This window comes from Clostridium cochlearium (genome assembly GCF_900187165.1).
In the GTDB taxonomy this organism is placed as follows: Bacteria; Bacillota; Clostridia; order Clostridiales; family Clostridiaceae; genus Clostridium_G; species Clostridium_G cochlearium.
The window spans coordinates 57,672-115,342 of the sequence record NZ_LT906477.1 but is presented as its reverse complement, the minus strand read 5'-3'; the positions used below and the strand labels follow the sequence as shown (position 1 = coordinate 115,342).

The following is a 57,671-nucleotide window of genomic DNA, read 5'->3' as shown; positions in this document are numbered from 1 at the left end:
TAACTTCTTTAACTTTATTGTACTGAAATCCTTCATCACTGTATATATTCCAACCATCTACTTTATCTAAATTATATTCATATCTATTTTTTAAATCTAAAAACTTTTTTATTGCATAAGATAACTCCTTATATGATGGAATTTTGTCTAAAAGTATGCCTATATCTTTGATTTTTGCTAATTCTTCCTTTTTTATAGTTCGCCTATATTCTACTAATCTTTCAAATTCATTTTGCGATATAGGAGCTTTATTGCTTAAGTCTATATCATCTTCTATCCATGAAAAATCTTTTTCATTCTCTCTTAACCAAATTGCTATATCATTAATTTTAAATGTTTCTCCACAATAGTTGATATTCATATTCTCTCTCCTGTTTATGTATATTAATCTTTCAAAATACTTATTTTGATTTAATCTACATAATTCTAGCTCATCTTTTAGTTTAGTTAATTCTTCACTTAATATTCTAGGATTCAAAGCTAAATTATCTACTATCTGCCTAACAGATTCTTCTAAGTTTTTTATAGATTTTGTATCATTACCATTTAAATTAACACAAAGTGCTTTAATTTCTTCTGGTATTTTATCTAATAAAACTTTTAAAGCTTTTCCTTTTTCGCTAGTAACTAACACTCGTTTACCGTGAGCTAGTAAATGACATATCAAATTAGCAATGGTATGACTTTTACCTGTTCCTGGTGGTCCTTGTACAACTACACCAAATTCTTTAGATATTTTTCTTGCTATTTCCTCTTGCTCATCATTTATAGGCAAAGGAAATAATAGTTCCTTCTCCACAGCCTCCCATTCCTTTATTGTTTTCTCGTCTTCATATAATCTCTCTTCAGTAGCTAAGGCTTGTATACTTTTTGGTATCTCCATACCATTATCTAATCCATGTATTATATCTTTTATGTCTTTCTTCCATAAATTTGTATTAATGTTTCTAACTATGATTAAATTATTTTTTATTATATTGGGTTCTTGCAAACTTGATTTATTAACATCTTTTTTATACAAACTACTTAATATTTCACTAAAATAAGATTCTATACTTTTATAATCTAAGGGATTTATTTTCTCTATGCTAATATTTTCTTTTATTTTTAATAAATTATTGTAATCATATACATTTATTCCTTGTAAAAAATGTATATCTAACTGTATTTTATCCTTTAATTTAATATAAAATTTATCATCTTCACTATTATAGTCTAAACTGATCTTTGCAATGAATAATGGATGATATATATCTTCCTTTTCAATTTCCCATTTTAATATTCCTGTTCCAAATATTATCTCTATTTTTTCCTCCTTTTCAATACTTTGATATAAATCAAATAAAAAATTATATTCTTTAAAACATTCTTTATCTATGCTTATCCACCAATCGTCTTCTATATTATTATTTTTTGTACAACCCTTTTCTTTCAACAAATTATCCACTACAAAAGTATTTTTATAGTATTTAATATTTCTTGTAATTTTTTCATTTAATGATTTTAAATAATAAAGATATTCGAATATATTCTTCACATTTTTTCTTATATCCATACATATCCCCCTAAATTAGTAATTTAAATCAAAACTACTAATATATTGTGTTTGTGTTAAATTATACCATTTATTGTTTTTCTTTTCAAAATTTTCGTATAACATTATTTTCTTTTACATGACATAAAAAAAACACAGCTTTTGCTGTGTTTTTTCATGTTACTATTATTCTTAACAAATTTTTATTATTTTTTACATGAATCTCTTTCTATAAGACTATAATTTAATACATAATGTTCTTTTTCCAATTGTTCTTTATTTATAATTTTTATAAGCATTCTCATTCCTACTGACCCCATATCGTACATAGGTTGTGCTATAGTTGTAAGTTTAGGATAAAAAATAGACGCTGAATATATATTACTAAACCCGATTACATCTACATCTTCTGGCACCTTTAATCCATTATCTCTTAGGGCATTTATTGCTCCCATGGCAATTTCATCACTAGCACAAAAAACACTATCTATGGATTCTTCTTTAAGTATATGTTTCATACCTTCATAGCCATCTCCTGCTTTCATTCCAGATATATAAATTAAACTTTCTCTTATTTTTATATTATTTTTTTCTAAAGATTCTTTATATCCCTTATATCTAAGTGCACCTGCATTATTTTTTTCATCTTTAGGACCTATATATGCAATTGTTTTATTCCCTTTACTTATTAAATATTCCACTGCTTCATATGCTGCTTTTTTATTATCTATACTTACACTTGGGAAATCCTTATTTTCATCTGTTGTTTCCACTAGTACCGTAGGAATATTTAATTCTTTTATTAATTCTACAGTTTCATTTTCTAAAGAATTACTCATATAAAGGACTCCATCAGTCATTTTTTCTTTCAATACTCTTAAATATTCTTTCTCTTTTTCTGTATCTAAATCTGTATTACATAACATTATATTATATTCATATATATTAGCTACATCTTCAGCTCCCCTTACTATTTCAGGGTAAAATTGATTAGATATATCTGGAACAATTATTCCTATGGTACTTGTCCTTTGAGTCTTTAAACTTCTTGCTACTATATTAGGTCTATAACCCAATTTTTTTATTGCAGCTAATACCTTCTTTTTAGTATCTTCATTAACTACATCTATATCATTTAACACTCTTGATACTGTAGCTATAGATACTCCAGCTTCCCTAGCTACGTCTTTTATTGATGCTGGCATATTATCAACTCCTAATACAGTTTTTCTTTGATTTTCTATTCAAATTACACTTTTCTTTACTTATATTCTACGATATAGCCTAAAAAATAGCAAACCTTTTCAAGGCTTAAGATTATTTACGCAAATTAAAAATTATATATAATTAAAGGACATTAAATACTTTTAATGCCCTTTAATTATTACTATTTTATAACTTCTACTTGTATTTTAAAATCTTCTCCATTTATCTTACAGTCTACATATTCTATATCTTTATTATATAAAACTTCTTCTGCAATAGTTTCTTTTCTTATACTATCTTCAAATTTTTTCACAACTTTTTCTAAAGCTTCATTTCCAGATACATATAACTTAATTCTATCGGCAACTTCAAATTCTTTTTCTTTTCTCATATTTTGAATTTTGCTTAAAATTTCTCTTAATTGCCCTTCTTCTTTTAATTCTTCAGTTATAGTTGTATTTAAAACTACACCAATAGTACCTTCTCCTGCAAAAGCAAATCCTTCTAATCCTTTCATTGTTACTAGTAAGTTTTCTTCATTTAATTCTATTTCATTTTCATCTATATTTATGGCTACTTTTTCGCCTTGTCTTATCTTTTGAGCTAATTCCATTTGATCCATAGAAGCAATTTCTTTCCTTATTTGCGGAATATATCTTCCATATTTCTTACCAAGTACTGGCAAGTTAGGTTTTATATTAAACTCCACATAACTGGACAAGTCTGCGCCAAATGTAATATTCTTTATATTTAGCTCATCTTTTATAATACGACCATAATATTCTGGAAGTGTTTTACTACTTACTAACATAGAAGATAAAGGCTGTCTGTTCTTTATGTTCACAGAGTTTCTAGCACTTCTTCCAAGTTTAACTATTTTATAAGCTTCATCCATTTCTTTTTCTAATTCTTCCTGAATTAAGTTTTCATCATACTTAGGCCAAGTGCATAAATGTACACTTTCTGAAGCATTTTTATCTAATCCTCTAACTAAATTAGTGTAAATTTCTTCTGTTATAAATGGTACAAATGGAGCTGCTATCAAGCTTAATGTAGTTAAAACCTTGTATAATGTCACATATGCTCCTATTTTATCTTCTGTTAATTTTTCACTCCAAAATCTAGATCTATTTCTTCTTACATACCAATTTGAAAGTTCATCTACAAAATCCTCTATAGCCAATGCAGCTTGGGTTATTCTATAATTATCCATATGTGCTTCCACATCTTTTATAAGTGAATTTAATTTTGAAATAATCCATTTATCCATTACATTTTCACTTACAAAATCTTTGTATTCTAGTGGATTAAATTTATCTATATCAGCATAAAGCACATAGAAAGAATATACATTCCATAAGGTATTTAAAAACTTTCTTTGAGTTTCTTCTACATCTTCAGGTGAAAATCTTGTAGGAAGCCATGGTGCACTTGCAGTATAAAAATGCCATCTACAAGCATCTGCCCCAACACTATCTAAAACATCAAATGGATCCACAACATTTCCCTTAGACTTTGACATTTTTAATCCATGTTTATCTAAAACGTGACCTAATACAATACAATTTTCAAATGGATTTGTATCAAATATAGCTGTTGATATTGCTGTTAATGTATAAAACCATCCTCTTGTTTGATCCACTGCCTCTGATATGAATTGTGCTGGAAAAGTTTTTTCAAATACCTCTTTATTTTCAAATGGATAATGATGTTGAGCAAAAGGCATAGATCCTGAATCAAACCAACAGTCTATCACTTCTTTTGTTCTTTTCATTTCTTTTCCACACTTAGAACACTTTAACTTAACTTTATCTATATATGGCTTATGAAGCTCTATATTCTCTGGTACATTTATTCCTTTTTCTTTTAATTCTGCAATACTTCCTATACATTCTCTATGACCGCATTCACATTCCCAAATAGGTAGTGGTGTTCCCCAATATCTATCTCTTGAAATACCCCAATCAATTACATTCTCTAAGAACTTTCCAAATCTTCCTGTTCTAATATTATCTGGATACCAATTAACCTTATTATTATTTTCTAATAGTTTATCTCTTAGAGAAGTCATTCTTACAAACCAGCTATCTGTTGGATAATATAAAAGTGCTGTATCACACCTCCAACAATGTGGGTAAGAGTGAGTAAATTTTTCTGATTTATATAGTATTCCTTTTTCATTCATATATTCTATAATCTTAGGATCTGCTTTCTTAACAGGTATTCCTTTCCAAGGTTCTACACAATCAACAAACTTACCTTCTCTATCTACAAGATTTATCATAGGAAGGCCGTATTTTTTACAAACAATATTATCATCTTCACCATATGCAGGTGCTGTATGAACTATACCTGTACCATCAGATAAAGTTACAAAGTCACCATGAATTACTTTAAATGCTTCTTCCTCTGGAGTGTAAAATGGTAACAATTGTTCATACTTAAGACCTAATATATCTTCTCCTTTAAATTCTTTTATTATTTCATATTCTCCGTCTATTACACTATTTACTAATTCCTTTGCAAGAATTAAAATTTCATCATTATTTTTTACTTCAACATAATCAAAATTCTTGTTAATAGCTAACGCTACATTGCTTGGTAATGTCCAAGGAGTTGTAGTCCATGCAAGTATGTATTTATTTTCTTCTCCTTTTACTTTGAATTTTACAAATGCAGTAGCTTCTTTTACATCCTTATATCCTTGTGCAACTTCATGAGATGAAAGTGCTGTTCCACATCTTGGGCAGTATGGTATAACTTTATGACCTTTATATAAAAGCTCTTTATCCCATAATTGTTTTAATGCCCACCATACTGATTCTATGTAATCATTATGATAAGTAACATATGGATTCTCCATATCTACCCAAAATGCTAACTTTTCAGACATATCCTTCCACATGCTAGAATATGTAAATACAGAATCTTTACATTCTTTTATAAATTCTTCTACACCAAACTTTTCTATTTCCTCTTTTCCTGAAATTCCTAGTTTTTTTTCTATTTCAAGCTCTACTGGAAGACCATGTGTATCCCAACCAGCTTTTCTTAAAACTCTGTAGCCCTTCATTACCTTATATCTTGGAATTAAATCTTTTATAACTCTTGTAAGAACGTGGCCTACGTGAGGTTTACCATTAGCTGTTGGTGGACCATCGTAAAAAGTAAAGTATTCACCTTCTTCATTTAAAGCAAAGCTTTTATCTACTATGTCATTTTTATTCCAGGAATCTAATATTTCTCTTTCCATTTGTACAAAACTTCTTGAACTATCTATCTTTTTATACATTTTACAGCTCCCTCCTAAAAATTATTCTTGTCATATACTTGCCATAATAATCAATAAATTTATATAAAATTAGTTTCTTATACAATAAAAAACTCCGTCCTAATAGGACGAAGTTTTACTTCGCTATACCACCTATAAAATTAGTGTATTCTTTTCAAACACAAATATGTTCTATCCTTTAACGCAGGATTACGAATATACTTACTAAAATTTCAGCAATCTACTCCAAGGTGATTTTCCTTAAAATCCCACCTGTGAAATTTCACCAACCTTTCACTCTCTGTAAGGGTTATTTTAAGTACTCTTCCTTTTCATAGTATTTAAAAACACAATTATTATTAAAATCTATTAGAATACATTATATTATATGGTTTATTTGTTGTCAATTTAATTTAATAATCCTAAAGATTTTAAAATTCCATTCGCTATTGATTGTGCACATTTATTTTGAAATTCATCAGTATTTAAATTTTTTTCTCCTTCTACATTACTAATAAATTCTAATTCTGCTAATATAGCTGGACTAGTACTATTTCTTAAAACATAAAAATTAGCTGTTTTAGTACCTCTATTTACTGTTCCCAAATTTTTAATTAATTCGTTTTGAACATTAGTAGCTAGTTTTTGACCTAATATGCTTCCACTACTATAGTAAGTTTCTGTTCCTTTAGCTGAAGGTATATTATCTACTGAATTACAATGTATAGAAACAAAATAATTTGGATTCATACTATTAGCTATTTCTGTTCTCTTTTTTAAGTCTAGTCCTTCCGAAGATGGCCATGATACTTCATCACTAGTTCTAGTATATACTACTTTTACTCCTTTATTTTGTAAAATTGATCCTGTCTTCTTGGCTACTTTTAACGTTATATCCTTTTCTTTTATTCCTGTAGGTCCTACTGCTCCAGAGTCATAACCCCCATGTCCTGGGTCTATACAAACTGTATGCTTACTGTTGCCTTTTCCTATAACAAGTAATGTTAAAATAACTTCTTTTGGATATCCATTTACTCTTCCTTTGTATGCATATGTACCTGCTTTGGTTGTATTTGCTGCTGTGCTATTCCAAGTTATATTTTCTTCTTTAGTTCCACCTTGAATAGTTTTAACATTAATCTTTGAAGGCAACTCATATTTTTCACCTTGTGATACACTTTTGATTATATCATCTACTGAAGCTATAGTTATATTGTTATATTCATTATTAATATTTTCTTTGTAATAGTCTAAAATTCCATCTGCTATAGCTTTTCCTAACTTTTCTTGAGTACTTGAGTCTGTTAACTTTTTTTCATCTTGTGGATTATTTATAAATCCTAGTAATACTTTTACTATAGGTTCATTAACCGCATATATTTCTTGGAAATTTCCAGTTTTTACTCCCCTATTTCTCATACCAGTATACGATGATAATTTACCTTGAATTTTATCTGCTAAATTTTTTCCAATAAAATCTCCTTCTTTATGAAAAGTTTCTATACCTGTAGCATCGTTGTTAGCTGCTATATTACAATGTATACTTACTACAGCATCTACAGGGGTTACACCTATAACTTCAAATCTTGATTTAAAATCATTTTCTCCATATTTAATATTATCATCTTTTCTAGTATAAACTACTTTTATACCAGCATTCTCCAAAATAGATCCTGCTTTTAATGCTACATCTAAGTCTATATCTTTTTCTAATGCCCCATTTGGACCTGAATTACCTGTATCACTACCACCATGTCCTGCATCTATGCATATAGTGAATCCACTTTTGTCTATCGGTGGTACTGCTGTATTATTCTTTATAATAAACTTCATCTTTACATTAGTTGCCATACTTTTACCTGAAAGTTTCTCAATTCCTTTATTAGCTATAAGGAAATAAGTTTTCCCATATTCATAACTTCCTTTAGGTGATATGTACACTGATTTTTTATCTGCACTGACCTCTAGATTAGTTTCTATCTTTTTACCATTTTCATCTGTTACATATATTGTATTATTATTTACTGTACTAATTCTTAAAATGTCATTAAATTTTATAATCCATCTTTTGTTTTGATCTATACCTTGTTTAGTGGGAATTATGTTAAAATCTTCTGAAGCTTTCACATTATATGCTGTAGATAATAAAAATAAACATAAAAATACGGCGCTAAATACTATTAAGCTTTTGCATTTTTTCATTAAAACACCCCATCCTATTTATTATTTTTTCGCTTATACATTTCATATTTATTAAAAGAATCTTTTAATGCAACTATTAGTGCCTTTTGAGAAGTAGCTAGAAATCTTTCATTTATTTCTAATATTATCTTATTTAGATCTTTTACTAAATTTTTACCTACTAAAATAGTTTTTATAAAATCATTAGTTATATCACTTATTGTATTGCAAGTTACATCAATAATAATATCTGTATCTTTATCTAATATAAGGCCTAAAAAAAAGGAATTGTACATTTTAGTTATGGGATCCATATTATTAGATTTTGACATGCCTGTTACATATATAGTATTAGTATCATAAATCATTTTTTTCTCTCCATTCTTTATTAAATAATAACATATATTATTTTATAATTAAATTATACAATAGTTTAACTATAATTTATACTTTATTAAAAATAAAAAAGAGAATTGTCTTACTTTAGCAATTAATTACTAAAGTAAGACAATTCTCTCTTAACTCACTTTTACTTCAATATTATCTCATCAGGTTCTTTTAATTTAAGCATGTCCATTATAATTCTATATTTTTCTTTATCTCCTGTAGTAAAAACCTTAAAAAATTTATTTCTATTGTCTTCTTTAAGTAAATCCATCTCCTGTAAATATTCTTTTATCGCAATAGCGTGATGATGTGCTGGATTTAAAAAATTTACATCTGGATAGCATTCATCAAAAATATGCTTAATTATTGGATAATGAGTGCAACCTAATATTATTGTATCTACATCTTCTCTTGATTTAATATCATCTATATCAGTTTTTATAATATTTCTAACTTCTTTTTCATTTATTTCTCCACTATCTACTATAGCTGCAAGTTCTGAACATCCTTTCCCGATAACCTTTACATCTCCTAGCATTTTATCATAGTACTTAGTGCTTACAGTAAAATTAGTTGCAATTAGCCCAACTTTATCTCTTTTCTGAATATTTTTTATATTATTTACTATAGGATCTATTACTTTTATTATCTTTACATCATAATCCCTACTTATTTCATCTATAATAGTTGAAATTGTGTTACAGGCAACAGCTATAACTTTAACATTTTCAGATATTAAAAACTCTATCATTTTTCTAGTAAGTTTTATAATCTCTTCTTCTGTCTTATTCCCATATGGAACATTTTTGTTATCACCAAAATAATATATGTTTTCATTTGGTAATAATTCTTGAAGTTCCTTTACTGTTGTAAGTCCACCTACTCCTGAATCTAAGACTCCAATGGCACTGTCCTTTGTAATCATAAATATCAACCTCCTCAAAAAATAAAGCCAGATTATTGTCTTATTTAACAAAAATCCGGCTTCTTTACATTTATATATATAAGTTTCAGTTTTTACCGACTTATATACAAATATAAGAACGTATGTTATTATCTTTTAAAAATATTGTAACAAAAGATTTTAATTATGTCAAGAGTTTCATTTTTCTATCTCTTAACTTATTTTAATTATGCTTAACATGCTCTAATCCAGCATTAAATAATTTTCTTATATGTTCATCGTCTAAAGAATAAAAAACAGTTTTCCCTTCTCTTCTAAACTTAACTAATCTAGCCGCTTTTAAAGTTCTCAATTGATGAGAAATAGAAGATTGACTCATATTTAATACTTCTGCAATATCACAAACACAAAGTTCTTTATTAAATAAGGCATATATTATTCTTATTCTAGTATAATCTCCTAAAACCTTAAATAAATCTGATAACTTCATAAAAGTTTCTTCATCTAACATATTTCTTCTCACGCACTCTACACAATCTTCATGAATGGTACAGCATTCACAAACTTCTATTCCATCTAAATTTTTCATTATTTCACCCCAATATGAATGTTTTAATTAATTTAATTATATCTATCAATATATCTTTATTCAACTTTATATAGGATATATTATAACTTTTTTAGCCAAGAGACTTTTTTTCACATCTATTATCCTTTGATTATATGAACCCTTATACTTTAGATTAGGTTCAATCTTATCTTGTTGAAAAGTACCATCTACTAATATATCTATATTTTCAATTAAAATTTTCCATCCATTTATTTTATCCATATTGCTAAGTATATATTCAAATTCATATCCTGTATAACACCATATATTAAGGTCATCTTTTTTTATCATTAAAGCTAATTCAGCTAAATTTTCTGCTTGTTCTAATGGTTCTCCGCCAGAAAAGGTAACCCCTCTTATTATAGGTATATTCTTTCTTATTCTTTTAATTATATCATCTATGCATATCCTATCACCATATTCAAAGTCTTGCATAGCAAGATTATGACACCCCTTACATTCATGCTTACAACCTGATAAAAATAATACAGATCTAAGTCCTTCACCATTAGCTAAGGAATTATCTAAAAAACCTGCCACTTGAAGATAGTTCATTTTCTATCTCTCCTCATAAAAAACTTTTCCATTAGTATGTGATAATCTATCCTTTCTTTCTGCTACCTTTCCAACTCCAAATCTTTCATCTAAACTTAAATATCCTGTAACCCTAGATATGCCTTGTATATTTTTGCTTCCACATTTAAAACAACTTGATTCGTGATTATCTATATAAGTACCACAGTTTTTACAATACTTTATATGAAAGTTTATCCCTAAATAATTAATATTAGTATTGCTATAAGCATAATTTATTATATCCATTATTACATCTTCTGTTGGATAATCATCTAACTCGATGTAAGAAATATGTCCTCCATTACAAATTGAGTGATATGGCGCTTCTATATCTATTTTTTCTTTTATTGATATTGGATATCCAACTGGTATATGAAAACTGTTTGTATAATAGTCCTTATCTGTTACCCCTTTAATTTCACCAAATATTTTTTTATCTTGTACTATAAATTTCCCACTTAACCCCTCTGCTGGAGTAGCATAGCAAGACCAATTCAACTTTGTTTCTTTTGTAGTCTTATCGGTAAAGTCTCTTATATGTTTTATGATTTTTATTCCTAATTCTCTAGCATTTTCTGATTCACCATGATGCTCTCCTATTAAAGCTTTAAGAGTTTCAGCTAATCCTATGAATCCTATACCCCAAGTACCTTGTTTTAAAATAGGTTCTATACTGTCCTCTGGCTGTAAATTTTCTGATCCTTTCATTAGATTTTGTCCTGCAACAAAAGGTAAATCTTTAACTCTTAATCTTTTTAAAACACCATACCTATGTAATAATGCTTCTTTTGCCATTTCTAATCTATTATCTAATAAAGCAAAAAACTTATTTATATCTTTTTTAGATATAATAGCTATCCTTGGTAAATTAATTGTAGTTGGTGCTATATTACCTCTTCCTTTAACATCTGGTTCTCCATTTACATTAGATTGTACTCTAGTTCTACATCCCATAGTAGCAGGTAAATATCCTTTATTATAATATTCTAAATTAAAATCTGCATCAATGTTCATAAAAGTAGGATTCATCCTCTTACTAGCAACTTTACAGGCTAATTTAAATAAATAATAATATGGATCTGATGGTCTCTTATTCACTCCATCTTTTACTCTAAATATTATATTAGGAAATATCGGTTGTTCACCTTTCCCTAATCCTTTTTCATACTCTATTAAAAATAATTCACAAACTAATGCAGCATCTTCTGACATTGGTATCCCTATATTTATTGAACTAAAAGGAACTTGTGAACCCGCTCTTGAATGCATAGTATTCAGATTATATACTATGCCCTGCATTGCCTGACTAATACTTTTCCTTAATTTTTTTTCACATAGCTCTTCAATCTTTTCTTCTTCTAATCCAACTTCTCTTAATTCTTCTTTTATTTCTTTTCTTGTAAATTCAACAAAGTAACCCATATCATTATCAAAATCTGGATGAGATTGCCCACCAAACATATCATTTTGAGTTGATTGTAATAATATACATGATAATTCGCAAGCAGACTCTATTCTTTTAGGAGGTCTTATAAATCCATACCCTGTATTAAATCCTTTTGATAAAACTTCTTTAGTTGGTATGTGCAAACAATTCACTGTTAAATTATAACTATCTAAATCATGATAATATATATCTCCATTTTCATGAGCCTTAGCTAAATGTTTAGGCATAGCAGCTAAGTTATACCACTTATTAGATTCACTAGCTATTCTTAATAATTTTGAAGAAAAATTATTTCCAACATTAGCATTATCTCTGTCTGTTTCAACCCCTATCTTCTCTATAGCTTCCATTAAATCTGATTTTATTTCTCTTATTCTAGTTCTTTCCTGTCTGTAATTAGCATAGGCTCTCCCTATATTTTTATAACTGTTCTCCATTAAAATACTTTCAACTAAATTTTGAATTTCTTCAACTGATATCTCATCTTTATTTAACTTTTCTATTTGTTCTACTACATTTTGAGTTAAATTCATATATTCACTTTCTTTTAATTCAAACCCTATTTCCTCAGAAGCTCTCTTAATTGCATTAGCTATTTTTATGGCATTAAAAGAAACTCTTCTGCCATCTCTCTTTACAACATATAGCATACACATTTCCTCCTAACTACAATATATTGTATATACTTTGGTCATTATACTATGTGAATGTCATAAAATCAACTTATAAAATTCCATATTATATGAAGTAAATGTGTTTAATATATAATTTATCTTTTCAATCTCTTTCTTTTGCACTTATGTTAAAGTTGACCTTTTATAAATATAAGTTTATGTATTTGCTGTAAATTAATTCAACATATTTGCAATAATTAAATATATATAATATAATAAACTTATAAAATTTAATAATGTAGTGCTAGGGGTGCTATAAAAGCTGAGAAATGGATTTCTTATTCATTAACCCTTGTACCTGAACTGGATAATTCCAGCGTAGGAAAGCCTTTTATAGATATAGAATATTATTATTAGCATTCCTTAATTGGAATGCTTTTTATTTACCCCTCATGCACAAACAGGAGGTATTATTTAAATGAATTTATTATCTTTAGGAGAAAACTTATTAGAAATAGTTAGTAATCCTAATTCCATATTAACACTACTAGGTCTAATGTTAGTAGTAATAATTTTATTAAAATCTAAAAAAATAAAATTAACTCCAGCATTAATTTGTAGCATAGGACTAGCATTGGCTTTAGCTACTATTCTAGATATGTTTAAGCTAACAAAGCTTCCAAATGGAGGTTCAGTTACACTTGGAGCAATGGTTCCTATTATATTAATGGCTCTTTTATACGGTCCTGAAGTAGGTTTTCTAACTGGATTTTTATATGGCCTTATAAAATTAATATTAGGTCCATATATACTTCATCCACTTCAAGTTTTATTTGACTATCCATTACCTTTTATGGCTCTTGGATTAGCTGGATATTTTAAAAACAACAAAATTTTAGGAACTATAATGGCTATATTGGGAAGATTTGTTTTTCACTTTATTGCAGGAGTAGTATTCTGGGGAAGTACAGCACCTGAATCTATGTCTTCTTACTTATATTCACTAATATATAATGGATCTTTTTTATCTGTAAATGCTCTTATATGTATTGTGATAATATATGTTTTACCTATTGAAAATATATATAAAATTATAAATAAAAAGTCTTATTATAAAGTTTTATAACATATTAAAGGTGCCTTCTTTTAAAGGCACCTTTAAGTTTTCTACTCTTCTACAGAAATAGCAGATGTTGGGCAGCTAGCTTCCGCTTCTTTAGAAAGCTCCTCTGATCCATCTGGGACTTCTTCTGTTATTGTTTTAGCTTTACCATCGTCATCCATTTCAAATACTTCTGGAGCCACTGAAGGACATAATCCACATCCTATACAAGTTTCTTTATCTACATATGCTTTCATTTGTATTCCTCCTTAATAAATATTATCTTTATTATTTTTACCTTGTTTTATTTATTTATAACTATATTTAGATAAATAAAAAGTTGGCAAATATTATTTACCAACTTTTTGCTTGTTATTTTATCTGATTCATAAATCCTTCTAATAGCTCCTCATATTCTGCACAGGCTGTAATATAATCTTCCACATTACCTTTCTCCATACTTTCTGTTAAGTCTAAATTTACAGGAAGTTCTGCTATTAAAGGTACTTCTAAATATTTAGCTTGTTCTTCAGCAGTTTTTCTACTAAATAAATTTATTTTTTCTCCACAACTACATCTTACATAAGACATATTTTCTACTACACCTAAAACATTTATATTCATTTTTTTTGCCATTATAATTACTTTTTTAACTATCATAGAAACCATATCTTGAGCTGTTGAAACAACTACCATTCCTTCTACAGGTATACTTTGCATGATTGTAAGTGCTACGTCTCCTGTTCCTGGTGGCATATCTATAAGAAGATAATCAAGTTCTCCCCATTCTGTATCTGTATACATTTGAGTAAGTACTCCTGTAATAACTGGACCTCTCCATATAACTGGTTCTTCTTCATGTTCAGTTAATAGATTAAGAGACATAACCTTTATACCTGATGATGTTTCTACTGGTAAAAATTTAATTTCTTCTCCAGTTCTTCCTTCTAAAGCATATGCTCTTTCTTCATTTATTCCAAAAAATCTAGGCATTGATGGTCCTGTTATATCTGCATCTAATACCCCAACTTTATATCCTGCTTTTTTTAGCTTTGTAGCAAGAATTCCTGTAACTGTAGATTTACCTACTCCACCTTTACCACTTATAACACCAATTATGTGTTTTATATTACCGTATTTAGGTACTATTTTAGAACATGATGCTTCATTACTATCACATTTACCTTTACTTGGACAACTATCACAATTACTCATAAAAATTCCTCCTTAGTTTCCATTAAAACTTCTCAGGCTTTTTATTAGAACACTCTACATGCCATGCTCTATTTTCATATTCTGCTTTAAGATAATACTTCTTGTCATTTTTATCTATTCTATCATGAAATGTAGCACTGGACTTATATAATAATCTTCTATAGCCTTGAGTTTTTAAAGTCATTACTACGTCATATTTAGAATCATCCTCTTCTACTAAGTATACTCCTTTATATTTCTTTAGTCTATTTTTAAATTCTTCTAAATCCTTAGATAAAATAAACTTTTTAACTTCGATGTCATCTTCTAAATTTATTCCTATAGTTTTACTAGTTTCTCCATTATCTTTTAAATAATTATCAAGAATTTCTAATATAGAGTCGTAATATATATTTGTAAAGTCTTTAGGAATTCTTACATCCCAAAAACTTTTTATTATATCATTATCTATTCTTTTAGATACTATGTATACTTTTCCATCTCCATATAAATTTCCACCATTTTTTTTATCTAATCCTACGATATACTGAAATTTATGAATCTTATCATGTGACTCATGCATTTCAAATATGTAATCTGGTTTCAATTCTGATTTCTCATCAACTTCTTTAGCTTTAGAAAGTATGTCATACAAATCCTTTATAGCTCTTTTATCTGTAACTATAAATCTATATCCTGGATCCCTAGTATTTTGTATTATAATTTTGTTTATTTTGTTTTCTTTTATATATTCAAAATCATTATTTTTCATATTAAAAGATAATTTTAGTTTATCCAAAGTAGAACAACCAGAAAAAACTATACTAAAAACTATAAAAAGAATAAAATAATTTTTTTTCTTATGTTTATGAAATCTAAACAATACTTTTTCCTCCAGATCTATTTAAATTTATTATTCTTTTTTAAATTTATCTACATTAAATATAAATACTCCTATAATAATAGTAAATAAACTTATAAATTGAGAGGTAGATAAAATAAATACATTCCCCCTTGGATCTCCTCTAAAAAACTCAACTATAATTCTACCTACACCATATAAAATCACATATAATGAAAATACTCTTCCCGGTTTTTTGTCCTTTTTACTATACCAAAGCAAGAAAAACGCTAACAAAAAATCAAATATAGATGAATAAATTTGAGTAGGATGAAGATGGATATTTGATGGAGCAAAGGGTGAATTTGTAAATGTAATACCTATTGGTAACTTCGTAGGTTTACCATAACAACATCCTGCTAAAAAACACCCTATTCTTCCAAAACCTTGAGCCAATGCTACTGATGGTACTACTAAATCAAGCATTTCTAGGACATTCCAGTTCTTTTTCTTACAGTATAAATATACTGAAAGAGCTCCACCTATTATGGCCCCATATATTACAAAGCCATTACCTAAATCTTTTAAAATCTCAGGATTATCTATTATATTTTTTATATCTACAATTATATAGAGCAGCTTTCCTCCTAATATTCCCCCAATAATTGCCACAATTGTCATGTTAAAAATACTATCTTCATTGTATCCCATGTTTTTTGATCTTTTATCTAATAATATTACTGCTGCCAATATTCCTAAAGCAATCATAGCACCATAACCATATATTTTTAGTCCAAATATTTCAAATAATACTGGTTTCATTGTATTTCCTCCTATTCATCAAATGTACCTTCTAAATATTATACCATATATGTTTTAACATATTATTTATAGATAAAATAATTATATTTATTTTTTATTATATTTTAAAGTTTCAACTATATTTTTAAAAATGGTTGGCATGTTTTCCTTAAACTTATCTTCCTGTACGAAAAATGAAAATCTTATAATTTTATCGTCTTTATTTAAAAAATACTCATAACATTTAAATAGTCTATCCTGATTATTTTTTATAATATAACTAATGCAATAAGCAGGTTTATTATTTATCTTTATATTTTTCATAACATAATCAGATATTTTATTTTGTTTTTCCGATATACTCTTACTGTTTTGTAAAAATTCCTTTATATTATATCCTATATCCCAAACCTGCATAAAACCATGGACCTTTAAATCTCTTGATTCAAATTCATTATGATAAACGATCTCACTGCCTTCAAATTTCTTTTCTTCAGCTATCCACTGCTCTGGCAGTCCATATTCTATTTCACCATTTAAAGCTTTATAATTCTTCAACTTTTTTATATTACTTTGCATTAAAGAGGTCATTTTCATGCTATTATTTATTACTCTTTGAAAAACAAACATACTTGTCATTAAAAGCAATATAATTATAAATACTTTAGTCTTTTTCCTATCTAAAACTATGATTTTCATTTAAACCCTTTTAAATTTATTCATTCAAAAGGGTACTCACCTCCTAAAAATTCTAATATTTAAATATATGATAGAAGGTTAAATAATATTAAAAAATAGGTATGCAGTGCACACCTATTTTTTTGAAGGAATTAATATAGTAGAATTTTTGAAGTCATAAAACATTAGCCAATATCCATTAACTTCATTTTCTTTAGATTTAGATGGAACCCAAGTTACAAAACCTGTTTTTCCTCTAAATGGTTGATGCTTTAATTTTTTAGTGCCTGGTATACCATATATTAAATATTTCATTTTTCCTTCATTATTAAATTTATATCCAACTATGAAGTGATTATATGGTTCAATATATCTATAATAATTAATCATAGGATAATAAAATGTAGTATATTTATTGTAGTCCCCTATATAATACATGTCCATTATACTATTTACTGGTACTCTATACCACTTACATCTCTTTATATCTACTATTGTATCAGATATATCCCTAAAACCTTCAGCTATACCTCTAAAAAATGTCCCTGTTTCTCCTATAGGATACTCATCACAATTACTACGTGTATCTGCTACAAAGATTTTATTTCCTTCATTATCTAATTCTTTACTTTCTTCTTTTGCATTTTCGCATGTTTTTTCAATTACTTCTTGTGAATAATCTTTTCTTGGCTCATCCCCTGTTTTTATTTCTTTTTTATTATCCTCTACTTTTGTATTCTCTTTTTCAACTTCTTCAAATATCTCTGTTTCTTTTTCTTGTGATTTATTTTTAGTATTTTGTTTTTTAATATTCTTTTCTTTAGTATCTTCAATTTGTTTTTCATACTTATCAAATACATTTATTTCTTTTTCTGGTTCATTAATTTGTTTAATTTCCTTTTTTTCTTCTGGTTTAGTTTCACCTTTATTGACTCTAGCCTCTAATAATTCAAATTCTCTCCACTTAAGATTATCTGTTGTTAAAAATCCACTTAAAACAGGTATTATGTTTTTATCTAATATTTTTGCTACCACTGCCCCTGATATATTATCTATAGATAATTGCGTATTTGCTATATTATTACTACCGTATTCATAGGATACGTCTGCTCTACCGTAATCATCTATGTTCAGCTCTCCTATTCTTATTAATTTATTAGTTCCTTTTTTACCTAAAACTAATACCATGTAATAAGGAGCATCTTCTTTTTTAAGATTCTGTACATAATAAGAAACTTTACACTTGTCATTTTTTAATTCTAGCTTAACATAACCGGTAGGCAATTTGTCAGAGGCCAAAGCATACCCTTTTTCGTCTTCCTGCAATATTATAAAATATCTACTATAATTCTTTTTTTGTGCCAATTGATGTACCCCCATATATTTATTCATTATAATATATGAGTATTAATACAAAAAGTGAACAAGAACTTAAAAATAATTTTTTTTATATTAATTCATGCAAGCTATCAGATAGAAGTGCAAATTCCTCCACAGACAAGGTTTCTCCCCTTCTTTTAGGATCTATATTAGAAAGTTTAAAAACTCTTTCAATTATCTCTTTATCTAAATTACTTAAACTTTTTATAACATTCCACATAGTTTTTCTTCTCATATTAAAAGCTGTCCTTATTATTTTAAAAAATAATTCTTCGTCTTTTACACTTACTCTAGGTTGTTGTAATTTATCTAATCTTATTATTATTGAATCTACCTTTGGTCTAGGTATAAAACTAGATGGTGAAACTTTTCTTATAACATTTATATTACAATAATATTGAACCAATAAAGATAATGAACCATATTCTTTATCTTTAGGTTTAGCCGACATTCTCTCTCCAACTTCTTTTTGTATCATTACTGTTAACGATTTAAAATTTAATCCTTGTTTTAATATCTTGGCTATAATAGGAGTAGTTGCATAGTATGGAAGGTTAGCAACTAATTTTAAATTTTCTTTTTCTAATACTATTTCATCTAAATTAATTTTTAATATATCTTCATTAATAAGAGTTAAATTATCATATTCTTTTAATTCTTCTTTTAAAATAGGTATTAATTTTGAATCTACTTCTATAGCTATAACTTCTTTAGCTACATTCAGTAATTCTCTTGTTAATGCCCCTGAACCTGGTCCTATTTCTACAATTACATCTTCTTTTTCTACATCTGCTCCTTCTACAATATCTCTTATAACCCCATCATCTATAAGAAAATTTTGTCCTAAACTCTTAGTAAAACTAAAGTTATATTTATTAACAATATCTTTAGTATTATTTTTTTTCATAACTATTCTCCTCATCTATTTTTCTTATTCCATTTAAAAATTCTTCTCTTGTTATACCATAATTATTTAGCCTAGTTAAAAATTGAGAAGCATTACAATATCCTATTCTTAAAATTTTAGCAAGTTTATCTCTTCTCTCTTTAGAATCTTTCATTCCACTTAATCCATACGTAATCATATCTTGTATTGAAAATTCTTCTCTTTTTATTTTAACGTTACACTTTGCAGAATTCAAAGCACTTATTATAGCATCAGGTGATGCATTCTCCACACCGATGTCTCCATCTTTATATCCCTCTCCTTTAGATATATAAGCATGCCTTACTCCTTGGACTCTTTTAGCTATAATTTTTCTTATTTTTTCGCCTGCAAAATCTGGATCTGTAAATATTATTACCCCTTGCCTTTTTTGTGCTTCCTTTATTCTATTTATAACCTTTGCATTTATACCAAATCCTCCTACAGCAATAACCTCTGCATCTACAGCTCTTTTAACTGCAGTTATATCGTCTCTGCCTTCCACTACTATAACTTCTTTAATCATTATAAAATCATCTCCTAAACTTTTTTATGTATAAATAGAAAAATAGGAGCCATAGGCTCCTTTTACTTGTCTACTTTAATATATATAAATTTACCCATCTAACTCCCCATTGATATGCTTCGCTATTAGTAGGAACAAATACATCTATTCTATTACCTTTTATAGCTCCTCCTGTATCTTCTGCAATAGCATATCCATAACCTTCTACATATACTTTTGTTCCTAGAGGAATTACTCTTGGGTCTACTGCTATGGTACTATATCCTCCTTGAGATCTTCTTGCTACTGTTCCAGTAGCTGTTATACCATAACCTGGATCCCCTGGATTTTTACCTGTGGATTGATAATCTGCAGTATAAGCAGTAGCTTTCATTTTTATAGCATTTGAGTATTGGAAATTTCCTCCCCTTGAAGGAATATATGATGATGTATTACCCATAGCTATAATTTTTTCCACTGGTTTTTTAGTAACCACTTCACTTATAACTTTTCTAGCAATCTCTTTGCCATTTTCATAAATTACCTTTGTTGTTATAACTTTTTCACCAGGTTTACCTTCCTGGATAGTTTTATTTTCGCCTTGTTTCATATTGATATCTTGCTTTGTGACTGTTGAAAAATTAATTGATTTTACCTCTTTTAATACTTTTGAATCTACTCTAACAATAGCCACTTTAAGTCCATCTTTTAGTTTTTCTGTCTTAGAAGGTAAAATTTTATCCTCATTTTTAATGTTTATACCCTCTGCTTTTAACATTTTATCAACATTATCTTCTGCAGATTTTATTGACAATTTTTTACCATCTACCTCTAATTGAACATCAACTGCTCTTTTTATATATATTTTATCGCCATTATTTACTTTGTTGTCAATTTTAGGTGTAACCTTATCTTTAGCTCCCACCTGTATACCATTCGTAGACAATACATCTTTAATATCAGATTTAAATGTAATTATCTTTTTTTCTTTTCCATCAACATTTACATAAAGAGTTTTTTTTGCGCTAAATACTAATGCTGCTATAATTATTAATACAAATGTTGTAATAATAACTGCTCTATTTTCATTTGAAAAATATTTGTTGATAGATTTCTTACATTCTTCCACCAAAAAAACCTCCCTTGGCAAAACCAATAAACATTCGTCAATTATAAATGTCATTTTTGATTTTGTCAAATTTAAATATGATTTTTAATATAAAATGCATTTATATGCATAAAATTATAAATAATTTATAATTGCAAAATTTAATATTTTTGGGTTTTAGGTGGATACTATTTATTATATGTTCCTTATTTAATTAATTATATGTTTATATCATAAAAAATACTACGTATATTTTATATTATTATTTTATATTAAGCAACTGTTTTGTATTTAATATTAGTTGATTATTAAGTTCCTCTTCTGATATTTCTTTAATTTGAGCTATTTTTTTAATAATTTGTTCTATATACTCTGATCTATTACGTTTTCCTCTATGGGGCTCCGGTGCCATATATGGGCAATCCGTTTCCACTAGTATTCTATCTATAGGGACATCCTTTGCAACCTCTAAAGTTTTCCTAGCATTCTTAAAAGTTACAACACCTGTAAATCCTATATAGTACCCCAATTTTAAGCATTCCCTTGCAAATTCTACACTCCCAGAAAAACAATGAATTACTCCCTTTACTTCTGGGAACATCTTTATTATATCTAAGGTATCTTTATGAGCATCTCTGTTATGAATTACTACAGGCAAATTTAATTCTTTCGCTAATTCCATTTGTTTTATAAATACTTCCTTTTGAACCTCCCTAGAGGGGTTATCCTCATAATAATAATCCAACCCTATTTCCCCAATGGCTTTTACCTTAGGATAAGAAGTCATATTTTTTATCTCATTTAACATATCATCATCTACTGTATCTGCATATTCAGGATGAATGCCAACAGCAGCATAGAAGAAATCATAATTTTCAGCTAAATTTACTGAATCTATAGCTCCCTTAAAAGAAGATCCACAATTTAAAACCCCAATAATATTATTATCTTTTAATTCTTGTAATACTTTTGCTCTATCTTCGTTAAATGAATCATCATCATAATGAGCATGTGAATCAAATATATTCATTTTTATTCTCCTTCCAAACATTGTATACTATGGTAAAAGAGATTTTATTACATAATATTACCACTTTATTATTTTTTTATTCATATTATATTAAAAATATATTTCTGTCAACAAAATAAGCTTATAAGCAGATGCTTATAAGCTATTTAGAATAACTAGTTAACTTGACTTCCTGTTGGTAATTCTCCTGGAATAGTCACTGTGAATAATTTACTGTCATCATCTGTAGCAGCTGCTAATATCATTCCTTGAGATAATTCTCCTCTTAATTTTACAGGTTTTAAATTTGCAACTAAAATTACAGATTTTCCTACTAATTCTTCTGGTTTATAATATTGAGCAATTCCTGAAATTACCTGTCTTTCTTCTCCACCTAAATCAACTTTTAATTTTAAAAGTTTTTTTGCACCTTTTACAGGTTCACAAGAAATTACCTTTACTACTCTTAAGTCAATTTTATCAAAATCATCTATAGTTATTTCTTCTTTTATAGGCTTAATTTCTCTTTTTGGTTCTTCTTCCTTCTTTAAATTGTTTAGCTCTTCAATTTTAGCTTCTACATCTATTCTTGGGAATAATGCATCTCCCTTTACAACCTTTGTACCAGCCTTAGTTCCATCAAAAGAAGCTATACTATCCCAAGTAGTCAAGTTCACATTTAACTGTTCATTTATTTTTTCACTTGTTTTTGGTAAAAATGCTGATATAAGAACTGAAATAATTCTTAAAGTTTCTGATAAATTATATAACACTGTACCTAATCTATCTTTCTTATTTTCATCTTTAGCAAGTATCCATGGGGTTGTTTCATCTATATATTTATTAGCTCTTCCTATAAGTGTCCAAATTTCATCTAAAGATTCAGGTATTCTTAATTTATCCATATTATTTTCAACTTTTTCTCTAGTAGCTAAAGCTAAGTTTATAAGTTCGTCATCAATAGCTTCTTTTGCTACAGGTGCTGGCATTACACCATCAAAGTACTTTTGCACCATAGTCACAGTTCTTGAAAGTAAATTTCCTAAGTCGTTTGCTAAATCTGAGTTTATTTTTTTTATAAATAATTCATTATTAAATAATCCATCTGAACCAAATGGAATTTCTCTTAAAAGATAATATCTTACTGTATCCTCACCAAAATGATCTACTAAAATAACTGGGTCTACAACATTTCCTTTTGATTTAGACATTTTTCCGCCATCAACTAAAAGCCATCCGTGACCAAATACTTGTTTTGGTAGTTCAATACCTAATGCCATAAGCATAATAGGCCAATATATTGTATGGAATCTTAATATGTCTTTTCCAACTAAATGTACATTTGCTGGCCAATATTTTTCTAAGAGTTCTTGATTATCACTATTATATCCTAATGCTGTTATATAATTAGATAAAGCATCTATCCAAACATATATAACGTGTTTATTGTCAAAACTTACAGGTATACCCCAATCAAATGAAGTTCTTGAAATACATAAATCTTGTAATCCTGGTCTTAAAAAGTTATTTAGCATTTCATTTTTTCGTGATTCTGGTTGTATAAAATCAGGATGTTCTTCTATATATTTAATTAATTTATCCGCATATTTAGACATCTTAAAGAAATATGCTTCTTCCTTTGTCTTTTCCACAGGTCTTCCACAGTCAGGGCAATTATGATTTTCTAATTGTGATTCTCTCCAGAAGGATTCGCAAGGTGTACAATACCATCCTTCATATTCTCCTTTATATATATCTCCCTGATCATATAGCTTTTTAAATATTTTTTGTACAGCTTTTACGTGATAATCATCTGTAGTTCTTATAAATTTATCATAACTTATATTCATTAACTTCCATAATTCTTTTATGCTATCAACCATATCATCTAAGTATTCTTTAGGTTTCAATCCCTTTTCTTCTGCCACTCTTTGAATTTTTTGACCATGCTCATCTGTTCCAGTTAAAAATAACACATCATATCCAGTTAATCTTTTAAACCTAGCTAATGCATCTGCTGCAACTGTAGTATAGGTATTTCCTATATGTAATTTAGCTGATGGATAATATATAGGTGTAGTAATATAAAAAGTTTTTTTACTCATATTAAATTCCTCCTAATTTTATAAAATTTAAACTTAAACAAAAAAGCCTCTATACAGAATTCTCTGTATAGAGGCGTATGCTTCAAAACGCGTTACCACTCTAAATACATCTTATTTTCGCAAATAAGATCTCCATAAGTGACTATATAATCACTTTGCAAGTTAACGGTTGCCACCGTAGTACTTTACTTTAATTTCAAATACTATGCTCCAGGTCCATGTTCATAAACTTTTAGTATTGTGAGCTTTCACCTTACCTCACTCTCTTTTAAATACCTTAGGCTTACTACTCTTCCTTTCATTGCATTTCAATGCCATATCTCAAAATAATGATAATATATATACTTTACAAAGTCAACTAATTTTATACTTTATATTTTAAAATTTTAATCAGTTAACTTTTTTCAAACTTTCATATGCCCTTTTTACTTCTTGTAAATCTTTTATTATATATTGTTTTTTTCCTTCATCTCTTAGTACTGCTGCTGGATGAAAAGTAGCTGTAATAAGGCATCCTTTTCTTTTTATCCACTTTCCTCTATCTCTAGTTATCCTCCATTGATCACTTATAATACGGTTAGTTGCTATAGCTCCTAGACATACTATTATTTTAGGCTGTATTAATGCAAATTGATTTCTTAAATATGGTATACAAGATTCAATTTCATCTTCTTTAGGATTCCTATTATTCTCAGGCCTACATTTACAAATATTACATATATAATAATCTCTTTCTCTTTTTAAGTCCAAACTCAATAATATTTTTGTAAGAAACTGTCCTGCTCTACCTATAAAAGGTCTGCCTGTTTTATCCTCGTCTCCTCCTGGTGCTTCACCAATAAACATTATATCTGCTCTAGGATTTCCTTCACCAAAAACCATATAAGTTCTATTTTTACATAAATCACATTTATTACAATTCAAACAATTATTATATAATTCTCTCCAACCTAACACAATTCTTCACTCCAAACAAATACTTGACAGTTTAAAACTAATTTTCAATATTATTAAATATAGCTACTCCTTTGTTTTTTAGAAAAATATACATAAGTATATTTATTAAAGTATATATTGCAATAATAAGTAATATTGTAGTTATTAAATTCAAATTTAGTTTTATAAATAAAGTAGCTGTTATCACGGCTAATATTGTATTTAATGCCATATTGCCTATTATATTAAAATTTTGTTTTACTGCCTTTTGTTCATTATCCCAATTTAATTTAGGATAATATAAATCTATAATCAAACCCATTAAAGATGAAAAAAACATAGCCGGTATAGTTATAATAACTATACTTATAATGACAATTAATGGTACTTTAATTATCAAACTTATTGTTAATAAAATAAAGAATATACTCACAAACTCTATTATAACTGCTGTTAATATTTTAGCCATAAACATGTTCTTTGCATCTAATGGTACAAATTTGTTAAAGTATAAATTTTGTCCTTCTCTTGATATAGATGATGCAGCTATGCCATTTGTAGCTGTTATAAATAATACAACTGAAAAAGCTATAATAACTACAAATTTGATACCGTCAATATCTTGTAATATAGCATTAACTTCCTGTATTATCTCACTTAATTCTCCTTGCATAGCTATAGGTGCTATAAAAAATACTGGCCATAAAAAATTCATCAATATGCAATTCATAAAATATATAGGTGTCCTTAAAAGAACTTTTATTTCTTTTAACACATAAGATGTAATAACACTTCTCTTTTTAGTATATCTATGTAAATCTGCATCTTCTATAGCTTTTCTTGTAGAAGTAGTTTCTGAAATTCCAACAACTCCTTTTAAATACAGCTTTTCTCCTATATATATAAATGCAACTAAAAATAATAAAGTTATTATTAAAAACAAACATATATAAATAAATCCTTTAAAATTATTATGTTCTATTAAACTATACACCCCTGATTTAGTGGTAGGAAAAATTTTAGATAAAACTCCTACATATTTACCCTTAATTGTCATTATCATATTTTCAATTTGATCTTTGCTTTGATTTCTAGAAGTAATACTTTGTATAAATAGGTTGATTCCTATACCTATAGATAAGGCAACAACTCCACTTATCATCTTAAATCTATCTTTATTTTTTCCTAAATTAGAAAACCTCATAATTACCATTATTAATATAGTGCATAAAATTGTAGGAACTATTGGATTTATTAAAAATATTATAGCTCCATATATATAATAAACTAATCCCGCATTTATCTTTATACCATATTGTATTAGTACAGGTAATAAAAATATTATTTCTGTTATATATTCATATATAATTATAAGTATTAATTTACTTCCTATTATTTCATAGGAACGCAATGGCAGTGGAATTAAATTTTCTATGTCCATAGAAAAATAAAATGTATTCATTACATGAAATATAGCAAATATAAATATAGCTAGAGAAGTAGCTGCTATACCCATATATAAAATTATGCTTTCTTCATTTATTTGTTTTAATATATCATAAATATTTGAAGTTGAAGCAGATAAACTCTTTAAAAGAGGCATAAATCCTAAAGCTAATAGTATTACTAATACAATGGCTTTCTTTTTATCTTCTTTGTTATATATACCTAAATTGGTCTTTATAAAAACCTTTGTAAGAGATATAAACCTACTCATTTTCAGTTACCTCTAAAAATATTTTTTCTAAGGATTCATCTTCTTTAAACTTTTCCTTTATTTCATTAAGTTTGCCACATAATAATACTTTACCATTACTGATTATAGCCAATCTATCACATAACTTCTCTGCTACCTCTAATACATGAGTTGAAAAAAACACAGTCTTACCACTTCTAACATGTTCCTTCATCATTTCTTTTAATATATATGATGATTTAGGATCTAATCCCGTCATAGGTTCATCTAGTATCCACACCTCTGGATCATGCACTAAAACTCCCATAATTATTATTTTTTGACGCATACCATGAGAATAACTTTGTATTCTATCATTTAAAGCATTTTCCATATTAAATCTTGATGATAACTCTTTTATTTTTTCTTCTCTTTTTTCTTGGGAAACCTTATATATATCCGCTATAAAATTTAAATATTCTATGCCCTTTAATCTCAAAAACATATCTGGATTATCTGGTACAAATCCAAATTGCATTTTGGCTTTTAATGGATCTTTTTTTATATCTACACCATTTATTTTTATTTCACCTTCATCTGCATTTAATATTCCAGTAATCATTTTTATTGTAGTAGTCTTTCCTGCTCCATTAGGTCCTAAAAATCCAAATATTTCACCTTTTTCTATACCTAAGCTAATATTATCTACAGCTTTAGTAGTTCCATTGTAGGATTTGCTAACATTTTTTAAATGTATCATTATTTTAATCTCCTTAATATATATTTTTATATATATTCTATAACAGTATATTTTCTATTTAAAGTGTTTTTATGATAATAAACTTAAAATTATTACGGAAAAAATTACCGCGGATATATCTGCTATTATAGCAGCCCATAATGTATGTCTTATTTTTTTAATTCCAACTGCTCCAAAGTAAACTGTTAATGTATAAAATATAGTTTCTGTAGAACCCATTATTACTGAAGCAACTTTTCCTATATAACTATCTGCTCCATAGTTTGTAATTATATCTGTATATATTCCTAAAGCACCACTTCCCGATAAAGGCTTCATAAAAACTAAAGGTAATACTTCTCCTGGTAATCCTATATATTTAACAATTGGATTTACAAAGTCTATAATATAATCCAATGCTGTAGATTCTCTTAATATTCCTATAGCTAAAAGCATGGCAAGCATGTATGGAAATATATTTATACATATTCTCATACCCTCACGAGCCCCTTCTATAAAGCATTCATATACCCTTACACCTTTTGTCATTCCATATATAACTATACTCATTATGATAATAGGAATTATTATATTCGACAAAATATCACCTACCTAAAAGTATTTTTGTAATATCTTACAACTTATAATTCCTACAATACCCGCCATCCCTGTAGTCAAAATGGAGGGCAATATTATATCTGCTGGACTATTGGAACCTGCCGCAGCTCTTATAGATATTATTGTTGTAGGAATTATTTGTATACACGCTGCATTTAAGACAAGAAATATAGCCATATCATCACTTGCAGTATCTTCATGTGGATTTATTTTTTGCATATTTTCCATAGCTTTTATGCCAAAAGGAGTAGCTGCATTTGAAAGCCCCATCATATTTGCTGTTATATTCATAACTATAGGTCCCAATGTTTTGTCATCTTTTCCTGCTTCTTTAAGTATTAGTCTTAATATAGGTTTTAAAATCTTAGCAAGTTTATCTGTTAGTCCACTTTTTTCAGCTATTTTCATAATTCCACACCATAAACTCATAATACCTAAAAGTTTTATTATTAACTCTACAGAAGAAGTTGTAGAAGCTATTATTGCATTAGATATAATTTCTCCTCTACCTGTTACAATTCCAATCACTATACCTATGACTAATATAGAAAACCATATATAATTTACCATGTCATATCCCCTTCTTATAAATATAATTATTAACCCCCATATCCATATATTATTTGATATGTATAAATAATATAACTTATAATATAATTTGGATAAATATAATAACCTTATATAATGTATTGAAAATTAACTGAATTTAAGATATAATGATTCCATTTAAGTCAGGAGATGATAAAAATGAAAGTAATAATAGTAGGTATAGGAAAATTAGGATATAAACTAGCAGAATCTATGTTAAATGAAGATATTGACGTAACACTATTAGACTCAAATCCCAAGGTTCTAGAACGAATAAATGATCATCTAGATGTTTTAACTGTTACAGCAAATGGCATAGAAATAGATGTACTTAAAAAATTAAATATTGAAACTTATGATTTACTTGTTGCTGCAACAAATAGTGATGAAACCAATACAATTATTTGTGCACTTGCAAAAAAAGTTGGTTGTAAAAAGACCATAGCAAGAATTAGAAATCCAGAGTATATGAAACAGTTAGATTTTGTTAAAGTTGAAATGGGAATTGACCACATTATTAATCCAGAATTAGCAACTGCAAATTCAATAGAAAAATATTTATTAAAAAACTATAGTTTTTACTCAGGAGATTTTGCTAGTGGCAAAGTTTCAATGGTTGATTTTAACATAGGAACTATGTCTAATTTTGTAGGTAAAAAAATTGAAGATATTGATGATCTTGATGGGCTATTAATTACCGCAATATCTAGAAACGGAACTATCATTATTCCTTATGGATCAATTCGATTAATTGAAAACGATGTAATTCATATAATCGGTAAAAGTAAAAATATTGAAAAGTTAAATAATAAACTTGATGTAAATATAAATAAAAAACATGTTAAAAATGCAATGATTCTAGGTGGTGGAAAGATAGGATATTATTTAGCTCAGAGATTAACTTCATATAATATAAATGTAATAATAATTGAACAAGATAAAAAAAGATGTGAATATTTATCTGAAAAGCTTAATAACGTTTTAATTATTCATGGAGACGGAACAGATATGAATCTTTTAGAAGAAGAAAACTTATCTTCTATGGATGCTTTTATTGGAGTAACAGGATATGATGAACAAAATCTTTTAATGGCATTAATGGCTAAGCAATCAGGTGTGAGCAAAACTATAGCAAAAATAAGCAGGCCTAGTTACGTTCATATCATAGATAAACTTGGTCTAGATGTGGCATTAAACCCTGTAAATATTACAGCTAGTAATATTTTAAAATACATACGGGGCGGTAAAGTCGTATCAGTATCCCTCCTTTTAGATGGTCAGGGGGAAGTTACTGAAATCATAGCAAGTGAAAATACTTCTATTGTTAATAAACCTTTAGCTCAATTAAATTTACCAAAAGGTATTATAATTGGAGCAATCGTACATAAAGATGATGTAATTATTCCAAATGGAAATTCTATTATTTATCCAAATGATCGAATAATTGTTTTTTGCTTAACATCAGATTTACCATCATTACAAACGTTTATTAAGCCGCATAAAGGAGGTATACTTAGTGAACTATGGAATAATAATAAAAGTACTAGGAAACATATTAGAAGTTGAAGCTATATTAATGATACCTTCTTTACTAGTATCTTTATATTATAATGAATACGATATAAATTCCTTTATTATTAGTATTATTTTAATAGGAATTACAGGCATTATTTTATCTAAAAAAACTGTATATAAAAAATCTATTAAAACAAAAGAAGGACTTGCTATTGTTGCTTTAGGATGGATTTTATGCTCTCTTTTTGGTTCTTTACCTTTTATAATTTCTGGAAGCATACCTTCCTGGATAGATTCATTTTTTGAAACAGTTTCTGGCTTAACCACTACTGGCGCTACACTTATTGATAATGTAGAAATTCTTCCCAAAGGGATATTATTTTGGCGATCCTTTACACACTGGATTGGTGGTATGGGAATTCTTGTATTTACTGTAGCATTGCTTCCTACCATAGGTGTTGGAGGATTTCAAATATTTAAAGCAGAAAGCCCTGGTCCTACTGCCGAAAGAATTGTACCACGTATTAAAAACACAGCAAAAATTTTATACATTACCTATATCTCAATTACTGTATTAGAAATAGTGTTTCTCAGAATTGGTGGTATGTCTTTATATGAATCTACAGTACATACTTTCGCTACAGTAGGTACTGGAGGGTTTTCTACTAAAAACTCAAGTATAGGCGCATTTAATAGTACATATATTCATATTATTATATCAATTTTTATGTTATTATCTGGAGTTAGTTTTTCATTATACTATGCCCTTTTTAATAGAAAATGGAAAGATATTTTTAAGAATGAAGAATTAAAACTTTATCTAGGAATCGTATTATCATCTGTAACATTAATTGCATTAAATATAAATTCTAAAATATATCATAATATAGGATTATCATTTAGAGATTCACTCTTTCAAGTAAGTTCAATTATCACTACCACTGGCTATTCAACAGTAAATTTTGATGAATGGCCAACCTTTAGTAAGTCTATTCTTTTCCTGCTTATGTTCGTAGGAGGATGTGCAGGCTCAACTAGTGGTGGAATTAAGAATATAAGGCTTTTAGTATTAGCCAAATTGGTTAGAAGAGAATTTCGTAAAATTTTTCATCCGAGAGCAGTAGTACCAATAAAAAATCGAGAAAGAGCAATACCAAATGACGTAGTTGCAAGCATAAGTAGCTTTTTTATATTGTATATAGCGATATTTGCATTAGGTACAATTTTAATTTCATTAGAAGGTATAAATTTTGAAAGTGCTGCAAGCGCCACAGCTTCTATGCTTGGAAATGTAGGCCCTGGATTTGGATTTGTAGGTCCCACTTGCACATATAGTAATTTTAGTGCCCTAAGCAAATTATTTCTATCCTTATTAATGCTATTAGGTAGACTAGAGCTTTTTACAATTATGGCACTATTTGTACCTACAACTTTTAAAAATAACTTTGATTCATAATATAAAAAAATTACGATGTAATTTTTTTAACAGAGGACAGAGGACAATTGACATAGGACAATGAAGGATGATTTTCTGACGTAAGGAAGAAAATCATCCTTCATTGTCCTCTGTCCTCTGTCAATTGTCCTCTATAAAAATTTTATGACGCAAAATTTTTATATTAGGTATGCCTATATTGCATTTATATTTCATTAGTGATACCATAATTAATGTAATTATAAATTCTATTAATTCGGAGGAATGGCATGATAATAACAGATATAATGAAATATATAGAAAGCGAATATAAAATAATAAGCCAAACTCCTTGCGAGGTTTGTGGTGGTCATTTTTTTGCTGATTATTTAGATATAGATATAGTTGAAGGTATTCCTCATGATATATGCAACTGTATATGTTCTAAATGCGGTCATGAAAAAATCTTTCAATTTTATGCACCCTTTGTAGAGGATGAATCCTTAGATAAATTTAACTTAAATTAAAGATAAACCGTGCATTGAAAATGCACGGTAATTTAAATATATAGGCTATTTTTTATATACTGGTTTTTTAAATACCAAAGTTGGATTCTTACACTTGTCCATTAAATCTTTTATATTTTTAACTTGTTTATATGCCCATCCTATATCTGTAGCATATTGATATGAACCTGGAGTGTATGGGTTCCATCTCATTTCATACAAAGTTTCCCTTGGACTTTGAGTGTTATTTACATACTTTTCTGCTATATATTTAGCTCCTCCTATTATAGCATCTTCTGGAGTAAACCATTTTTGTTCATACGCAAATTCTGAACCATACTTATTTGGATCTTGGTCAAATGCCTTTATTCCAAACATATTATAAACTTTTTTCTTACCATCAGCACCCGTTACTTCAATTCCATTAGCTAATTTAGAAGTACCATTTCCTGTCTCTAGCAATGCATGTGAAGCTAGGTAAACTGGATTTATATTATGAGTTTTCCCTGCCTCTAAAAAAGCTTGTCCTTTATCTTCTAATATGCCTTTTCCCTTTAAAATTCCATTTATATCTTCTGCAGTAATACTATCATCTACATAACTTAATTTTAAAAACATGTATTTACCATACTCATCCATAAAATTTTCAGGATTTAAATAATATTTTATTTGATTTCTGCTAGCTCCAACCCAGCCTGAAGGTCCCTCATCTGTTACAGATACGCTAGGAATTGATTGTTTGTCAAGAACTTCATCAATTGTTTTATCATAATTTATACTAGTTATATTTGAAACATCTTTACTATCTACACATCTAAAATAATCTACATAGTAATTATCAAAGTCTGTAAGCTCATCTTTATACAATCCCTTTTGTCCAGCTCTTTTTACATATATAATTACCTTATACTTTTCTCCTTCATTGCTTGATTCAAAAGTTTTATTTAATGTTATTTTATTACTAGCTATATAACCATTAGTAACTTCTTGAAAATCTTCAAACTTGTCCACATTATATGTATATCTACTTATAAATATTCTATATTCTACATGACTTGCACCTGTTGAACTTAAATAAAATGTCTGTGTCTCACCTGGCAATATGGGTTGTTTTTCCATTTTAACATTTGTTACCTTAGGTAAATTTATGTAGTCTGATTCATCTTTATATTTGCCTTCTATAGTAAATTGCATTTTTAAAGGTTCTTTTAAATTCTTTCCTCCTATGGATTCAACCCCCGTTTCCAAGTTCAAAACATATGTTTTAGCAGGTACATACCCACCAGTTACCGGAACTATTTCTATTGTATTTTCTTCTTTGCCTGGAGTAATGTTAACATTAACCTTTTTACCATTTGTATCTGTTACATATACATTTTTATCATTTATTGTATTTTTATTTAATCCAAAATTAAATTTTACTGTCCAAACCTTATCTGATGAAATATTTGCTCTATTTTCAAATTTGTTGTTAGCTAACACCTTATTACTTAAACACATGGAAAATATAAGCGATGCTATAATAACTTTTCTCAGTTTCATATAAAATACCCCCTTACCAAAATATACTTATAAATATAATTATATAATCTATTATAAAATTTTTCTATGGGAAAATAAAACATTTGAATTATATTTAGATATTAAGTAATTTTAAAACAAGCATAAATAATTATAGCGATTGTAAAATAAATTCATAATTATAATACTTTACAACCGCTATTTTATAATTTTGTTATTTTATTAAATTATATTTATAAGGTTTATTTTTTAGCTATAACTTCTATTTCTACTAATGCCCCTTTAGGTAATTTTGCAACTTCTACACAAGATCTTGCTGGATATGGTTCTTTAAAATATTGTGCATATACTTCATTTACTTTAGCAAAATCATCCATGTTGTCAATGAACACTGTGGTCTTTATTACATTATCAAAAGACATACCTTGTGATTCTAAAATACTTTTAATATTTTTTAAAGACTGATGAGCTTGAGCTACAACTGGTTCATCTCCTGTAGCAAGTTCTCCTGTAGCAGGATCTACTGGTATTTGTCCTGATAAAAATGCTAAATCCCCCACCATTATACCTTGTGAGTAAGGACCTATAGCCTTTGGTGCTAACTCTGTATTTATTACTTTTTTCATATTATTAATACCTCCTAAACAATTATATAATCATATAGTTCTTATAACTATTTTTATATGTCTAGTTTTATGTGTCTATTTTGATTATTCTATATATTGTCATAAAATCCTTTTTTAGATTAAAACTTTATATTTTTATTTAATAAACATATACTTTCAGCTTTGATTCCCAATTCTTCTCCTGTAAATGAAAGTCCCTCTTCTGTTGTGGCTTTAATATTTATATCTTCTATTGAAATATCTAAAACTTTACTTATATTTTCTTTCATATTATTTATATATGGTAACATTTTAGGTCGTTGTGCTATTATGGTACTATCTATGTTTACTATATGGTATCCTTTTTCCTTTATCATTAACTTTATATCTTCTAATAATTTTAAACTGTTATAATCTTTATATCTATTATCTGTATCAGGAAAATGTCTACCTATATCCCCCAGAGCTGCCGCTCCTAATATACTATCTCCTATAGCATGACATAAGACATCTGCATCTGAATGTCCTAATAATCCTTTCTCAAAAGGTATTTTTACTCCTCCTATTATTAAATCCCTTCCATTTACCAGTTTATGTACATCATATCCTATTCCTATTCTCATATAATACCTCCTAATTACTATAATTTAATATATTGTTTTCATCTACTTCTATGCCAGCCATTTTCATGAGGTAGAGTGCATTTCTTGTAGTAGATATTCCTTGTCTTAATTTATAATCAAAGTATATTTTATTATTTTTATAATATTCCTTGAAGTGAAAATTAGCAACCTTTCTGTTACTTTTTTCTAAATCCCCTAATTCTAAGTCATGGGTTGATACAATTCCTAACACATTTTCTTCACTTAGTTTATTTATTAGTATTTCTGCCCCAGTATGTCTATCTAGTGAGTTAGTTCCTTTAAATATTTCATCTAATAAAAAGAATATGGGTTTACCTGTTTTCACTCCTTCTATTAACTTCTTTATTCTTAAAATTTCTCCATAAAATGAAGAAATATTTTTTTCTAAATTATCACTTACTCTCATACATGTATATATATTCATAGGTGTACAATAGAATTCTTTAGCACAAACAGGTGAACCAATGTATGCTAAAATTAAATTTACACCAACCGTCCTTAACAGAGTACTTTTACCAGACATATTAGAACCTGTAATTAATAAAATTTTTTCTTTTTGACCTAATTCAAAATCATTACAAACCCTTTCTTTTCCTAAAAGAGGGTGACCCATACTTTTTGCTTTTATAACTAAATAGTTTTCATTAAATTTAGGCATTATCCATTCTGGATTATCATGCGCTATAATTGATAAACTAGAAATTTCCTCAACTTTACCTATGGTATATAACCATTTTTCAAGTTCGTTACCATATTTTTTATTCCATCTTTCCAATAAAATCATACATTGATAATCCCAAAGCAATGTTACATTAATTAACAAATAAAGCATATTACTTCTATCGGAAATTAGAGTAGTTATTTTTATCAAATTATTTATGCCCTCTAAAGCTATATTGCTTTTTTCTGATATAATATTAAACTTTAATTTTTTTAAATATTTACTTTTAAATTGTTTTTTTCCTATAAGATCTAACATATTGTAATAACTACTTATTATTTTTTTATACTTATATACTAATTTTAAAGTATTGTCTCTCTCATCTTTTTTTATTTTTAATATAATTCCCTGCATAATCATAAATAAAATAGGTATATGATAATTTACATACTTCATGAAATAAAGTATTATCACTGTAATAGTAAATAAAGGCACTAAATAACATAATAAAATAACTATAGCATTGCTATAAATATCATTTCTTTTCTTTCCCCATTTTATTAATTCATCTACATTGTTATTACTAAATGTACGTAATCCTTCAGATTCAATTCTTTGCCTCCATCCGATATATTTAGATAGTTCTTTTATAGCTTCTTGTCGTTCATATATTTCATTTATATTATAATTGGGATTCTCAAGAGATGATTTTAACTGATTTCGTCCCATATATGTAGTTGTTGTATTTAAATACTGAAAAATAGATGATCTACCAAATATATCTAAGTCTTTTGAATAATTATGATCTTCCTTAATATACTCTTCTCCAGTATCTTGGAAATCTCTCCATTTCCCATCTAATCTTTTTATAGATTTATCATTCAAATAAACTATTTTATCTACAATCTCTTTATTATTTATAACTTTTTGATGTTTTATAGCTAAATATATAAAAATTCCAATAAAAACCATCATACTAAGTATAATCATATAATAATTATTATATTTATAATATACTATACTTACACATAAAACACCTAAAATGAAAATTATCATTCTTAAAGCACTTAAAAAGTTTATGGTCTGTATTTGTTTTCTTCTTAATCTATCATATTTTATTTTTCTTTTTAAATATTTATTCTTTATATAATCCAAACTCTTTCACCTACTTATTTTAAAATTTTATATTTTTTATTATACAAAATATTATATAAAAACAAAAAAGGCACAAATACGTGCCATAAAAAATTTATATTAAGAAATATTCTTTCTGTAAACAATTACATTCTCACAATTACTTATGGATTTATTAAATCTTAGTAATCTTTTTAATCTATTAATTAAACTTGAAAAAAAACTTTCCTTTGACTTTTTAACCTTTTTGGTAAAATCAATATAGATAACGTTATTTTTCATTTCGCAACACCCTTTATCTAAAATATTTTATGTTTTGTCTATATTAATATAATATCATAAAATATGCCAAATGTTAAGAAAATTCCAAAATCAATTTTTATCTGCTAATATAGCTAGTGATGCTGCTCCAATTATACCTGAATCCTCCAATAATAAAGCTTTTACTATTTTAGTATTTTGCCACATAGCCTCAAAACATCTTTTTTTTACAACTTGATTTATTTTATCAAATACTATTGATCCAGCTTTTGATACTCCTCCACCTATAACTATTGTATCTGGATCAAAAGTTGTAATTACATTAGAAACACATATACCTAAGTATTCCAAAGCCTCATCTATAATTTCTTTGGCTAACTTATCTCCATTTTGAGCTTCTTGAAATACATTATATGTAGATACTTTATTAAATTTTCTTAATGAACTATGTTTTCCTCTATCTAACTCTATTCTAGCTTTTTTAGCTATAGCTGTACCAGATGCTAATGCCTCTGCGCATCCAAAGTTTCCACAATTACACATTGGTCCATCTTTTTTTAAAGTCATATGCCCTATTTCTAAAGCATTAGAACTACTTCCTCTATATATATTCCCATTTAATATTGCACCTGCTCCTATTCCTGTGGAAACAGTAATAAAAATCATATTTCTACTACCTTTACCTGCTCCAAATTTATACTCCCCCACTGCTGCAGCATTTGCATCATTATCTAAATAAACAGGAATTTTAAAATGATTTTTTATTTGATCAACTATATTAAAGTTCCTAAATGGTAAATTAGTATTAGTTATAATAACTCCTTTATCTATATCTAAAGGTCCCGGTGAGCCAATTCCTATACCTTTTATACTATCTTTCAAAACCTTTGATTCTTCTATTACATTTTCTATAATCTTTATAATTCTTTTTAGAACAATTTTCTCTCCAAGTTCAGACTTAGTATCTATAGTATTTCTAAAAATTATATTTCCTTGATAATCTAATACTCCACCGCTTATAGTTGTACCACCTAAATCTATTCCGACTACATATTTTTTATCCACCAAATCCCCTCCTAAATATACTATAATTAAATATTATCATTGACTACTTTTTTGTCAATAATGCAATAATTATATTTAAATAAGCTAATTAGTATATATTTTATTGTCTTTTTTATAGACTAATTATATACTTATGAATGTATAGGTTTTTTAACAAATATTATCCACAAGTTATTAACATTTGTGTGGATAATGTTAATATGTCAATCCTTTTTTTTACAAATATCAGCTTATTTTTTTTAAATTTTCATATTATCTAATTTTTCTCTATATTTTTTCCGACAATCAACATTAATTGCACAACTTATACACATGTAAATTGTGGATAATATGTATAACTATTTATTATTACATATAATCCCATATAGCTAAAAACTTTAGAAGGAGGCTGATTATGAATAAAAAAGTTTTATTTATCCCTATATTTTCTATTTTATTATTAATCTTTACATCTTGTTATTCTAATAATAAAAACTCTGATATTAGTAATTCACAAATTACTAACAAAGAAAATAATGAAACAGTGGATATAAATGTGGATAATTCCTCAGAAGACAAACAAACTATTTTAAATCCAAGAACTTTCTCTGGCGCAAACTTAAAATATAATAATGAAGGTGTTCCTGTACTTATGTATCATTCTATTGATTACGAAGAAAATAATGAATTAAGAATTCCAAAAGAAGTTTTTAAAAAGCAAATGGAGTTTCTAATAAATGAAGGATATACTACTTTAACATTAGATGAATTATTTGACTTTTTAGATAATAATAAACCTATACCAAATAAATCTATAGTTATAACTTTTGATGATGGTTATATGGATAATTACATCAATGCATATCCAATATTAAAAGAATTAAATATTAAAGCTACTATATTTGTGATCACAGACCTAATAGATAATAATAAAAATTATCTAACTTCATCTCAAATTAAAGAAATGAGTAATAATGGAATAGATATACAAAGTCATACAAGTAAGCATGAAGATCTTCCAACTTTAAGTTACAAGGAACAATTAGAAACTTTAGTTAAATCAAAAAAATTTTTAGAAACCTTATTAAATAAGGATATTAAATACATTGCATATCCTTTTGGTAATTGGAATAATGATACATTAAAAGCTGTTAAGGATGCTGGTTATTCTATGGCAGTTTCTACAACTGGTACTTGGTCATTTAAAGAAAATGGTATTTATTCTTTAGACAGAGTTTATATAAGTTCTAAATTTGATTTAAATGAATTCAAACGCAGGATTTCAACTCCAAATTATAAATAATTGAAAAAAATGTAAATAAAACACCTAGTATGTACTTAATACTAGGTGTTCGACATTTTCTGAAAATTCACTTTAAACTATTTTTTAATAGCATTTTTTCAGTTTAAAATTTATTTATTCATATTTAGTATAGTTATCCACAAAGTTAATAACAATTTTCATGTTTCTGTGGACAAGTTTTTCTTTATAAAGCTTGAATTACCTCTAAGTTTAAGTATTTACTAACATTATCAACATTTATCATGTTGATAAGTCTTTTATAACTTTGTGGATTATTAAGACAAAATATATAATTTTTCTTTCAATTTTATGTTTATTTTTAAAATTATTATCTATTCATACTTTTATAGTCTTCTAAAAACTGATCTATACCTCTATCTGTTAAAGGATGTTTTAACATTTGAAGAAATACTTTATATGGTACTGTTGCAATATCTCCACCTGCTTTAGCACATTCTAATACATGAATTGGTGTTCTTATACTAGCACATATAATTTCAGATTCTATAGCAAAATTATCAAATATAGTAACTATATCTTCTATTAATTGAATTCCTAAACTTCCTATATCATCTATTCTTCCTAAAAAAGGACTAACATATGTGGCTCCAGCTTTTGCTGCTAATAATGCTTGTTGTGCTGAAAAAATTAGTGTAACATTGGTTTGTATACCTAATTCAGTTAATTTACTAACTGCTTTTAATCCTTCTTCACACATAGGTATTTTTATTACTATATTTTTGTGTATTTTAGTAAGTTCCTTAGCTTCTTCTATCATTTTTTCTGATTCTAAACTAATAACCTCTGCACTTATAGGTCCATCTACAATTGAACATATTTCTTCAATAACTTCTTTAAGATCTCTACCTTCTCTTGCTATTAATGTAGGATTAGTTGTAACCCCATCTAAAACTCCCCATTTTGCTACTCTTTTTATTTCCTCTACATTTGCTGTGTCTATAAAAAATTTCATATACACTTCTCCTTTCAATAAATCTAATATATTTATTATATCATATACTTTTTCATAATAATATTTTGTTAATTAATCCTAAATTATATTGACTTTTCAATATAATGGTAGTATAGTAATTATAAATGTAATCTATAATATTATTGAATTATTGTAATTTTTTTGACATAAATTATATCCTTAAATTATTAAATTACGTTTACTTTTATTATTAAAATAAGGAGGGATTAATTTTGAAATCAACAGGTGTAGTACGAAAAGTAGATGAACTGGGAAGAATTGTAATTCCAATAGAACTAAGAAGGACTTTAAACATTGCAGAAAAGGATCCTCTAGAAATTTTTATAGATGGTGAACATATTATATTAAAAAAATATGAACCTGCTTGCATTTTCTGTGGTGATGCAAGAAATGTAAATTATTATAAAGGCAAAAATATATGTAAAAGTTGTTTAGAGGAATTAAAATCTAAATAAGTAAAAAATACAGCATAAGAATATCTTATGCTGTATTTTTATATTAATAGTGATATAGATTAGGCAGGTATACATACACTATTACTATGTAATTTTTTAAATTAGGATAGGATTATTAACTTAAAAAATTACTCATAGAAATGAATCCCGAACTAACTTATTATGTATACAATACTACATGACTACTTATCGTACTCTTCTAGCTCCACTATAGTCACTTCTAGTTAATGGTGATATTTTAACAACATCTCCTGTTCTAGGTGCATGCATATACGCATTGTTTCCTACATATATACCAACATGATGTGCAGGTGATCCAAAGAATACTAAATCTCCAGGTTGTAAATTATCTCTAGATACTGGTGAACCTGCTCCTTGTTGATCTGATGCTACTCTTGGCAAAGATACACCAAAATGACCATAAACATATTTTACAAAACCTGAACAATCAAAAGTGTTTGGCCCATTTCCCCCCCATTGATATGGTGTTCCTAAAAAATTTGATGCATAGGCAACAACTGTATCCGATGATAATGATGATGCTCCTCTAGATGGAACATATTTAGGTACATTATCCCTTATTTTGTTAACTTGTCTCATTGCTGCATCGATTTGAGCTTGATTTTCACTTATTCTTGATGCATACATTCTTTCTTGGCTTTTAAGTTGAGCTAATAGAGTATCTTGCTCTCTTTTCTTTTTATTTATATCAGATAATTTGCTTTCATTTTCTGATTGTAATGCTAATAATTTTTTATTGTCAGTATCCAATTTTTGTTTTTTATCTTCAAGTGCTTGTCTTTTATTATTTAAATCTGAAATTATTTTCTTATCCATATCCATTATTCTTTTAATGGAATCTACTTTTGAAATTAAATCACTTAGTCCTTCTGATTCTACAATTACGTCTAAATAGCTTCCAACACCATTCATATACATTGCTCTAACTCTTTTATTAAAAAGTTCTTGTTCTTCCTTAATGTCTTCTTCTGCTTTTGCAATATCTTTTTCTGCTTTTTTTATTTCTTTTTTAGTACTGGAAATTTTGTCTTTTGTTTGAGAAATTTTATGCATAATTTCTTCAATTTGATTATCCATTTTTTCTATATCTGTCTCTAACTTTTGTCTCTTACTTTTTACATCTTGTAATGAATTTCTGCTCTCATTTATTCTCTGCTGATAATTTGCTGTACTTCCTGATAGTGGTTCTGCAAATACTGTAATATTGCTAGATACTATTAATCCTAATGCCACTAATGCAGACACTACTTTCTTGTTCACATGAACACCCCCTGAAAATTTAAAACTGCTTCTTTAGAAAGGTTACCTTAACATTATAAAACATATATTTTACATTCTCAATGTTAAAATTTTGTATCTACTGTTTTTAAGTATTATATTTTTGTAAACATTTTTTTAATTTATATCTATAGAATATTTATATATTTCTGATTTAGGCATTTTTCTATCTTGAGCAACCTTTTTTATAGCTTCTTTTTTGCTCATTCCACCTTCAATATAAAATAAAATATGTTCACTGATACTTAATTCTTTCCACTGATCTAATTCTTCTTTTTCTAATTCTTCTTTACTTTTTCCTTCTATTACAATTACATATTCCCCTTTAGTAGGATTATAATTATAATAATCTATAGCTTCCTCTAACGTAAATCTATGAACTTCCTCATGAAGTTTTGATATCTCTCTGATTATAGATATTCTACGATTATTAAGATTTTCCTTCAAAAATTTTAAAGTATTTAATAATCTATGAGGAGCTTCATAGATTATTATTGTTTCTTGACAATCTTTTATTTCTTCTATAACTTCTTTTTTAAGCTTATTATCTTTTGGTAAAAAACCTCTAAATAAAAATTTGGTAGTATCTAAGCCTGAATATATAAGAGCTGGTATAAGTGCTGTTGCTCCTGGTAATACTTCATATTTTATATTTGCATCTATACACCTTTTTACTACAACACTTCCTGGATCTGAAATAGCTGGTGTTCCTGCATCACTGACCAAAGCTATATTGTTACCTTGTTTTAATAGTTCTACAATATCTTCACTTTTTCCCTGTTCGTTATGTTGATGGTAACTTATTAACTTCTTTTTAATATTATAATGATTTAATAACTTTATAGTTTGTCTTGTATCTTCTGCAGCTATAATATCTACACTTTTAAGAACATCTAAAGCTCTTAAAGTTATATCTTTTAAATTTCCAATTGGAGTAGGCACTATATAAAGTTGTCCCTTAACCATTTTACTCTCCTCCATTTTCACTATAAATATTAACTAATTCTTTTGTATAATTCCCTAATTTATCATATACATAAAGAGTTTTTTCCCACTTTAAAAATTGTCCTCCATTTTTATGTCCTTCTATTAACAAAAGATTTGGTGATTTTTCTTCATTAGGCTGTATCAATTTTATAAGTTTAGGTTCTATTTTATATTTTCTCATTGTAGTTAATATGTCTACAATTCTTTCCGGTCTATGCACCATAAAAAATCTTCCTCTATCTTTTAAAAGAATATTAGCTGCTTTTATGACATCATCTATATCACATAATATCTCATGTCTAGCTATTGATTCTTTACTATTTTCATTTATAATTCCTGAATTTTTCAATTTATATGGTGGATTAACTGTAATTACATCAAACTTACCTAATTTTTTTAGTAAATCAATATCTTTTAAATCACCTACAATAAATTTAATCTTTTCATCTAATTTATTATATATAGACGTTCTTTTAGCCATATCCACCATTTGTTCTTGTATTTCTATTCCTACAATCTTATTAAATTTTCTTTTTCCTGCTATTATAAATGGTATTATACCAGTACCGCTGCATAAATCTAATATATTATCATTTTTTTTTATAGTTGCAAAATTAGCTAATAATACTGCATCCATTCCAAATCTAAATCCTGATTTTTTTTGTATTACAAATATATTATTTAATTGTAGATCATCTAATGTTTCATCTTCTCTTATTAATAATTTTTTCTCCATTTGGCTTTCCTTCCTAAACACTTGTTAAATCTTTATTAATTATTATTAACTAGTTTATATATAAAGTCAAATTTAAAATAAAAAAAGACCACTTAAGTGGTCTTTTTTTTATTATTCTGCAACTGGCGCTCCTACTGGACAAACATTAGCACAGTTTCCACAATCTATGCAAGTGTCAGCATCTATTACATATATGCTGTCTCCTTGGCTTATAGCATTTACAGGACATTCTGATGCACATGCTCCACAGCTTATGCAAGTGTCATTAATTACGTATGCCATTATTTGTACACCTCCTTATATAATTGGACAAGTATCCGACTTATATTCTACCATGTTTATTAAAATTTTTAAAGATGTTTACAGTAATTTTTACAAAATACTATATCCTAAATCTTCAATGCAATTTATTATATCTTCTATTTTTAAAAAATAATCATCATAAACTACATCTACTTCCATTTTTTTTATATTTATTTGAATAGCCAATATACCAGTTTTATTAGAAATGGCTTTTTTAATTTTAGCAACATCTGATGTGTTTTTTAATTCAAAAACTTTTATAACTGATCTCATTGGCATCCTCCTAATTATCTTTAAATAATTCTTTAATTATATCTTTGTCTTCTTCATCATTAACTTCTAATTCTATATCCTCTTCTGTTAATGAATCTTCATATCCTCCCGATATAAGTGTTATATCGTGTATAGATACCTCTTCTATAACTTCATCTCCAGAAGGTAATTTTATTTTAACTTTAACCATCTCTTTTACTACGCTATTTTCTACTACTTCCCCTTCTCCATAATCTGAATTTATTATGGAACCAATTTTAGGTAGTTTTTTTCTTATTCCTTCATAAGTTTCTTGTTCAAAATTCAAGCAACACATAAGTCTTCCACATATACCTGAAATTTTTGTTGGATTTAGTGATAAGTTTTGCTCTTTTGCCATTTTAATGGATACCGGTACAAAGTCTCCTAAATATGTAGAACAACACATAGTTCTACCACAAGGACCTAATCCTCCTATCATCTTAGCTTCATCTCTTACACCTATTTGTCTTAATTCTATTCTAGTCTTAAATATAGATGCTAAATCCTTTACTAATTCTCTAAAGTCCACTCTTCCATCTGCTGTAAAATAAAATATTACCTTATTATTATCAAATGTATATTCTACATCTATTAATTTCATTTCTAACTTATGTTCTTTTATTTTATCTAAACATATATTAAAAGCTTCTTTTTCTTTATTTTTATTTTCTGAATGTTTTTCTTCATCTTCTTTAGTTGCCTTTCTAATTACATTTTTTAAAGGTGATACTATTTCTTTTTCTTCTATTTTCTTTTCTCCTGTAACACATTGACCAAATTCAATACCTCTTATAGTTTCTACTATTACATTTTGTCCCTTTTCTATTTCTAAATCACCTGGATCAAAATAATATATTTTTCCAGCCTTTTTAAACCTTACTCCTACAACTTTTATCATCTATTTTATACCTCCTGCATTTTTAACAACATAGAATTAAAAACTAGTGCCGTATTTACATTACTACTTAATTTATCTTTAGTATCCTCTATTATGTTTATAATATTATATAATTGTTTAAAAGATAATGACTCTGAAATTATTTCTAAATCCTCTAATTTATCTATGTTTAATACTAGTTTTTTATTTAACGTTTCTTTACACATTAATATATCCCTTATATAGGATAAAAAACAAGTTAATACTTCTTCTGATAAGTATATATGTTTTGTAAAAAATTCTACATACTTTAATGTACTTTCAATATCATTTTTTTCAGACAATAGCATTTTCTTTAATATATTTATAGACATATCTCTTATATCTTTAAAATTTTCATCTTCTACAAACTTTTCTACTTTTCCTGGTATCCCATCACTGATTTTTAAAAGTGTTTCTTTTAACTCTGCATCTATATTAGGATATTTTTTATTTATATATTTTTTCATATCTTCTTGACTTAAGTGATTTAATTTATATATTTGACATCTTGATTTTATTGTTTCAAGAATACTGTCCAAGCTTTCGCAAAGCATTAGTATAAATACATTTTCAGGAGGTTCTTCAATAGTTTTTAAAAAAGCATTTTGTGCTTCTTTAGTCATAAGATCTGAATTATATATTATAATAACCTTTTTATCTTCCTCATAAGGTTTTTTATTTACTTCTTTATTTATTTCTCTTATGTCATCTACTTTTATTGAACGACTTTCTTTCTTTATCTTAAACTCTATAATATCTGCATACATTCTATTAACTTTTTTATTTAATAATTTTAATGCTATCTCTTTTACCAATATACTTTTTCCTAATCCATCTTCACCAGAAATTATATAAGCATGGGCAAAACGTCCATTATTTATTGAGTTATTTATATGACTTTTTACATCTTCGTGGCCTATAATATCTGAAAAACTCAATATATATTCCTCCATCTATATTCTTATGAAATTATCAACATCTACTACAAATATTGTAGCTCCCCCAACTTCTACTTCCATAGGATATGGTACATATACTCCAGTAGCTCCTGCTACAGGCGATGGTGTTGTAACTACTTGCTTTCTAATTTTACAAATTTCTTCAATAAAATTTATTGCACTTTTTAGCCTATCTTCTTCAACACCAATCATTAAAGTGGTATTACCCGCTTTTAAAAATCCCCCTGTAGTAGCTAGTTTAGTAACTCTAAAATCATTTTCTGTTAATAAATCCACTAAATCTGATGCATCATCATCCTGTACTACCGCAATAATAAGTTTCATTTTTTTCCCTCCTTTAAAATTTTAAAGGTTTTAATTATATTTTATCATATTAAGATTAACTAGTATATTTTTAATGTTTTTTCTTTTAAAACCTTGTATATTTCCTCATGGATTTCATTTATATCTTTTATCTTACCTAATTTAATGCAATTTATTTTTATCCAATTATATTTTTCTGCAATATCCACTGCATTTTTATAAGATATATTTAAATAGTCCTCATCTCTTTCATGTATATCCTTTTCTTCTTTACCAGTAAATTTATTTTTCCTATTTTTAATAAGATTTTTACTATACTTAGGAGGCAAGTCTAGAAATATTGTTGCATCTGGTACTGGTAAGCCCATAAGATTAAATTCTAAATCCCATAACCAGTCTAAAAACTTTTCTTTTTCTGCTATATTTTTTATCTTTGAAGCTTGATGAACCATATTAGACGTTGTATATCTATCTGCTAATACTATACCTCCTTCTTCATAAAATTTGCTCCAATTTTTCTTATATGATGCAAATCTATCCACAGCAAAAAATGTAGATGCAGCATAAGCATTAACATCATTTGGCTTGTCTCCAAACTCTCCATTTAAATACATTTTAATTAACGCTGAAGACTTACTATTATAATCAGGATATTCTACTTTTAATACATTATATCCATCTTCTATTAATCTATTATAAAGTTTTCTAGTTTGCGTAGCTTTACCACTTCCATCTGGTGCTTCTAAAACTATTAACTTTCCTTTCTTATTATCCATAACTTCTTACCCTTCTTCAACAAATTTATTTAGTCACCTTAATTTGATTTTCATATAATCCAATAATCTCTATGCCATTGTTCTTATAATATTTTAATATCTCTAGAGTTTCCTTATCCATTATCTCTCCCATCATAATAATTGGAATACCTGGTGGATATGGTGTTATATTTTCTGCACATATACTTCCTATAGATTCTTCTATATTTATTAGATTTTTCTTCTTGTTCAAAATCTGAAAAGGCTCTAACCTTTTTTTAGGTAAATTATAACTCAATATATTCACATTCTTAATTTTAGATTTAGATAAATCACACTTTAGTAAAACTTGATATAAATATTCAATCTCCTTTTCCATATGAAAAGGAGATACTATTATAACTATATTATAAGTATCATTCATTTCGCATTGTATTTTATTTTGTAAAAGATAGTCCATTAATAAGCTAGCGCTATATCCTTCTTCTACATGTAAAATATACCTAGTTTTATCTAAAATATGTTCTGATTTAATATCTACCTGATCTATTATATGTAAGTGATTTAGAGAATTTATCTTTTGTTTATATTTATCTAATAAATTTATTAAGTCTTCATAAGCTCTTTTACCATATTCCTGTAAATAATATCTAGAATAATCCATTGAAATTAGGAATAAATATGAAGGACTTGTACTCGTAAAACTATCAAAATAAAAATCTACTCTATCTATAGTCTCCTCATTATTAACATGTAAAAATGCTGTTTGAGTTAAACTTGGAAGTGTTTTATGACTGCTCATAACCACCATATCTGCTCCTAGTTTAACGGGACTTTTAGGTAAATTTTTATTTATTCCAAAATGTGCTCCATGGGCACAATCAACTAAAACTTTCATATTATACTTTTTAGCTTCTATAATAATTTTTTCTAAATCACAACAAACCCCATAATAATTAGGGTAAGTTACAATTACTCCTTTAGCATCATTATTTTCTTGAATTGTTTTTATAATATCGTCACTATCAACAGAAAGTGGAAGATTAAATTCTTTATTAATACTATTTTTTACATATATGGCCTTTAGTTTTCTTATTATTATTGTATTAAATATTGATTTATGGCATCCTCTATCAACTATTACTTTATCTCCTTCTTCAAAAGAAGAAAATATCATAATCATATTTCCACTACTGCTTCCATTAACTAAAAAATAAGATTTCTTACTTCCATAAAGTTCACTTAATTTTATTTGAGATTCTTTTATTATACCCTTAGGATTATGAAGATTATCCACACCATCTACTTCGGTGATATCTAATTTTAAAAATTCTTTTTTTATTTGCTTACCTATATCTGTTGATAAAAAACCTTCTCCTTGCTTGTGACCAGGCATAGAAAAATAAATATTTTTCTTTTTTATATAATTTAATACCCCTTCTACAAGTGGTAATTTTGACACCTAGTACCCTCTCCTTTTATCATCTGGTATATTATATATTTTTTTATGCAGTTTACATAATAGCTATAAAAATCCGTCATCCCATCTTCTTTTATAATTTTCTCTTCACAATTTTTACAAATTTTTATACCTTTTATCATTATACCATTGTTTAGAGGCTTTCTACACATAATGCAAGATATTTTCCTCATTTACCGTCCTCCTCAAAATTTATAATATCTAAAGTTTTGCCTCTTTATATATATTTTATTCATTTCTTTCATTAAATTGCCCACATAATATATTTAAATAATTATGGCCATACTATCTATATAATAATACAAATATCATTATTAGGAGTGATGGTATGAAACAATATATAAAATCATACTTAAGTACTATAGAACGTGATTTATATAACATATCAAAATATATATATGAAAATCCTGAATCATCTTTTAATGAATATAAAGCTTGTAGTTATTTAACTAATATATTAAGAAAAAATAATTTTAAAGTCAAAGATAATTTTATTAATATACCAACTTCATTTTTTGCAGAATACGGATATGGTTTCCCTAAAATATGCTTTATATGTGAATACGATGCTTTTGAAGGATATGGTCATTTAACTGGTCATAATCTAATATCTTCTATGTCTATTGGAGCTGGATTATCACTAAGTAAAGCAATATCTAAGCTTAAAAAAGGTTCTGTAGTAATTATAGGATGTCCTGGTGAATTTAAAGGAAGCTCTAAAGTAACCATGGTTAAACAAGGAGTTTTTAAAAATATAGATGCCGTTTTAATGGCACATCCTCATATCATTACTATGGAAAGCGGAACCTCTATGGCTACCATTCCTTTGAAAATATCTTATAAAAGTACACCTAATATTGCATATAAGAAATTAGAGGATTTCTCAGCCTTAGATGCATGTATATTAACTTTAAATATATTAAATTTACTTAATAAAAAAATAGATAAAGATACTTATATAAATAGTTCTCTCATTAATCATATTGATTCACCATTATATTTCCCTTCTAGTAGTGACATAGAACTTTATATTAGGGGATCTAAAATGAATGATATTATTCCTATAGAAGATAAAATAAGAAATGTATGTAAATTTGTATCTAACTTTATGGATATGCATGCTGAGAGCTTTATCTTTGAAATGCCTTACGATGAACTAATAACTAATACTACTTTATCTAGGATATTCTCTCATAACCTTAAAGAAGCAGGTATTATACATATATCTCCTGCTAATAAAAATTTCTCCTCTTTAAGTATAGGTAGTATAAGTAAAATTAAACCTTGTATTCATCCTTATGTATCTATTACAAAAGATAATTCCATAAATTATTTATCTAATGAATTTGCAAAAGCCACTATATCTAATTTTGCCCATGATGTAGTTTTAAAAACCTGTCATGCTCTCGCATTGACAGGTTTGGATTTAATAGAAAAGCAAAACCTTATTATTGAAATGAATAGTTCATTTGATCCTCAATAAAAAATAAACCTCTTAGATACATATATTATCTAAGAGGTTTATTTTTTATGAAGCAGCTGGCTGTCTATTTTTATTAAATTCTATTTTTTCAATTAAATCCATACTAGGTTGAAAATAAAACTTCTTATATTTATTATTTTCTCTATATATACAACAGTAGGGCCTTAATTTATAAGTATGGCACATATATTTTTTATTTGTTATTAGCTTGCCTTTAAATCTTACTAAGTCGTCCTTACCTATATATTCAATATCTTTAATCTTTATATTTTCAACAACTTTATCTCTTAACCCACTTATTTTATGGATTATAAATTGATCTGCTATTATAGAATAGGTATATTTTACTTTACATTTAAATAACTCTGTAAATAAAAAAATTATAAATAATATATTGACTATTATTGTAATTAATTTCATGTTATTCTCATAAATTATTTCTATTATGCTTAAAAGGAATAATACTGATATTAATATGATAAATACTTTTATAAATGATATAGCCTTTTTTCTGGTAACAGTTTCCTTGTACATATTCCCCATTACAAATATCCTCCTAGTGAATTATTAGTCTTTATACTTAATCTAACATTGAGATTATACTAATGTTCTTCACTTTATTCCACATCTGTTATACTTCATTTTAGCGTTATAATAGCACTCCTTACCGATTATCTATATTTATTTCACTTTCTCTCTCATTTTATAACTTTATCTTATATATTAATTAAATTTATATATAATAAAAAAACTTAGTTAAGTAACTTAACTAAGTTTTTTTTGGAGGCGCTACCCAGATTTGAACTGGGGAATAAAGGTTTTGCAGACCTCTGCCTTACCACTTGGCTATAGCGCCAAAACACTATTGTCTCTTGACACTAATATATAATAACATTTAATTTGTATTTTGTCAACATCATATTTAAATTAGTTTAATATTCAAGTTCTTTAACAATGTTTCCTAATACAGCTCCTATTTTATCATGTATAACTATTTGAGCTTTTGTGTCATATGGAGTAGATGATTTATTAATTAATACTAATTTATTTCCTTTATAATAATGAATTAAATTAGCTGCTGGATATACGATTAAAGATGTTCCACCTATTATCAAAACATCTGATTCTTCTACATATCTAATAGCATTATTTATATTATCCATATTTAAAGGTTCTTCATATAAAACTACATCAGGTTTTACAATTCCTCCACATATATCACATTTAGGAATAACTTCTTTAGAATTTAATATATAGTTCAAATCAAAAGCTTTATTACAATTCATACAATAATTTTTCCCTATTCCACCATGTAACTCTATAACATTTTTAGAACCAGCTAATTGATGTAATCCATCTATATTTTGAGTTATAACAGCTTTAAGTTTTCCAACTTGCTCTAGTTTAGCAAGAGCGTAATGAGCTGAATTAGGTTTAGCATTTTTGTATATCATTTTTTCTCTATAGAAGTTAAAGAAATCTTCTGTATGTTTTATGAAGAAACTATGACTTAGCATAACCTCTGGTGGATATGAAAAACTATTCTTTGTTTTATATAATCCCTGTTCTGATCTAAAATCTGGAATATTACTTTCTGTAGAAACTCCAGCACCTCCAAAAAACACAATATTTGAACTACTTTTTATTAAATCTTTAAGTTTTTCTGTATTATCCATGGTTACTTATTCCTCCTTATAATCTCTATAACTATTATATACTCTAAATATAACATTTATCAAATTATAAGGATTTTTCACACTCTTATTTTAATTCTACTGTATATTTATTCTTTAAGTCTTCAGTAAATTTTTTATATAAATCTCTTTCTTTTTCTTCATGCAATTGTTTTTCTATTAAGCTTTTTACTTCATCATATTTTTTAATATTTTTATCATATCTCTTTTCTAATTTTATTATATGATATCCAAATTGTGTTTTTACAGGATTACTTATACTTCCTTCTTCCATTTCAAAAACAGCTTCTTCAAATTCCTTAACCATTCTTCCTCTACCAAAAGTTCCAAGATCTCCTCCTGCACCTTTTGAAGGACAATTAGAATATTTTTTAGCAGCTTCTTCAAAACTTAATCCATCATTTATTTTATTAATTATATCCTCTGCTTCTTTTTTACTATCTACTAATATATGTTTTGCTGAAACTCTTTCTTCTTCTATAAACATATTCTTCTTATTATTATAAAACTCTTTTATCTCATCTTCCGTAACTTTTGCTTGTGATAATACTTTAGAAATAGTCCATTGTATAAGTGTTTCTTTCTTAATAGCTTCTATTTTTTCTAAATATATGCTATCTAAATCAAATTTATTATCTTTAGCATAATCATGTATTAATTCAAATGAAATTATTTCATTTAATAAGTTTTTTCTTCCTTCCTCTGTCTTAAAAAAATGTTGTCTTTCCGGTGGAAATTGAGCTATAGTGTTATCTAAGTCTCCATCTGTAATTTCTTTTCCATTAAATACGGCTAAAACTTTGCTCATATTATCAATCTTCCTTTCATTTTAATTGAAATTTATTTAATTATATAAAAATAGACCTTATCGCATAATTGATAAGGTCTAAGTGGTGGCTCGACCAGGAATCGAACCAGGGACACGAGGATTTTCAGTCCTCTGCTCTACCGACTGAGCTATCGAGCCATATGTTATTACCTGGCAATGTCCTACTCTCCCACAAGGTTGCCCTTGCAGTACCATTGGCGCTTAGAAGCTTAACCATCGTGTTCGGCATGGGAACGGGTGTTACCTTCTAGCTATAATCACCAGATGCTGATTTACAGAAATCTTTGATTTCGTTTTAAATCAGTACTCCTGAACTAAAGTTTAGGAGTTTCATTGAAAGAATTATTCTTTCAAAATTGCACAGAGTAATATTTTTGATCAAGCCTTCGATCTATTAGTATCAGTCAGCTAAATACATTGCTGCACTTACACCTCTGACCTATCAACCTTGTGTTCTTCAAGGGATCTTATTGACTTACGTCATGGGAAATCTCATCTTAGGGTGGGCTTCACGCTTAGATGCTTTCAGCGTTTATCCCTTCCTGACTTAGCTACCCAGCTGTGCCACTGGCGTGACAACTGGTGCACCAGAGGTCAGTCCATCCCGGTCCTCTCGTACTAAGGACAGCTCCCTTCAAATTTCCTACGCCCGCGACGGATAGGGACCGAACTGTCTCACGACGTTCTGAACCCAGCTCGCGTGCCGCTTTAATGGGCGAACAGCCCAACCCTTGGGACCTACTCCAGCCCCAGGATGCGACGAGCCGACATCGAGGTGCCAAACCTCCCCGTCGATGTGGACTCTTGGGGGAGATCAGCCTGTTATCCCCGAGGTAGCTTTTATCCGTTGAGCGATGGCCCTCCCACGAGGAACCACCGGATCACTAAGCCCGACTTTCGTCCCTGCTCCACCTGTATGTGTCGCAGTCAGGCTCCCTTATGCCTTTACACTCTACGCGCGATTTCCGACCGCGCTGAGGGAACCTTTGGGCGCCTCCGTTACTTTTTAGGAGGCGACCGCCCCAGTCAAACTGCCCACCTAACAATGTCCGGCAACCTGTTTCAAGGCTTTCCGTTAGAATTTCAGTACTATCAGGGTGGTATCCCAAGGGTGACTCCACAGAAACTGACGCTCCTGCTTCCAAGTCTCCCACCTATCCTGTACAGACAATACCGAAATTCAATGTTAAGCTACAGTAAAGCTCTACGGGGTCTTTCCGTCCTATCGCGGGTAGCAAGCATCTTCACTTGCACTACAATTTCGCCGGATTTGCTGTTGAGACAGTGCCCAAGTCATTACGCCATTCGTGCGGGTCGGAACTTACCCGACAAGGAATTTCGCTACCTTAGGACCGTTATAGTTACGGCCGCCGTTCACTGGGGCTTAAGTTCACCGCTTCGCTTACGCTAACAGATCCCTTTAACCTTCCAGCACCGGGCAGGCGTCAGCCCCTATACATCAGCTTTCGCTTTAGCAGAGACCTGTGTTTTTGATAAACAGTTGCTTGGGCCTATTCACTGCGGCCTGCCGTGAAGCAGGCACCCCTTCTCCCGAAGTTACGGGGTCAATTTGCCTAGTTCCTTAACAGCAATTCTTCCGATGGTCTTAGGATTCTCTCCTCACCTACCTGTGTCGGTTTGCGGTACGGGCACCAACTTTCTCCATAGAGGCTTTTCTTGACAGTGTGGAATCAGGTACTTCGCCAAAATAGGCTCCCCGTAACACCTCAGCTAAGCTTGACGGATTTTCCAATCAAGCACGCCTAAGTGCTTAGACACACATCCAATAGTGTGCATACCTTATCCTTCTGTGTCACCCCATCTGTCAAACGAAAGTTGGCGGTATCGGAATATCAACCGATTGTCCATCACCTACGCCTTTCGGCCTGGGCTTAGGTCCCGACTAACCCTGAGCGGACGAACCTTCCTCAGGAAACCTTAGGTTTTCGACCAATAAGATTCTCACTTATTTCTCGCTACTCATGCCAGCATACTCACTCCTGTACAGTCCACCGCTTCTTACGATACGACTTCTACCCATACAGGAAGCTCCTCTACCATTCTATTGAATCCATAGCTTCGGTGGTAAGTTTGAGCCCCGGACATCTTCGGCGCAGGATCTCTTGACTAGTGAGCTATTACGCACTCTTTAAATGAGTGGCTGCTTCTAAGCCAACATCCTAGTTGTCTTAGAAATCCCACATCCTTTTCCACTTAACTTACACTTTGGGACCTTAGCTGATGGTCTGGGTTGTTTCCCTCTCGACTACGGATCTTATCACTCGCAGCCTGACTGCCTGGATAAAAGTATATGGCATTCGGAGTTTGATAGGGTTCAGTAACTGTTGTCAGCCCCTAGCCCATTCAGTGCTCTACCTCCATTACTCAATAACCAGACGCTAGCCCTAAAGCTATTTCGAGGAGAACCAGCTATCTCCGAGTTCGATTGGAATTTCTCCGCTATCCACAGGTCATCCCATGGTTTTTCAACACCAACGTGGTTCGGTCCTCCACGGAATTTTACTTCCGCTTCAACCTGCCCATGGATAGGTCACTCGGTTTCGGGTCTACAGCATGCAACTAGTCGCCCTATTCAGACTCGGTTTCCCTTCGGCTACGCACCTTAAGTGCTTAACCTTGCTACATACCGTAACTCGCTGGCTCGTTCTACAAAAAGCACGCGGTCACACATTAACGTGCTCCCACTGTTTGTAAGCATACGGTTTCAGGTTCTATTTCACTCCCCTTCCGGGGTTCTTTTCACCTTTCCCTCACGGTACTGCTTCACTATCGGTCACCAGTTAGTATTTAGCCTTGGGAGGTGGTCCTCCCTGCTTCCCACAAGGTTTCACGTGTCTCGTGGTACTCTGGATTAGACCTAAAAGACATAATTTTTTACCTACAGGACTATTACCTTCTGTGGTAGAGCGTTCCAGCTCTCTTCGATTAAAGTCTGTCTTCGTTATGGTCTATCCACAACCCCAGAAATAAATTTCTGGTTTGGGCTCTTTCCTTTTCGCTCGCCGCTACTAAGAAAATCGATTTTTCTTTCTCTTCCTCCGGGTACTTAGATGTTTCAGTTCCCCGGGTATACCCCCATAAACCTATGTATTCAGTTTATGGTACATACCGTTAGGTATGCAGGTTTCCCCATTCGGAAATCTCCGGATCACAGGCTATTTGCGCCTACCCGAAGCTTATCGCAGCTTATCACGTCCTTCATCGGCTACTGGTGCCAAGGCATTCACCATATGCCCTTTGTAGCTTGATCTTTAAAATTCCTATAAACTTCGTATTGCGTCGTTATAAAGTTCGCTCTGGTACTCATTTAGCTTCCGCTAAACTCCGTTCCTCACTCACTTTATGCCTAGCACTACTTGTTTCTAGTAATTTTTAGTATTTTTCAATAACTTCTGTTATTAAAATTTAAAGGTTTAATTTACCTTAGTTTACTCTGTGCAATTTTCAAAGAACATTTTGAAAGACATAAGTCTCTCAAAATTAAACAGAGAATATAAGCCAATATTTTACTCCTTAGAAAGGAGGTGATCCAGCCGCAGGTTCTCCTACGGCTACCTTGTTACGACTTCACCCCAATCATTAACCCCACCTTCGGCCGCTGGCTCCTTACGGTTACCTCACGGACTTCGGGTGTTGCCAACTCTCATGGTGTGACGGGCGGTGTGTACAAGGCCCGGGAACGTATTCACCGCAACATTCTGATTTGCGATTACTAGCAACTCCGGCTTCATGCAGGCGAGTTTCAGCCTGCAATCCGAACTGGGATGGGTTTTTGAGATTTGCTCCACCTCGCGGTATCGCTTCTCTCTGTACCCACCATTGTAGCACGTGTGTAGCCCTGGACATAAGGGGCATGATGATTTGACGTCATCCCCACCTTCCTCCCGGTTCACCCGGGCAGTCTCATTAGAGTGCTCAACTTAATGGTAGCAACTAATAATAAGGGTTGCGCTCGTTGCGGGACTTAACCCAACATCTCACGACACGAGCTGACGACAACCATGCACCACCTGTCTCCCTGTCTCCGAAGAGATTTCCTCAGTTACGAGTAATTCAGGGGATGTCAAGTCCAGGTAAGGTTCTTCGCGTTGCTTCGAATTAAACCACATGCTCCGCTGCTTGTGCGGGCCCCCGTCAATTCCTTTGAGTTTTAGTCTTGCGACCGTACTCCCCAGGCGGAATACTTAATGTGTTAACTGCGGCACAGAAGGTTGGACCCTCCTACACCTAGTATTCATCGTTTACGGCGTGGACTACCAGGGTATCTAATCCTGTTTGCTACCCACGCTTTCGTGCCTCAGCGTCAGTTACAGTCCAGGAAACCGCCTTCGCCACTGGTGTTCTTCCTAATCTCTACGCATTTCACCGCTACACTAGGAATTCCGTTTCCCTCTCCTGTACTCTAGATGCCCAGTTTGAAATGCAGCCCCTAAGTTAAGCCTAGGTATTTCACATCTCACTTAAGCATCCGCCTACGCACCCTTTACGCCCAGTAAATCCGGACAACGCTTGCCACCTACGTATTACCGCGGCTGCTGGCACGTAGTTAGCCGTGGCTTCCTCATCTGGTACCGTCATTATCGTCCCAGAAAACAGGGTTTTACGATCCGAAAACCTT

The 57,671-nt window shown here is 28.8% G+C and carries 53 protein-coding genes, 2 tRNA genes, 3 rRNA genes, 1 riboswitch and 2 other annotated features (2 of these 61 cut by a window edge); of the genes, 7 read left to right on the top strand and 51 right to left on the bottom strand.

Annotated elements, in window-relative coordinates; all coding sequences use genetic code 11:
• From CKV72_RS00585 to CKV72_RS00545, 9 genes are all read right to left on the bottom strand, one after another.
• Positions 1-1,555 carry the start of an AAA domain-containing protein gene (locus CKV72_RS00585; RefSeq protein ID WP_095177188.1) on the bottom strand. The gene continues 2,507 nt to the left of window position 1, outside the view, so only the first 1,555 of its 4,062 coding nucleotides appear in the window; the start codon lies at positions 1,553-1,555; the stop codon falls past the left edge of the window.
• Positions 1,556-1,740: 185 nt separating this feature from the next.
• Positions 1,741-2,739 carry a LacI family DNA-binding transcriptional regulator gene (locus CKV72_RS00580; protein WP_089866700.1) on the bottom strand — a complete coding sequence of 333 codons (999 nt, stop codon included), beginning with the start codon at positions 2,737-2,739 and terminating at the stop codon, positions 1,741-1,743.
• A 182-nt stretch (positions 2,740-2,921) separates the two neighbouring features.
• Entirely contained in the window at positions 2,922-6,032 is a 3,111-nt protein-coding gene (gene ileS, locus CKV72_RS00575; RefSeq protein ID WP_095177187.1) for an isoleucine--tRNA ligase, read from the bottom strand.
• Between the two features lie 100 nt (positions 6,033-6,132).
• Positions 6,133-6,356 (bottom strand) — a binding site (T-box leader).
• Positions 6,357-6,419: 63 nt separating this feature from the next.
• Positions 6,420-8,213 carry an N-acetylmuramoyl-L-alanine amidase gene (locus CKV72_RS00570; RefSeq protein WP_095177186.1) on the bottom strand — a complete coding sequence of 598 codons (1,794 nt, stop codon included), beginning with the start codon at positions 8,211-8,213 and terminating at the stop codon, positions 6,420-6,422.
• A 14-nt stretch (positions 8,214-8,227) separates the two neighbouring features.
• On the bottom strand, positions 8,228-8,560 hold the full coding sequence (locus CKV72_RS00565) for a DUF3870 domain-containing protein (protein WP_089866706.1): 333 nt from the start codon (positions 8,558-8,560) through the stop codon (positions 8,228-8,230).
• Positions 8,561-8,721: 161 nt separating this feature from the next.
• The gene (murI, locus tag CKV72_RS00560; protein WP_095177185.1) at positions 8,722-9,504 is read right to left on the bottom strand and encodes a glutamate racemase; all 783 of its coding nucleotides are present in this window, start codon (positions 9,502-9,504) and stop codon (positions 8,722-8,724) included.
• A 202-nt stretch (positions 9,505-9,706) separates the two neighbouring features.
• Positions 9,707-10,072: an ArsR/SmtB family transcription factor gene (locus CKV72_RS00555; protein ID WP_089866711.1), complete on the bottom strand. Its 366-nt coding sequence runs from the start codon at positions 10,070-10,072 to the stop codon at positions 9,707-9,709.
• Between the two features lie 66 nt (positions 10,073-10,138).
• The gene (gene nrdG / locus CKV72_RS00550; RefSeq protein WP_095177184.1) at positions 10,139-10,648 is read right to left on the bottom strand and encodes an anaerobic ribonucleoside-triphosphate reductase activating protein; all 510 of its coding nucleotides are present in this window, start codon (positions 10,646-10,648) and stop codon (positions 10,139-10,141) included.
• Between the two features lie 3 nt (positions 10,649-10,651).
• Entirely contained in the window at positions 10,652-12,766 is a 2,115-nt protein-coding gene (locus CKV72_RS00545) for an anaerobic ribonucleoside triphosphate reductase (protein WP_095177183.1), read from the bottom strand.
• A gap of 260 nt (positions 12,767-13,026) precedes the next feature.
• A riboswitch (TPP riboswitch) is annotated at positions 13,027-13,132 on the top strand.
• Positions 13,133-13,208: 76 nt separating this feature from the next.
• Here CKV72_RS00545 and thiT point away from each other — a divergent pair.
• The gene (thiT, locus tag CKV72_RS00540; protein WP_095177182.1) at positions 13,209-13,856 is read left to right on the top strand and encodes an energy-coupled thiamine transporter ThiT; all 648 of its coding nucleotides are present in this window, start codon (positions 13,209-13,211) and stop codon (positions 13,854-13,856) included.
• Between the two features lie 41 nt (positions 13,857-13,897).
• Here thiT and CKV72_RS00535 read toward each other — a convergent pair whose 3' ends face one another.
• The 16 genes from CKV72_RS00535 to CKV72_RS00460 all read right to left on the bottom strand — a co-directional run bounded on the left by CKV72_RS00535 (position 13,898) and on the right by CKV72_RS00460 (position 28,916).
• On the bottom strand, positions 13,898-14,089 hold the full coding sequence (locus CKV72_RS00535; protein WP_089866721.1) for a ferredoxin: 192 nt from the start codon (positions 14,087-14,089) through the stop codon (positions 13,898-13,900).
• A 115-nt stretch (positions 14,090-14,204) separates the two neighbouring features.
• Positions 14,205-15,047, bottom strand: a complete 843-nt coding sequence (locus tag CKV72_RS00530; protein ID WP_095177181.1) for an Mrp/NBP35 family ATP-binding protein — start codon at positions 15,045-15,047, stop codon at positions 14,205-14,207.
• Positions 15,048-15,069: 22 nt separating this feature from the next.
• A complete protein-coding gene (locus CKV72_RS00525) occupies positions 15,070-15,909 on the bottom strand; it encodes a YhfM domain-containing protein (RefSeq protein WP_089866725.1) in 840 nt (279 codons plus the stop codon).
• Between the two features lie 30 nt (positions 15,910-15,939).
• The gene (locus CKV72_RS00520; protein ID WP_095177180.1) at positions 15,940-16,689 is read right to left on the bottom strand and encodes a prolipoprotein diacylglyceryl transferase; all 750 of its coding nucleotides are present in this window, start codon (positions 16,687-16,689) and stop codon (positions 15,940-15,942) included.
• A gap of 87 nt (positions 16,690-16,776) precedes the next feature.
• On the bottom strand, positions 16,777-17,367 hold the full coding sequence (locus CKV72_RS00515) for a PsbP-related protein (protein WP_089866732.1): 591 nt from the start codon (positions 17,365-17,367) through the stop codon (positions 16,777-16,779).
• Positions 17,368-17,481: 114 nt separating this feature from the next.
• The gene (locus CKV72_RS00510; protein ID WP_095177179.1) at positions 17,482-18,711 is read right to left on the bottom strand and encodes a DUF7922 domain-containing protein; all 1,230 of its coding nucleotides are present in this window, start codon (positions 18,709-18,711) and stop codon (positions 17,482-17,484) included.
• Between the two features lie 82 nt (positions 18,712-18,793).
• Positions 18,794-19,633, bottom strand: coding sequence for a 16S rRNA (adenine(1518)-N(6)/adenine(1519)-N(6))-dimethyltransferase RsmA (rsmA, locus tag CKV72_RS00505; protein WP_089866736.1), 840 nt, complete (start codon positions 19,631-19,633; stop codon positions 18,794-18,796).
• Entirely contained in the window at positions 19,620-20,177 is a 558-nt protein-coding gene (gene rnmV / locus CKV72_RS00500; protein ID WP_095177178.1) for a ribonuclease M5, read from the bottom strand. Before rnmV ends, rsmA begins: the two co-directional genes overlap by 14 nt.
• A 70-nt stretch (positions 20,178-20,247) precedes the next feature.
• On the bottom strand, positions 20,248-21,288 hold the full coding sequence (locus tag CKV72_RS00495; RefSeq protein WP_168944165.1) for a 3D domain-containing protein: 1,041 nt from the start codon (positions 21,286-21,288) through the stop codon (positions 20,248-20,250).
• A 238-nt stretch (positions 21,289-21,526) separates the two neighbouring features.
• Positions 21,527-22,294 (bottom strand): TatD family hydrolase, encoded by a 768-nt coding sequence (locus CKV72_RS00490; protein ID WP_089866743.1) that lies wholly within the window; start codon positions 22,292-22,294, stop codon positions 21,527-21,529.
• 155 nt (positions 22,295-22,449) lie between these two features.
• Positions 22,450-24,378, bottom strand: coding sequence for a methionine--tRNA ligase (gene metG, locus CKV72_RS00485; RefSeq protein ID WP_095177177.1), 1,929 nt, complete (start codon positions 24,376-24,378; stop codon positions 22,450-22,452).
• 66 nt (positions 24,379-24,444) lie between these two features.
• Positions 24,445-24,689: a binding site (T-box leader), on the bottom strand.
• A gap of 79 nt (positions 24,690-24,768) precedes the next feature.
• Positions 24,769-25,335 carry a uracil-DNA glycosylase gene (locus CKV72_RS00480; protein ID WP_095177176.1) on the bottom strand — a complete coding sequence of 189 codons (567 nt, stop codon included), beginning with the start codon at positions 25,333-25,335 and terminating at the stop codon, positions 24,769-24,771.
• Between the two features lie 37 nt (positions 25,336-25,372).
• Positions 25,373-27,031 carry a putative ABC transporter permease subunit gene (locus tag CKV72_RS00475; protein ID WP_089866750.1) on the bottom strand — a complete coding sequence of 553 codons (1,659 nt, stop codon included), beginning with the start codon at positions 27,029-27,031 and terminating at the stop codon, positions 25,373-25,375.
• On the bottom strand, positions 27,024-27,749 hold the full coding sequence (locus tag CKV72_RS00470; protein ID WP_089866753.1) for an ABC transporter ATP-binding protein: 726 nt from the start codon (positions 27,747-27,749) through the stop codon (positions 27,024-27,026). The genes CKV72_RS00475 and CKV72_RS00470 overlap by 8 nt, the downstream gene beginning before the upstream one ends.
• A 69-nt stretch (positions 27,750-27,818) precedes the next feature.
• On the bottom strand, positions 27,819-28,298 hold the full coding sequence (locus tag CKV72_RS00465) for a spore maturation protein (RefSeq protein ID WP_089866756.1): 480 nt from the start codon (positions 28,296-28,298) through the stop codon (positions 27,819-27,821).
• A 42-nt stretch (positions 28,299-28,340) separates the two neighbouring features.
• Positions 28,341-28,916, bottom strand: coding sequence for a nucleoside recognition domain-containing protein (locus tag CKV72_RS00460; RefSeq protein WP_089866759.1), 576 nt, complete (start codon positions 28,914-28,916; stop codon positions 28,341-28,343).
• Positions 28,917-29,093: 177 nt separating this feature from the next.
• Here CKV72_RS00460 and trkA point away from each other — a divergent pair, with 177 nt between their 5' ends.
• From trkA to CKV72_RS00445, 3 genes are all read left to right on the top strand, one after another.
• The gene (trkA, locus tag CKV72_RS00455; RefSeq protein ID WP_169712375.1) at positions 29,094-30,500 is read left to right on the top strand and encodes a Trk system potassium transporter TrkA; all 1,407 of its coding nucleotides are present in this window, start codon (positions 29,094-29,096) and stop codon (positions 30,498-30,500) included.
• On the top strand, positions 30,451-31,905 hold the full coding sequence (locus CKV72_RS00450; protein ID WP_089866765.1) for a TrkH family potassium uptake protein: 1,455 nt from the start codon (positions 30,451-30,453) through the stop codon (positions 31,903-31,905). The genes trkA and CKV72_RS00450 overlap by 50 nt, the downstream gene beginning before the upstream one ends.
• Positions 31,906-32,153: 248 nt before the next feature.
• Complete coding sequence (locus CKV72_RS00445; RefSeq protein ID WP_089867779.1) at positions 32,154-32,390, top strand: metal-binding protein; 237 nt, start codon at positions 32,154-32,156, stop codon at positions 32,388-32,390.
• Positions 32,391-32,435: 45 nt separating this feature from the next.
• Here CKV72_RS00445 and CKV72_RS00440 read toward each other — a convergent pair whose 3' ends face one another.
• From CKV72_RS00440 to CKV72_RS00420, 6 genes are all read right to left on the bottom strand, one after another.
• Complete coding sequence (locus CKV72_RS00440) at positions 32,436-33,911, bottom strand: N-acetylglucosaminidase (protein ID WP_095177175.1); 1,476 nt, start codon at positions 33,909-33,911, stop codon at positions 32,436-32,438.
• Between the two features lie 221 nt (positions 33,912-34,132).
• Positions 34,133-34,516: a RidA family protein gene (locus CKV72_RS00435; RefSeq protein ID WP_095177174.1), complete on the bottom strand. Its 384-nt coding sequence runs from the start codon at positions 34,514-34,516 to the stop codon at positions 34,133-34,135.
• A gap of 119 nt (positions 34,517-34,635) precedes the next feature.
• The gene (gene ispF, locus CKV72_RS00430) at positions 34,636-35,118 is read right to left on the bottom strand and encodes a 2-C-methyl-D-erythritol 2,4-cyclodiphosphate synthase (RefSeq protein ID WP_095177173.1); all 483 of its coding nucleotides are present in this window, start codon (positions 35,116-35,118) and stop codon (positions 34,636-34,638) included.
• Positions 35,119-35,128: 10 nt separating this feature from the next.
• Positions 35,129-36,955 (bottom strand): MutS family DNA mismatch repair protein, encoded by a 1,827-nt coding sequence (locus CKV72_RS00425; protein WP_173797179.1) that lies wholly within the window; start codon positions 36,953-36,955, stop codon positions 35,129-35,131.
• Between the two features lie 99 nt (positions 36,956-37,054).
• Positions 37,055-37,216 (bottom strand): hypothetical protein, encoded by a 162-nt coding sequence (locus CKV72_RS12180; protein WP_169712329.1) that lies wholly within the window; start codon positions 37,214-37,216, stop codon positions 37,055-37,057.
• Positions 37,217-37,306: 90 nt separating this feature from the next.
• On the bottom strand, positions 37,307-38,260 hold the full coding sequence (locus tag CKV72_RS00420) for an ROK family protein (protein ID WP_095177172.1): 954 nt from the start codon (positions 38,258-38,260) through the stop codon (positions 37,307-37,309).
• Positions 38,261-38,651: 391 nt separating this feature from the next.
• On the opposite strand from CKV72_RS00420, the gene CKV72_RS00415 reads away from it, so the two are divergent.
• Entirely contained in the window at positions 38,652-39,542 is an 891-nt protein-coding gene (locus tag CKV72_RS00415; RefSeq protein WP_414437411.1) for a polysaccharide deacetylase family protein, read from the top strand.
• Positions 39,543-39,870: 328 nt separating this feature from the next.
• Here CKV72_RS00415 and fsa read toward each other — a convergent pair whose 3' ends face one another.
• The gene (fsa, locus tag CKV72_RS00410; RefSeq protein WP_089867762.1) at positions 39,871-40,515 is read right to left on the bottom strand and encodes a fructose-6-phosphate aldolase; all 645 of its coding nucleotides are present in this window, start codon (positions 40,513-40,515) and stop codon (positions 39,871-39,873) included.
• A gap of 233 nt (positions 40,516-40,748) precedes the next feature.
• Between fsa and CKV72_RS00405 the strand changes: the two genes are divergently transcribed.
• The gene (locus tag CKV72_RS00405; protein ID WP_089867761.1) at positions 40,749-40,991 is read left to right on the top strand and encodes an AbrB/MazE/SpoVT family DNA-binding domain-containing protein; all 243 of its coding nucleotides are present in this window, start codon (positions 40,749-40,751) and stop codon (positions 40,989-40,991) included.
• A 186-nt stretch (positions 40,992-41,177) separates the two neighbouring features.
• Here the strand turns inward: CKV72_RS00405 and CKV72_RS00400 are convergent, their stop codons facing one another.
• The 11 genes from CKV72_RS00400 to CKV72_RS00350 form a co-directional block, all read right to left on the bottom strand.
• The gene (locus tag CKV72_RS00400) at positions 41,178-42,272 is read right to left on the bottom strand and encodes a C40 family peptidase (protein ID WP_089867758.1); all 1,095 of its coding nucleotides are present in this window, start codon (positions 42,270-42,272) and stop codon (positions 41,178-41,180) included.
• Positions 42,273-42,407: 135 nt separating this feature from the next.
• The gene (gene rsmI / locus CKV72_RS00395) at positions 42,408-43,256 is read right to left on the bottom strand and encodes a 16S rRNA (cytidine(1402)-2'-O)-methyltransferase (RefSeq protein WP_089867755.1); all 849 of its coding nucleotides are present in this window, start codon (positions 43,254-43,256) and stop codon (positions 42,408-42,410) included.
• Position 43,257: 1 nt separating this feature from the next.
• Positions 43,258-44,013, bottom strand: a complete 756-nt coding sequence (locus CKV72_RS00390; RefSeq protein WP_089867751.1) for a tRNA1(Val) (adenine(37)-N6)-methyltransferase — start codon at positions 44,011-44,013, stop codon at positions 43,258-43,260.
• 111 nt (positions 44,014-44,124) lie between these two features.
• Positions 44,125-44,295 (bottom strand): DUF362 domain-containing protein, encoded by a 171-nt coding sequence (locus CKV72_RS00385; RefSeq protein ID WP_089867748.1) that lies wholly within the window; start codon positions 44,293-44,295, stop codon positions 44,125-44,127.
• A 90-nt stretch (positions 44,296-44,385) separates the two neighbouring features.
• A complete protein-coding gene (locus tag CKV72_RS00380; RefSeq protein ID WP_089867746.1) occupies positions 44,386-44,589 on the bottom strand; it encodes a heavy-metal-associated domain-containing protein in 204 nt (67 codons plus the stop codon).
• A 10-nt stretch (positions 44,590-44,599) separates the two neighbouring features.
• Entirely contained in the window at positions 44,600-45,508 is a 909-nt protein-coding gene (locus CKV72_RS00375; RefSeq protein ID WP_089867743.1) for a PSP1 domain-containing protein, read from the bottom strand.
• A gap of 5 nt (positions 45,509-45,513) precedes the next feature.
• On the bottom strand, positions 45,514-46,482 hold the full coding sequence (locus tag CKV72_RS00370; RefSeq protein ID WP_089867741.1) for a DNA polymerase III subunit delta': 969 nt from the start codon (positions 46,480-46,482) through the stop codon (positions 45,514-45,516).
• Positions 46,483-46,812: a cyclic-di-AMP receptor gene (locus CKV72_RS00365; RefSeq protein ID WP_089867739.1), complete on the bottom strand. Its 330-nt coding sequence runs from the start codon at positions 46,810-46,812 to the stop codon at positions 46,483-46,485.
• 59 nt (positions 46,813-46,871) lie between these two features.
• Positions 46,872-47,567, bottom strand: a complete 696-nt coding sequence (locus tag CKV72_RS00360) for a dTMP kinase (protein ID WP_089867735.1) — start codon at positions 47,565-47,567, stop codon at positions 46,872-46,874.
• 25 nt (positions 47,568-47,592) lie between these two features.
• A complete protein-coding gene (locus CKV72_RS00355) occupies positions 47,593-49,008 on the bottom strand; it encodes an aminotransferase class I/II-fold pyridoxal phosphate-dependent enzyme (protein WP_089867732.1) in 1,416 nt (471 codons plus the stop codon).
• Entirely contained in the window at positions 48,987-49,199 is a 213-nt protein-coding gene (locus tag CKV72_RS00350) for a sigma factor G inhibitor Gin (protein ID WP_089867729.1), read from the bottom strand. The genes CKV72_RS00355 and CKV72_RS00350 overlap by 22 nt, the downstream gene beginning before the upstream one ends.
• A 155-nt stretch (positions 49,200-49,354) precedes the next feature.
• On the opposite strand from CKV72_RS00350, the gene CKV72_RS00345 reads away from it, so the two are divergent.
• Positions 49,355-50,509, top strand: a complete 1,155-nt coding sequence (locus CKV72_RS00345; RefSeq protein ID WP_089867726.1) for a zinc-binding metallopeptidase family protein — start codon at positions 49,355-49,357, stop codon at positions 50,507-50,509.
• 45 nt (positions 50,510-50,554) lie between these two features.
• Here the strand turns inward: CKV72_RS00345 and CKV72_RS00340 are convergent, their stop codons facing one another.
• From CKV72_RS00340 to CKV72_RS00305, 8 genes are all read right to left on the bottom strand, one after another.
• Positions 50,555-51,052: a hypothetical protein gene (locus CKV72_RS00340; RefSeq protein ID WP_089867723.1), complete on the bottom strand. Its 498-nt coding sequence runs from the start codon at positions 51,050-51,052 to the stop codon at positions 50,555-50,557.
• A 238-nt stretch (positions 51,053-51,290) separates the two neighbouring features.
• A tRNA-Cys gene (locus CKV72_RS00335) sits at positions 51,291-51,365 on the bottom strand.
• Between the two features lie 76 nt (positions 51,366-51,441).
• On the bottom strand, positions 51,442-52,185 hold the full coding sequence (locus tag CKV72_RS00330; protein ID WP_089867719.1) for an NAD-dependent protein deacylase: 744 nt from the start codon (positions 52,183-52,185) through the stop codon (positions 51,442-51,444).
• An 85-nt stretch (positions 52,186-52,270) separates the two neighbouring features.
• A complete protein-coding gene (locus CKV72_RS00325) occupies positions 52,271-53,011 on the bottom strand; it encodes a peptidylprolyl isomerase (protein ID WP_089867716.1) in 741 nt (246 codons plus the stop codon).
• Positions 53,012-53,094: 83 nt separating this feature from the next.
• Positions 53,095-53,170 (bottom strand) — tRNA-Phe (locus tag CKV72_RS00320).
• Between the two features lie 10 nt (positions 53,171-53,180).
• Positions 53,181-53,297: ribosomal RNA gene (rrf, locus tag CKV72_RS00315) — 5S ribosomal RNA — on the bottom strand.
• Between the two features lie 109 nt (positions 53,298-53,406).
• A 23S ribosomal RNA gene (locus tag CKV72_RS00310) occupies positions 53,407-56,303 on the bottom strand.
• Between the two features lie 267 nt (positions 56,304-56,570).
• Positions 56,571-57,671: ribosomal RNA gene (locus tag CKV72_RS00305) — 16S ribosomal RNA — on the bottom strand (it continues 412 nt past the right edge of the window).
• Together the 16S, 23S and 5S rRNA genes with 1 tRNA gene alongside form the textbook arrangement of a ribosomal RNA operon.

What these genes read in the sequence shown, in the direction of transcription:
- CKV72_RS12180 (WP_169712329.1), bottom strand. Translation starts at nt 37,216, where the DNA reads ATGAAAAATAACGTTATCTATATTGATTTTACCAAAAAGGTTAAAAAG.
- CKV72_RS00445 (WP_089867779.1), top strand. Translation starts at nt 32,154, where the DNA reads ATGATAATAACAGATATAATGAAATATATAGAAAGCGAATATAAAATA.
- CKV72_RS00475 (WP_089866750.1), bottom strand. Translation starts at nt 27,031, where the DNA reads ATGAGTAGGTTTATATCTCTTACAAAGGTTTTTATAAAGACCAATTTA.
- CKV72_RS00490 (WP_089866743.1), bottom strand. Translation starts at nt 22,294, where the DNA reads ATGAATATATTTGATTCACATGCTCATTATGATGATGATTCATTTAAC.
- CKV72_RS00365 (WP_089867739.1), bottom strand. Translation starts at nt 46,812, where the DNA reads ATGAAACTTATTATTGCGGTAGTACAGGATGATGATGCATCAGATTTA.
- rnmV (WP_095177178.1), bottom strand. Translation starts at nt 20,177, where the DNA reads ATGATTAAAGAAGTTATAGTAGTGGAAGGCAGAGACGATATAACTGCA.
- CKV72_RS00360 (WP_089867735.1), bottom strand. Translation starts at nt 47,567, where the DNA reads ATGGATAATAAGAAAGGAAAGTTAATAGTTTTAGAAGCACCAGATGGA.
- CKV72_RS00515 (WP_089866732.1), bottom strand. Translation starts at nt 17,367, where the DNA reads ATGAAAATCATAGTTTTAGATAGGAAAAAGACTAAAGTATTTATAATT.
- CKV72_RS00460 (WP_089866759.1), bottom strand. Translation starts at nt 28,916, where the DNA reads ATGGTAAATTATATATGGTTTTCTATATTAGTCATAGGTATAGTGATT.
- CKV72_RS00375 (WP_089867743.1), bottom strand. Translation starts at nt 45,508, where the DNA reads ATGATAAAAGTTGTAGGAGTAAGGTTTAAAAAGGCTGGAAAAATATAT.
- CKV72_RS00570 (WP_095177186.1), bottom strand. Translation starts at nt 8,213, where the DNA reads ATGAAAAAATGCAAAAGCTTAATAGTATTTAGCGCCGTATTTTTATGT.
- CKV72_RS00520 (WP_095177180.1), bottom strand. Translation starts at nt 16,689, where the DNA reads ATGAAACCAGTATTATTTGAAATATTTGGACTAAAAATATATGGTTAT.
- trkA (WP_169712375.1), top strand. Translation starts at nt 29,094, where the DNA reads ATGAAAGTAATAATAGTAGGTATAGGAAAATTAGGATATAAACTAGCA.
- CKV72_RS00555 (WP_089866711.1), bottom strand. Translation starts at nt 10,072, where the DNA reads ATGAAAAATTTAGATGGAATAGAAGTTTGTGAATGCTGTACCATTCAT.
- CKV72_RS00330 (WP_089867719.1), bottom strand. Translation starts at nt 52,185, where the DNA reads ATGGATAATACAGAAAAACTTAAAGATTTAATAAAAAGTAGTTCAAAT.
- CKV72_RS00345 (WP_089867726.1), top strand. Translation starts at nt 49,355, where the DNA reads ATGAAACAATATATAAAATCATACTTAAGTACTATAGAACGTGATTTA.
- CKV72_RS00435 (WP_095177174.1), bottom strand. Translation starts at nt 34,516, where the DNA reads ATGAAAAAAGTAATAAATACAGAGTTAGCACCAAAGGCTATAGGTCCT.
- CKV72_RS00545 (WP_095177183.1), bottom strand. Translation starts at nt 12,766, where the DNA reads ATGCTATATGTTGTAAAGAGAGATGGCAGAAGAGTTTCTTTTAATGCC.
- CKV72_RS00470 (WP_089866753.1), bottom strand. Translation starts at nt 27,749, where the DNA reads ATGATACATTTAAAAAATGTTAGCAAATCCTACAATGGAACTACTAAA.
- nrdG (WP_095177184.1), bottom strand. Translation starts at nt 10,648, where the DNA reads ATGAACTATCTTCAAGTGGCAGGTTTTTTAGATAATTCCTTAGCTAAT.
- CKV72_RS00385 (WP_089867748.1), bottom strand. Translation starts at nt 44,295, where the DNA reads ATGGCATACGTAATTAATGACACTTGCATAAGCTGTGGAGCATGTGCA.
- fsa (WP_089867762.1), bottom strand. Translation starts at nt 40,515, where the DNA reads ATGAAATTTTTTATAGACACAGCAAATGTAGAGGAAATAAAAAGAGTA.
- CKV72_RS00380 (WP_089867746.1), bottom strand. Translation starts at nt 44,589, where the DNA reads ATGAGATCAGTTATAAAAGTTTTTGAATTAAAAAACACATCAGATGTT.
- CKV72_RS00340 (WP_089867723.1), bottom strand. Translation starts at nt 51,052, where the DNA reads ATGGGGAATATGTACAAGGAAACTGTTACCAGAAAAAAGGCTATATCA.
- rsmI (WP_089867755.1), bottom strand. Translation starts at nt 43,256, where the DNA reads ATGGTTAAGGGACAACTTTATATAGTGCCTACTCCAATTGGAAATTTA.
- CKV72_RS00350 (WP_089867729.1), bottom strand. Translation starts at nt 49,199, where the DNA reads ATGAGGAAAATATCTTGCATTATGTGTAGAAAGCCTCTAAACAATGGT.
- thiT (WP_095177182.1), top strand. Translation starts at nt 13,209, where the DNA reads ATGAATTTATTATCTTTAGGAGAAAACTTATTAGAAATAGTTAGTAAT.
- rsmA (WP_089866736.1), bottom strand. Translation starts at nt 19,633, where the DNA reads ATGAAAAAAAATAATACTAAAGATATTGTTAATAAATATAACTTTAGT.
- CKV72_RS00465 (WP_089866756.1), bottom strand. Translation starts at nt 28,298, where the DNA reads ATGAGTATAGTTATATATGGAATGACAAAAGGTGTAAGGGTATATGAA.
- CKV72_RS00580 (WP_089866700.1), bottom strand. Translation starts at nt 2,739, where the DNA reads ATGCCAGCATCAATAAAAGACGTAGCTAGGGAAGCTGGAGTATCTATA.
- ispF (WP_095177173.1), bottom strand. Translation starts at nt 35,118, where the DNA reads ATGAGAATAGGAATAGGATATGATGTACATAAACTGGTAAATGGAAGG.
- CKV72_RS00535 (WP_089866721.1), bottom strand. Translation starts at nt 14,089, where the DNA reads ATGAAAGCATATGTAGATAAAGAAACTTGTATAGGATGTGGATTATGT.
- metG (WP_095177177.1), bottom strand. Translation starts at nt 24,378, where the DNA reads ATGAGTAAAAAAACTTTTTATATTACTACACCTATATATTATCCATCA.
- CKV72_RS00370 (WP_089867741.1), bottom strand. Translation starts at nt 46,482, where the DNA reads ATGGAGGAATATATATTGAGTTTTTCAGATATTATAGGCCACGAAGAT.
- CKV72_RS00390 (WP_089867751.1), bottom strand. Translation starts at nt 44,013, where the DNA reads ATGGAGAAAAAATTATTAATAAGAGAAGATGAAACATTAGATGATCTA.
- CKV72_RS00440 (WP_095177175.1), bottom strand. Translation starts at nt 33,911, where the DNA reads ATGAAACTGAGAAAAGTTATTATAGCATCGCTTATATTTTCCATGTGT.
- murI (WP_095177185.1), bottom strand. Translation starts at nt 9,504, where the DNA reads ATGATTACAAAGGACAGTGCCATTGGAGTCTTAGATTCAGGAGTAGGT.
- ileS (WP_095177187.1), bottom strand. Translation starts at nt 6,032, where the DNA reads ATGTATAAAAAGATAGATAGTTCAAGAAGTTTTGTACAAATGGAAAGA.
- CKV72_RS00530 (WP_095177181.1), bottom strand. Translation starts at nt 15,047, where the DNA reads ATGAGTAATTGTGATAGTTGTCCAAGTAAAGGTAAATGTGATAGTAAT.
- CKV72_RS00565 (WP_089866706.1), bottom strand. Translation starts at nt 8,560, where the DNA reads ATGATTTATGATACTAATACTATATATGTAACAGGCATGTCAAAATCT.
- CKV72_RS00325 (WP_089867716.1), bottom strand. Translation starts at nt 53,011, where the DNA reads ATGAGCAAAGTTTTAGCCGTATTTAATGGAAAAGAAATTACAGATGGA.